The following is a 56,699-nucleotide window of genomic DNA, read 5'->3' on the forward strand; positions in this document are numbered from 1 at the left end:
TCGCGGCATCCATGGCGATCATCAGGCGCTGGTCGCCGACCTGCTGGGCGCCGGCCTGGGCCCTGGCAATCCGGCCAGCGACGATGTGCGCAACCTGATGCTCAGCCCCAGCGCGGGGCTGGACCGCGACATGCTGCTCGACACCCGGCCGCTGGCGGCGCAGATCCTCACTTCGCTGGAGCAGCGCCCGCGGCTGCATCAGCTTTCGCCGAAGTTCGCCGTGTGCCTGGATGGCGGCGAAGGCCTGGCGATGCGTGAACACCCTCATGACCTGTGGTTGTCGGCCCTGCAGCGCGACGGGCAAACCTGGCTGGCGTTCGGCCTGGCCGGTTGCCCGGCCTTCGATGCGCCGCTGGCGGCGGTGCCGGTCGAGCAGGGCCATGCACTGGTGCTGGCGGTGCTGGAGCTGTTCCTCGACCTGGCCAGCCCCGAGCAGGCGCGTATGCGCCAGTTGTTGAGCGACCTGCCGGCGGCGGCTTTCCTGGCGCAGTTGCGGGCTCGCATTCCGGTGCCGCTGGAGGCAGTCGAAGGCTGGCAGAAGCCTGCGACGAACCAGGATTACCGCCACCTGGGGCTTTATCCACAGGCGCAGGCCGGGTGCGTGGCGGTGGGCGCCGCCGCGCCGCTCGGGCGGCTGACCAGCACCACCTTGCGCCAGGTGGCGCGATTGGCGGTGCAGTACGGCGACGGCCAGCTGCACCTGACGCCCTGGCAGAGCCTGCTGTTGCCCAACGTGCCTGCCGAACGTGGCCAGGCGCTGCTGGAGGCGCTGCAGGCGCTGGGCCTGCTGGTTTCACCTGACCAGGCGCTGGCGCGTCTGACCGCCTGCAGCGGCGCCCAGGGTTGCGCCAAGGGGCTGGCCGACACCAAGGCCGATGCCGTGCGCCTGGCCGAGCGGCTGCCCGGTGGTGTCAGCGCCCACCTCACCGGCTGCAAGCGCTCCTGCGCGGCTGCCCATGTGGCGCCGTTCACCCTGCTGGCGGTGGCGCCCGGCCGTTACGATCTTTACCAGCGTGATGCGCAGCACCCGGGCTTCGGTGTGCTGCGCGCTCGCGACCTCACTATTGACGCCGTCGGCGCACACCTGGCCGTCGACTCACGGAGCCACACTGCATGATTGATTACATCCGCGATGGTCAGGAGATTTATCGCAACTCCTTCGCGATCATCCGCGCCGAAGCGCGGCTGGAGACCATCCCCGCCGACCTGGAAAAACTCGCCGTGCGGGTGATTCATGCCTGCGGCATGGTCGATGTGGTCGACGACCTGCGTTTCTCCCCGGGCGCCGGCACCGCCGGGCGCCAGGCCCTGGCGGCGGGCGCACCGATTCTCTGCGATGCGCGAATGGTCTCCGAGGGCATCACCCGTGCTCGCCTGCCGGCCAGCAACCCGATCATCTGCACCCTGCACGACGAAGGCGTGCCGGAGCTGGCCAAGAGCCTGGGTAACACCCGCTCGGCGGTCGCCCTGGAACACTGGCGCGAGCACCTGGAAGGCAGCGTGGTGGTGATCGGCAATGCGCCGACCGCGCTGTTCTACCTGCTGGAGATGCTCGATGCCGGCGCCCCCAAGCCGGCGCTGATCATCGGCTTCCCGGTGGGCTTCGTCGGCGCCGCCGAGTCCAAGGACATGCTCGCCGCCGACAGCCGTGGCGTGCCCTATGTGATCGTCCAGGGCCGGCGTGGCGGCAGCGCCATGGCGGTGGCGGCGGTCAACGCCCTGGCCACGGAGGTGGAGTGATGCAGGCACGCGGCAAACTCATCGGCCTGGGCGTCGGCCCTGGCGATCCGGAGCTGATCACCGTCAAGGCGCTGCGCCTGCTGCGCGAGTCGCCGGTGGTGGCGTATTTTGTGGCCAAGGGCAAGAAGGGCAACGCCTTCGGCATCATCGAGGGCCACTTGCAGCAGGCGCAGACCCTGCTGCCGCTGGTCTATCCGGTGACCACCGAGGTGCTGCCCGCACCGCTGTCCTACGAACAGGTGATCAGCGACTTCTACGACCAGGCCAGCCTGGAAGTGGCCGCGCACCTGGACGCCGGCCGTGACGTGGCGGTTATCTGCGAAGGCGACCCGTTCTTCTACGGCTCCTACATGTACCTGCACGACCGCCTGGCTGAGCGCTACCCGGCCGAAGTGATTCCCGGCGTGTGCTCGATGCTCGGCGGCGCCTCGGTGCTTGGCGCGCCGCTGGTGTACCGCAACCAGAGCCTGTCGGTGCTATCTGGCGTGCTGCCCCACGAGGAACTCAGGCGCAAGCTGGCCGACGCCGACGCGGCGGTGATCATGAAACTGGGGCGCAACTTCCATAAGGTGCGCGAGGTGCTCGGCGATCTGGGCCTCGCGGGCCGCGCGCTGTACGTTGAGCGGGCGACCATGGCCAACCAGAAGATCGTGCCGCTGGATGACGTCGACCCGATGTCGTCGCCGTACTTCTCGCTGATCATCGTGCCGGGCGAAAGGTGGCAAGGCTGATGGCTGACAACGCTCCGGCCATCGTCATCCTCGGCAACGGCGGCCTGGCCACCGCCCGGCGTATCCAGCAGGTACTGCCTGCCGCCCAGGTGCTTGGCCTCGAAGGCCGCGTGCAGGGCGCCGATCATGCCTATGCGGAGTTCGGCGCCACGCTGCGCCAGCTCTACCAGAGCGGCGCACCGATCATTGCCCTGTGCGCGGCGGGCATCGTGATCCGCACCCTGGCGCCGCTGCTGCAGGAAAAAGGCAGCGAGCCGCCGGTGCTGGCCGTGGCCGAAGACGGCAGCGCGGTGGTGCCGTTGCTCGGCGGCCTGGCCGGGGTCAACGCGCTGGCCCGTGAGATTGCCAGTGCATTACAGGTGCCGCCGGCGATCACCACCAGCGGCGAGCTGCGTTTCGGCACCTGCCTGCTCAATCCGCCGGCCGGTTACGCACTGGCTGATCTGGAGCAGGGCAAGCGCTTCGTCTCCGACCTGTTGGGCGGCGAGACCGTGCGCATCGAGGGCGACGCCCCTTGGCTGGGTACGGCGCAGTTGCCGCAAGCCACCGATGCCCGGCGCACCATCCATGTCGGCCACGCGCTGCGTGAGCCGGCGGTCGATGAGCTGCTGATCCACCCGCGCAACGTGCTGGTGGCTATTGGCGAGGCGGGCGACGGGCTGGCCGACGAGGTGCGCGCTGTGCTGCGTCAGGCCGGTATCGCCCAGCCGTCCCTGGCCGGTCTGCTGGCCGCCGATGCCCAGATGGCCGATTCTCGCGTGCACCAGGCCGCCGCGCAGTTGCAGGTGCCGGTGCGCTATCTGGCGGCGTCGGATAGCGCGACGCGCCTGACCCAGACCGGCCTGGCGCTCCAGGTGCTGCCCGGTCCGCTGTCCATCGGGGTGGCCGCACGGCCGTTGAACATGACGCGCATCGGTCGCCCGCGTGGGCGGCTGGCGGTCATCGGCCTGGGGCCTGGCGCGCGCGAGCTGATGGTCCCTGCGGTGCAGGCCGAGCTGGCGCGTGCCACCGACGTCCTGGGCTACGAGACCTACGTGCGCATGGCCGGCCCGTTCCGTGACGATCAGGTGCTGCATAACACCGACAACCGCGAAGAGATGCAGCGCGCGCGGCATGCCTTCGAGCTGGCCGCTCAAGGACGTTCGGTGGTCATGGTGTCCTCGGGTGACCCGGGGGTGTTCGCCATGGCTGCCGCGGTGCTCGAAGCGCTGCATGAAGTGGTCGACGATCCGGCCCGTGAGGACTGGCGCGGCGTCGAGCTGCAGATTCTGCCCGGCGTGTCTGCCAGCCTGGCCACGGCGGCACTGGCCGGTGCGCCCCTGGGGCATGACTTCTGCGTGGTGTCGCTGTCGGACAACCTCAAGCCCTGGTCGATCATCGAGCGACGCCTTGACCTGGCGGCGCAGGCCGATCTGGTGCTGGCCTTCTACAACCCGATCTCCCGTGCCCGGCCCTGGCAACTGGGGCAGGCGCTGGACATCGTGCGTCGGCATCGCGCAGCGGACACCCCGGTCACCCTGGGCCGCGACGTAGGCCGCCCGGCACAGGCGCTGCGGGTGGTGACCCTCGGCGAGCTGACGCCGGAAATGGTCGACATGCGCACCATGGTGCTGGTCGGCTCGTCGACCACCTGCACCTTCCCGCGGGCCGATGGCGGGCAGTGGGTGTATACCCCGCGCTGGTATGGCAGCAAGCCCTGACCCCTCGGCGGCCGGTCCTTCGGGGTCGGCCGCTGACGTTGTCCGCCGTAGGAAACGGTCCGTAACAAGTATTCAGAACCTGTATTGAACCCCGCGATTTCCTCTCTGATGTGAGGCGCCATTGCCGGACGCGCGCCGATCACTGCTGTCATCCGTTTCTCTGCATTTTTGTTGCCCTTCCGGCGGCTGTGGTTCTCGCCTTTGGGCTGGGGGGTAATGGAGAAAATTCTGTATTCAGCTCGCGGTAGGAGGCAGACCGATCCTACAGCCAGCAGATCGTATTCCGCCCTTTGCTGGCGGTAGGGCCGCTCGGCGTTCCTCGCTAGCCTGCGGGTCGTCCATGAGGACTCCCACCCAAGAAGGAACGATGATCATGAATACCCCAAGCCCTTTGAACGCCGACCCACGCCTGAACTACATCGCCAATTGCGAGCTGAGCGACTGCAGCCATTCGCTGGCCGAGCATGTTGCCGCGACGCCGATGGCCCTAGACGATGAGCAACCCGCACCGGTCGCTCAAGGGGCCGTGGTCGCCAGCAGCCTGCTGGCCTTCACCGAAGGCACCTCGACGCAGAATCGCCAGGACGTTATGGACTCCTTCCTGTTCGCCACCCTGGTGGCCAACAAGGCCTTCAACCCGGAAACCGAGAGCCCACTGTGGTACGGCAAGTTCAACGAGGTGCTGTCGCGCCTCGGCTGGCTGTCCAGCCAGTGGCGCTACGCCCGCTACCAGGCGCAGGGGCAGCGCCTGTCCATGGACCAGGTTGGCCTGGAAATCATCGCCTCGGCCCTGGCCGCCGCCGCGTTACCCGGCCCGGCTTCCGTGGCCATGCTCAAAGTCGCCACCGATGCCGTACAGGCGCTGCGGGCCAAGGACGAGCCACTGCGTCTGTTCGAGCGCCAGAGCCGCACTCACCAGGGTGGTCATTTCCGCATGGCGTCGTGCAGCGAGTCCGGCGATGGGCTGGTCAACGTGGTGATGGGGGCGGTCAGCTTCAAGGCCAACACCGAAGTGCGCGATGTTCTGTTCTGGGAATGGGGCAGCGCCGATGTCGAGACTTATCGCGGTGAAGACAGCCTGGTGCTGAACAGCCGCCTGTATGCCCAGCACCGTGAGCTGGTGCAGGAGAAGCTGGCGGCCGGCTCGCGCCAGGCCATCGCCGAGTTCGATATCTGAAGACCGGGTGCCAGACAGGAGCGGATCATGAACCAGCCATCGAGTGACGTGATCGTCAATGCCGGTTGCCTGTTGTTCTTCCATGGGCAGCCCCACGACCAGGACGTTCTGGACTCCACCCTCTACGTGCAACTGGCCGCCTCGCGCAAGCATTCGCGCTTCGCCGAGTACCCGCAGTGGAAGGCCACCTGGTTGCAGGCCGCACTGCGCTTTGGCTGGCTGTCACAGGCCAGCGAAAGCTTCTTGCAGCCGGCACCGGAACTGACCACGGCCACGCTCTGGGACTGGGCGCGCGCGTGGCGGCCCGGGTTCGTCAGCGCTGCCTTGCTCGAACGCAGCGAAGCAGCGCTGGCCGACTGTCAGGCCCTGCAACCGGCGTTCGAACTGTTCGCCTCCCAGGTGCTGGCACCGGAGGGCACAACCTTGGCCCTGCAGCTGGGGTTGGTGGACACCGATGACAGCCTTACGCTGCTGCAGCTGCATTTCACCAGCCGTTGCGCCCTGGCCGCCGATGAACTGCTGGGCCCTTGGTGTCGCGAGCGCATTCGCGGCAACGTGAGCCTGAGCTTTCACCGGCTGATCCTCTCTCATACGCTCTATGCGCCGTTGCGCGAGGCTTTCGCCAAGGCCTTGCGCGATCGGCGTCCAGGGTTGGTCATGCCGCTTGCGCGGCGCGCGGAAATGCCATGAGTGCGCCGGACTTCGTTGCCCGAGTGGGCGAGCTGGACAGCTTGTTGGCATTCTACGCCTCGGTGCCGACCGAATACCGGGACGACATTCAGGACGTGTTGCTATACGCCCAGCTGTTCGCCAGCCATCTCAATGACTTCCAGGGCCAGTGGCACAACTGGATGCACTACTACCGCGATCGTCTGGAAAGTCATGGCTTCGTGCGGCAGAACCTGGTGATCAAGGATGCGGTACTGCTCAGCAGTGTCTCGGACTTCGAGACCGCCAGCTTCCGCCTGGCCAGCAGCGTGGCCAGCGCCGAGGTCAGCGCGCTGGTTCGAGGGGCGGTTCGCTGGTTGGGTATTCGTGACATGGCCACGGCTTACTTTCGCGGCGGCGGATTTTCCGAAAGCCGCGGCAGTATGCAGATCGTGCCCTGCGAGATGACCAACGACGGTCTGCCAAGCGTGATGCTCTGTGCGCTGCGGGTCGGCGTCGACCATGGTTCGGCCGGCATGCGTCGGCTGGTGCTGCACTTCAAGGGCGGCAGCTACCGGTTCGAACCCCAGCGTTATGCTGCACGTCGTGCCAGCGTGCAGGGCTATCTGGCTGACAAGAGCCACGCGGTGATTCGGGCGTTCGACCCGAGCGAGCTGGGCTTGCTGGCGCCTTGAACGGCGCTAGCCGGTAACCAGGTAACCGCGAATACCAGTGAAGATGATCTGCGCCGCCAGGGCGCAGACGAACAGCCCCATGAGGCGGCTGACGATCTGCAGACCCTGGTCGCCCAGCAGGCGTTCGATACGGTTGGCCATGAACAGCACCAGCCCCACGGTGAAGCTGGCCAGGGCAATGCCCAGCAGGGCGAGGATCTTGTCGTCCCAGTGGGGCTGGCTGACGCCCATCACCAGCAAGGCACCGATGGTGCCCGGGCCTACGGTGATGGGAATGGTCAGCGGCACGATGCTGACGTCCTGCTGCACGTTATCGGTCTGCACCGCCGACTTGCCCTGCGCCATGCCCAGCGCGGAAATGAACAGCACGCTGCCGGCGCCGATGCGAAAGGCGTCCACGGTGATACCGAACACATCGAAGATCACCCGCCCGAACAGGTACAGCAGCACGCTGGACAGCAGGGTGGCCAGCGCAACCTTCCATGCCAGGCGCTTCTGTTCCTTGCGCGAATAGCCACGCGACAGGCTGATGAAACACGACAGCACGAAGAAGGGGCTGTAGAGCACCAACATCTTCAGGTAGACGCTGGACAGCAGATGCAGCATGGCAGGCGCTCGCGCAAGGAAGAGGTCGCCAGTCTAGGGGTTTTGAGCGCGGCTTGCTCGAACGCCGCCCTCTTGGCTACCGATTTCAGTTCTGCTGATAGGTCTTTTCGTCACGCATCGTCGACCTGAGCCGTTCGCGCTGCGCCAACCAGTATTCGATCAGCTCGCGCAGTTGCGACAGCTCCACCGGCTTGGCCATGTGGCCGTCCATGCCGGCCTGGCGGGCACGGTCCTTGTGTTCGCTGAGGATGTGCGCGGTCAGCGCCACGATCGGCGTACGCACCCGCTGGTTGCCCACTTCCCAGGCGCGCAGTTGCTCGGTAGCGGAAAAACCGTCGAGCACCGGCATCTCGCAGTCCATCAGCACCAGGTCGTAGCGCTGGGCTTTCATTGCGCGCAGCGCTTCCTCGCCATTGTTGGCGGTGTCGGGCTTGAGGTTGAGCTTGCCCAGCATGCCGCGGATCACCTTGGTGGAGATGTTGTTGTCTTCGGCCACCAGAATCCTGAAGTCGCTGGGCAGTTCGATGGGCTTGGCGACCATCGGTGCCGGGGCTGGCACGGTCGGGGAGTCCCCCTTGTTTCGTTGCGTCAGCTCATCGGCCAAGGTGGTCTTGAGGGTATAGCCGGCCACCGGCTTGGCGAGAATGCGCTTGATCCCGGCATTGCGCGCAATGACCTTGCTCGGTGCATCGCTGATGCCGGTGAGCATGATCAGCAGGATGTCGTGGTTCAGGCTGGGGTCTTCCTTGATCTTCGCCGCCAGTTGCATGCCGGTCATGCCGGGCATGTTCTGGTCGAGCAGCACCACGTCGAAGTAGTCGCGCAGGTGCGCCTTGGTACGCAGCAGCGCCAGGGCTTCCTTGCCGGAGGCCACGGCACTGACGTTCAGGCCCCAGGACGAGCACTGCTGCACCAGCACCTTGCGGCAGGTGTCGTTGTCGTCCACCACCAGCAGTCGCGCATCGCGCAGCGGGCCGTCCAGATCGAGGGTCGGCTGATCCAGCAGGTGCGCCGGCAGCGGCAGGCTCAGCCACAGGGTATTGCCCTGGCCGCTGCCATTCTGGATGCCGAACTCGCCGTCCATCAGGCGGATCAGCTGCCGGGCGATGACCAGGCCCAGATGGCCGCCCAGCTTGCTGGAGGCCAGGAAGTTGCGGCTGTGCAGCTCGGTGTGCAGCAGGGCATCGCGCTCTTCGGCCGACAGCGGTTCGCCGGTGTCCTGCACGGCGATGCGCAGGCGCGGCTTGCCGTTGCGGCTGTCGAGCCCGGCCACCAGCAGGATTTCGCCGCCTTCGGTCTTCTTCAGCGCGTTCTCCAACAGGCTCAGCAGGGTCTGGCGCAGGCGCGTCGGGTCACCGCTGATGACCCTCGGCACCTGCGACTGCACCAGGCTGATCAGCTCGACGTTCTGCTGTTCGGCCTTGCCCCGGAAGATGTTCAGGCAGTCTTCGATCAGCGCGCCGATATCGAACTGCACGTCATCCAGCTCGATCTGCCCGGACTCCAGCTTGGTGATGTCGAGAATCTCGTTGATCAGGGTCAGCAGCTCGTTGCCGGCGCTGTGGATGGTCTGCACGTAGTCGCGCTGCTTGACCGACAGCGGCGTGTCGAGCAGCAGCTCGGTCATGCCCAGCACGCCGTTCATGGGGGTGCGGATCTCGTGGCTGATCTTGGCCAGGAACTCGGCCTTGGCGTTGATCTCTGCCGTGCTGGCGGCCTCGTCGCGGCTGATGCTGAAACGGCTTTCGACGATACTGCGCTGGCGCTCGCCCAGCGCGGTGTTCATCAGCAGGCCGCTGACGCAGAACACCCCGAGCAGGGCCAGAATCAGCCATTGCGGCGGAATCAGGCTCAACCACAGCAGGCCCGGCAACACCACCATGTAGCCGATGTTGAAGATGATCATCGAGGCCATGAACAGCCGGGCGGAGCGGTAGCCACGCACCCAGTGGCGGATGGCGATGCCCAGGATGCTCACCGTGGTCAGTGACACGAACAGGAAGGTCACCACGTTGATCGGCAGGCCGTCGACCAGCAGCACCAGGGCGATGGCTACGCCCATGAGGATGCCGTCGATCAGCAGCAGGCGGTCCAGGGCATGCGCCTTGCGGTGCGCGAAGAAACAGTAGGTGTACATCAGGCCGGTGATGGCGGCCAGCAGCAGCGCCACGTGGGCAGCGGGTGTCTGGGCCATGCGCCAGCTGTCGAACAGGTTCAGCAGGTTCAGCAGCAGCAGGGCGCTGAGCGCCAGCAGGGCTTCGCAGGCAGCCAGCCACAGGTTGGTACGCGAGCGACTGTGGCTGTAGCGGGCGAGGTTCTGCAGGATCAGCATGCCCAGCAGGCCGAACACTAGGCCGAAGAGGAAGGGCTCGCACTCGTCGGCGGCGCTCTCGATGGCCGGTTGCAGGCTGATGTTGGGGCGCATCTGCTGGCTGGATACCAGACGCAGGTACAGATCCAGCGGTGCCTGACTTTGCGGCACGGCGAGGAGGAAGTCCCTGGACGGCAGGCGCTGGTTTTCCTTGGGGACCAGGGTGCCGGTGTGTTGCAGGTCGATCTGGCGGTCGCCCTGGAAGACATAGAGGTCCGCGCTCGCCAGGTCGGGAGCGAAGATGCGCAGCAGTTGTTCGTGGGGGCTGGGCAGCAGCCGGTAGTGCAGCCACACCGCGCCGCCGGGGCCGGCTGCGGTGATCGCGTCCAGTTCACGGGGGCTGAACTGGTTCTGCTGCTGGGCGGCGCGCACGTCACCGATCTGCAAGTGACCTTGCTCGTCGAGCAGGGTCGACCAGCCTGTGCTGGCGGCGGCATGCGCCGACAGCAGGAAGAACAGGGCCAGCATTCCTGCTGTGGAGGTTATGGCGATCCTGAGCCAGCGCACGGCGAAGTCCCTTCGTGAGTGAATGCCTGAAAAACGCGCGGTGCGGGTAAAACCGGCCAGCCCCTTGCGGGGCTGACCTGGAGGCCTTATTTCAGGCCTTCACCACGCTCACGGGCAATGGCGCGATAGCCAATGTCCTTACGGTAGAAACTGCCTTCCCAGTCGATCTTCGCTGCCAGCGCATAGGCGTTGCGCTGCGCCTCGCCGACGCTTTCGCCCAGGGCGGTGGCGCACAGTACGCGACCGCCGCTGGTCACCACCTGACCGTCCTTGAGCGCCGTGCCGGCATGGAAGACCTTGCCCGGCAGGGCGGCTGCGGCGTCCAGGCCGGCGATTGCCGCGCCCTTGGCGTAGTCGCCGGGGTAGCCGCCAGCGGCCAGGACGATGCCCAGGCTCGGGCGCGCGTCCCATTGGGCTTCGATCTTGTCCAGCGCCTGCGCCAGGGCCGCCTCGACCAGCAGCACCAGGCTCGACTGCAGGCGCAGCATGACCGGCTGGGTCTCCGGGTCACCGAAGCGGCAGTTGAACTCGATGACCTTGGGGTTGCCGGCCTTGTCGATCATCAGACCAGCATAGAGGAAACCGGTGTAGACGTTGCCTTCCTCGGCCATGCCACGGACGGTCGGCCAGATGACCTGGTCCATGACCCGCTGGTGGACCTCGGCGGTGACCACCGGGGCGGGCGAGTAGGCACCCATGCCACCGGTATTCGGGCCGCTGTCGCCGTCGCCGACGCGCTTGTGGTCCTGGCTGGTCGCCATCGGCAGCACGTTGTGGCCGTCGACCATGACGATGAAGCTGGCCTCCTCGCCGTCGAGGAATTCCTCGATCACCACCCGCGAGCCCGCTTCACCGAAGGCATTGCCCGCGAGCATGTCGCGCACCACGTCTTCGGCTTCGGCCAGGGTCGTGGCGACGATCACGCCCTTGCCAGCGGCCAGGCCGTCGGCCTTGATGACGATTGGCGCACCCTTTTCGCGCAGGTAGGCCAGGGCCGGCTCGATCTCGGTGAAGTTCTGGTAGTCGGCGGTGGGGATCTTGTGGCGGGCCAGGAAGTCCTTGGTGAAGGCCTTGGAGCCTTCCAGCTGTGCGGCACCGGCAGTCGGGCCGAAGCACGGCAGGCCACGCTGGCGGAACAGGTCGACCACGCCAGCCACCAGCGGTGCCTCGGGGCCGACGATGGTCAGGCCGACGTTCTTCTCGGCGAAATCGGCCAGTTGCTCCAGGGCCAGCACGTCGATGGCGACGTTTTCGCATTTGGCCTCGGTGGCGGTACCGGCGTTGCCAGGGGCCACGAAGACTTTCGCCACGCGCGGATCCTGCGCGACTTTCCAGGCCAGGGCGTGTTCACGGCCACCGCTGCCAATGATCAAAACATTCATGTCAAAACCTCGATGACGCAAATTCTGTAAGGGACGAGTGCTGCCCGGTTCGGCAGCGCCGCATCGCGAGGTCGCACTGGCTCGGGCGGATGCAAGGCGGAGGGGGCGGTACCGAGCGCAGTTGCCTCATGGCAATGAGCATCGGGGCCGCCCCCTCCAACGCAGCAGACGCCTGCGCCAGTGCGGCCGTTCTTAATGACGGAAGTGGCGCATGCCGGTGAATACCATGGCAATACCCGCTTCGTCGGCGGCGGCGATGACTTCCGCATCGCGCATCGAGCCGCCTGGCTGGATGACGGCGGTGATGCCGGCCTTGGCGGCATTGTCGATGCCGTCGCGGAACGGGAAGAAGGCGTCCGAGGCCATGACCGCGCCCTCGACCTGCAGGCCGGCGTGCTCGGCCTTGATGGCGGCGATGCGCGCGGAGTTGACGCGGCTCATCTGGCCGGCGCCGACACCGATGGTCTGGCGATTCTTGGCGTAGACGATGGCGTTGGACTTGACGAACTTGGCCACTTTCCAGGCGAAGATCAGGTCGTGGATTTCCTGCTCGCTCGGCGCGCGCTGGGTGACCACTTTCAGGTCGTCACGGCTGATCATGCCGATGTCGCGGCTCTGTACCAGCAGGCCGCCGTTGACGCGCTTGTAGTCCCAGCCCGGCTGGCGCTCGCCCCACTGGCCGCAGGCCAGCAGGCGCACGTTGGCCTTGCTGGCGACGATGGCCTGGGCCTCGGCGCTGACGCTTGGCGCGATGATCACTTCGACGAACTGACGCTCGACGATGGCCTTGGCGGTTTCGCCGTCCAGTTCGCGGTTGAAGGCGATGATGCCGCCGAACGCCGACTCGGTGTCGGTGGCGTAGGCCAGGTCGTAGGCCTTGCGGATGCCGCCTTCGTCGTCAGGGCAGACTGCCACGCCGCACGGGTTGGCGTGCTTGACGATAACGCAGGCCGGCTTGACGAAGCTCTTCACGCACTCCAGCGCGGCGTCGGTGTCGGCCACGTTGTTGAACGACAGTTCCTTGCCCTGCAGCTGGGTGGCGGTGGCGATACCGACTTCGGCCGGCTTGGCCTCGACGTAGAATGCCGCGCTCTGGTGCGGGTTCTCGCCGTAGCGCATTTCCTGGGCCTTGACGAACTGGGTGTTGAAGGTGCGTGGGAACTGGCCACGGCCTTCGGTGGACAGGGTCTCGGCGCGCTGGTCGATGCCGCCCAGGTAGTTGGCGATCATGCCGTCGTAGGCGGCGGTGTGCTCGAAGGCCTTGAGCATCAGGTCGAAGCGCTGCGCGTAGGTCAGGCCGCCGGCCTTGAGGTTTTCCAGGACGCTGGCGTAGTCGCTGGCGTTGACCACGATGGCCACGTCCTTGTGGTTCTTGGCCGCGGAACGGACCATGGTCGGGCCGCCGATGTCGATGTTCTCGATGGCGGTCGGCAGGTCGCAGCCAGGCTTGGCGACGGTGGCTTCGAAGGGGTACAGGTTGACCGCGACCAGGTCGATCGGCTGGATGCCGTGCTCGCCCATCACGCCGTCGTCGGTGCCGCGACGGCCCAGGATCCCGCCGTGGATCTTCGGATGCAGGGTCTTGACGCGGCCGTCCATCATTTCCGGGAAGCCGGTGTAGTCAGCCACTTCTACGGCCGCGACGCCGTTGTCGCGCAGCAGCTTGAAGGTGCCGCCAGTGGAGAGGATTTCCACGCCCAGGGCTTCGAGTTCACGGGCGAACTCCAGGATACCGGTCTTGTCGGAAACGCTGATCAAGGCGCGGCGGATCGGCAGGCGGGTGGTCTGGTCGGTCATCTCGATTTCCATCAAAGCTAAAGGTAATCAGCAAAAAAGGCGACCTGTGGGTGGTCGCCTTGGTTTGTCTGCATCGCTTAAAGCAGATCGTACTGCTTGAGTTTCTTGCGCAGGGTGCCGCGATTCAGGCCCAGCACCTCGGAAGCCTTGGTCTGGTTGCCCTTGACGTAGTTCATGACGCTTTCGAGCAGTGGCGCCTCGACTTCGGACAGCACCAGGTTGTACACGTCCGTGACCGTGGCGCCTTCAAGGTGGGCGAAATAATTGTGCAGCGCCTTCTCGACACTGCCGCGCAGGGTCTGGCCCTCTTCGCTCGGCGTGTTCAGGTGCTGTTTCAAATTGACATTGTCGCTCACGGGTGTTGTTCCACTCACTAAAGTCTCGGTCATCATCGTCATGCGGCCACCTCTTCTTCATTCTCGTTATCCGGGCCCTGGCAGCCTTGGCTGAAGAACGCCCGGATGTTGGCGCACTGTGCTTGTGTATCGTCCAAACGATTGAAGTGGGCGCGAAACTCCCTGGCGCCCGGCAAGGTTGCGAGATACCAGCCGACATGCTTGCGTGCGATGCGCACGCCCATCACGTCGCCGTAGAAGGCATGCAGCGCCGTCAGGTGCTCCAGCAGGATCCGTTCCACTTCGCCCAACGGGGGCGCGGGGAGTTTCTCGCCGGTGCGCAGGTAGTGCTCTATCTCGCGAAAAATCCACGGGCGGCCCTGGGCGGCCCGGCCAATCAACAACCCGTCGGCCCCGGTGTGCTGCAACACCTGCCGGGCCTTTTCCGGTGAATCGATATCGCCATTGGCGAAGACCGGGATCGACACCGCCTGCTTGATCGCGGCGATGGTGTCGTACTCGGCTTCGCCGGTGTACAGATCCGCGCGGGTCCTGCCGTGGACCGCCAGCGCCTGGATGCCGGACTGTTCGGCGATCCTCGCGACCGTCAGGCCGTTACGGTTGTCACGGTCCCAGCCGGTGCGGATCTTCAAGGTGACCGGTACATCGACTGCGGCCACCACGGCCTGCAGGATCTCGCTCACCAGTTGTTCGTCTTTCAGCAGCGCGGAACCGGCTGCCTTGTTGCATACCTTCTTGGCCGGACAGCCCATGTTGATGTCGATGATCTGGGCACCCAGTTCGACATTGGCACGCGCCGCGTCCGCCAGCATCTGCGGGTCACCACCGGCGATCTGCACCGAGCGTGGCTCGGGGTCGCCCTCATGGATCATGCGCAGGCGCGATTTGCGGCTGTTCCACAGGCTCATGTCACTGGTGACCATTTCCGAGACCACCAGGCCGGCTCCGAGGCTGCGGCACAACTGGCGGAAAGGCTGGTCGGTGACGCCCGCCATCGGGGCGAGGATCAAGCCGTTCTGCAATGTATGGGGACCGATGCGTACCGCCGACATAGCTTTACCTATAAAGGGGCCGAATCATCCACAGGCCGCGTGAAAACCGTTGCACACGGTCTGCAACAGTTCGTCCGTCCAACCGCTTGCGCAACGACGAGACCGAACCGGGAGTTTGAAAAAGGGTTGGCATGATACCCGCTCTCGGTGACTGGATAAAGGCTGAACTGGATAAAATCTGAACAGCTGTCGTCTTATTGCCAATAGCGCGTTTTTCGTGGGTCTGGCACGTGATCAGCATCGATCGTGCTGAAAAAAGCAGGTTTCAAGCGCTGCGCAAGCGCTCTTTGCCGGTCTGTACCGGCTATTCGGGGGAGCGGAAGTTGAGGCTGTAGTTCACGGCCTTGGCGCCTGGATCGAGGATGTCCAGGGCAATATGGATCGGTGTCTGCGGCGGCATCTCTTCCTTGCCAGCCATCTCTCCGGACAGGTATTCGCCGGGCTTGAACCGACGGCTGGCGATCAGCTGACCACTGGTATCGGCAAAGCGCAGCTCCAGCAATGGAAAGGGTTGGGAAAAGGACGCGCGGTTATAGATGATCGCATCGACCACCAGGGCGCCCTGGAAGTCCGGGTGGCTGCGCACCACCAGGTTACTGCTCTTGAGCTGGTTGATGTCGACCTTCGACGGCACCTTGCAGCCCAGCTGCGGGCACAGTTGCTGGAACCAGGGGCGGTACTGGTCCTGGCGCGCCAGATGGTCGAAGTGATACCAGACGTATTGCAGGGCCAGCCCGCCCAGGGCCAGCACGACCAGCGTGCTCCACAGCAGGCGGCGGCCCCAGCGTGGCTTGGGGCGCTGCCAGTCGAGCTGCAGCGGGTCGTCGGTCAGGTCCAGCAGGGCCTTGTCACGGATCGCCGGTTCGCTGCGTCCGCGCGGGTCGGCGGGCTCGTCATCCAGCGTGTCGTCGTCGGCGTCGTCATCCCGTGCCGACAGGCGTGCGCTGTTGTCCTGCGCAGGCTTGCGCGGCTCCAGCGGCGTGACATCAGGTTCCGTGTCGTCGAGCGGCAGTGGGGTCAGCGACAACGAAGGCTCGGTGCGCGTCTCGTGCAGCGGCGGTTCGTCGTCAAGGTCCTCGGCCGTGTTCTGGTCCAGGTCCGGGTCGCGGTCTCGGGCGCTGAGCGGCGTGGTCTCACGTGGCGGTGCCGGTTCCACGTCGTCATTGGGCAGGCTGTCGATCCAGTCGCCCTGGTCGGTCTGCGGCGCATCGCGGCGCGCGCTCAGCGAGGCCGGCGGCGCCGCCTGGAAGGCTTCGGCCTGCTGGATCTCGCGCTGTTCGAGGCGTGCCAGCTCGCCGTCCAGGTCCAGGGCGTCGAGGTCCAGTTCGCTGACGTGCCAATAATCCTCACCGGCCTCGGCGTCGAGCGTGTCCGATTGGGCATGCCTGGCCGGTGGTTCGGCGGAGGCTGGCGATTGCGCAGCCGCGGGAGGCTCGATCACCGGTACGGTGATGGCGGGCACCGCTGTCAGCGGTTCGGCCGGCACAGGGGGCGACAGGGGGTGGGGGGTTCACGACCCTGGGCGCTCTGCTCGACCAGCTGTTTGGCGGCGTTGAACACCTCCAGGCAGGACCCGCAGCGAACCACGCCGCGTGCCACGCTCAATTGCGCATAGTTGACTTTGAAGCTGGTCTGGCAGTGCGGACACTGGGTGACGAAACTGTCGGTCATGCGGCGCTCCGGTTCAGGCAGCGGTCAGCGGCGGCGGCCGGTGATGCGTACCCAGCCATCACGGTCGGCGATCGGGTCGAGGTCGAAGGCATCGGCATAGGCCGCTGCCACTTCTGCGCCTTGTTCAGCGAGGATGCCCGACAGTGCCAGGCGGCCGCCCGGCTTGACCAGGCTGGCCAGCTGCGGCGCCAGGGAAACCAGCGGGCCGGCCAGGATATTGGCCACCAGCACGTCGGCCGGTTCGGCCGGCAGGTCTTCGGGCAGGTACAGCGGGAAGCGTTCGGCGGCGATGCCGTTGCGTCCGGCGTTGTCGCGCGAAGCCTCCAGGGCCTGCACGTCGATGTCGGTCCCCACGGCCTTGGGTGCGCCCAGCAGCAGCGCGGCGATGGCCAGGATGCCGGAGCCACAGCCGAAGTCCAGGACGTTGCAGCCGGCCAGGTCCTGACCGTCGAGCCACTCCAGGCACAGCGCGGTGGTCGGGTGGGTGCCGGTGCCGAAGGCCAGGCCCGGATCGAGCAGCAGGTTCACGGCATCAGGCTGCGGTGCGGCGTGCCAGCTGGGCACGATCCACAGGCGCTGGCCGAAGCGCATGGGCTGGAAGTCGTCCATCCAGCTGCGTTCCCAGTCCTGGTCTTCGATGACTTCGGCGCTGTGCTCGGGCAGCTCGGCGTCGGTCAGCAGGCGCAGGTGCGCCAGGGCCAGGCCGGCATCGGTATCGGCCTCGAACAGCGCCAGCAGGTGGGTGTGCGCCCACAGCGGCGTGGTGTTGAGCTCGGGCTCGAAGATCGGCTGGTCCTCCGCGTCCATGAACGTGACCGATACGGCGCCGACTTCGAGCAGGGCGTTTTCGTAGGTCTCGGCTTGTTCAGGGCTGATGGCGAGGCGGACTTGCAGCCAGGGCATGGGGTGTACCTGTGGATATGTCGGGAAAGCCGCGCAGTTTACTTCAGGTTGCTGGCAAAAGCTTGTGAAGGGTGCGCAGGTGGTCGTGTTCGACAGACCGCTTGCCCGGCCGTTCGCCGGCCAGGAGCGGAAAACACACAAGCCCCGGCGAGGCGGGGCTTGTGTGGGGTGCATGCAAGGCAGGGAGAATTACTTCTCGCTGGCCAGCTTGTGCTCCAGGTAGTGAATGTTGACTCCGCCTTTGCAGAAGCCTTCATCACGGGTCAGCTCGCGGTGCAGCGGGATGTTGGTCTTGATGCCGTCTACCACGATCTCGTCCAGCGCGTTGCGCATGCGGGCCATGGCCTCGTCACGGGTGGCGCCCCAGGTGATCAGCTTGCCGATCAGCGAGTCGTAGTTGGCAGGGACCTTGTAGCCGCTGTACAGGTGCGAATCGACGCGGACACCGTTGCCGCCTGGCGCGTGGAAGTGCTTGACCAGGCCAGGGCTTGGAATGAACGACTTGGGATCCTCGGCGTTGATCCGGCACTCCAGTGCGTGGCCGTGGATCTTCACGTCGTCCTGGGTGTACGACAGCTTGTTGCCGGCGGCGATGCTGAGCATCTCCTTGACGATGTCGATACCGGTGACCATTTCCGAAACCGGGTGCTCTACCTGCACGCGAGTGTTCATCTCGATGAAGTAGAAGCGGCCGTTCTCGTACAGGAACTCGAAGGTGCCGGCGCCGCGGTAGCCGATCTCGATGCAAGCGCGTACGCAGCGGTCGAAGACTTCCTGGCGGGCCTTCTCGTCGATGCCCGGTGCCGGGGCTTCTTCCAGGACCTTCTGGTGGCGGCGCTGCAGCGAGCAGTCGCGGTCACCCAGATGGATGGCGTGGCCCTGGCCGTCGGAGAGCACCTGCACTTCCACGTGGCGTGGGTTGGTCAGGAACTTCTCCAGGTAGACCATCGGGTTGCCGAATGCCGCGCCGGCTTCGGTGCGGGTCAGTTTGGCCGAAGAGATCAGGTCTTCTTCCTTGTGCACCACGCGCATGCCGCGACCACCACCGCCGCCAGCGGCCTTGATGATGACCGGGTAGCCGACTTCACGGGCGATTGCCAGTGCAGTCTCTTCGTCTTCAGGCAGCGGGCCGTCGGAACCCGGTACGGTCGGAACGCCGGCGCGGATCATCGCGTCCTTGGCCGAGACCTTGTCGCCCATCAGGCGGATCACGTCGGCGGACGGGCCGATGAAGGCGAAACCGGATTTCTCGACCTGCTCGGCGAAGTCGGCGTTTTCCGCCAGGAAGCCGTAGCCAGGGTGGATGGCGGTGGCGCCAGTCAGCTCGGCGGCCGAGATGATCGCCGGGATGTTCAGGTACGACTGGGTAGCGATGGCCGGGCCGATACAGACGGTTTCATCCGCCAGGCCCAGGTGCATCAGCTCGCGGTCGGCCGTGGAGTGCACGGCGACGGTCTTGATGCCCAGTTCCTTGCAGGCGCGCAGAATGCGCAAGGCGATTTCGCCGCGGTTGGCGATCAGGACTTTTTCCAGCATCGCAGGGTCTCCCTGGTTCAAACGATGGTGAACAGCGGCTGGTCGAACTCAACCGGCTGACCGTTCTCTACCAGGATGGACTCGATGGTGCCGCTGGTTTCGGCCTGGATGTGGTTCATCATCTTCATGGCTTCGACGATGCACAGGGTGTCGCCCTTCTTGACGGTCTGGCCGACTTCGACGAACGCCGGGGAAGTTGGCGACGGCGTGCGGTAGAAGGTGCCGACCATTGGCGAAGCGACCACGGTGCCGTTGAGTTTCGGGGCGGCCGGTGCGGCGTCGGCGGCTGGAGCGGCAGCAGCAGGCGCTGGCGCGGCAACCGGTGCGGCGGCAGGGGCTGGAGCGTAGTAGGTCTGGGCCGGAGTCTTGCTGTGACGGCTGATTCGTACGGACTCTTCGCCTTCACGGATTTCCAGTTCGTCGATACCGGACTCTTCCAGCAGCTCGATCAGTTTCTTGACTTTACGGATATCCATTAATCATCAACTCCCAAAGGGTTTTCAATGTGCGGTTCGGCAGGCGTCCAGGTCATGCCAGGCTGTTCGACGGCGGGCTGCTTGCCAGCAATGTCGCGCAAACCGTCGTGACGGTCTGCGTTGCCTGACGCGGCGTGGTCACGCTCGTGCCGGTCAAGGCTTGGCGTTCTTGGCCAAATGTTCCAGGGCGGCTTCGAGGGCCATGCGGTAACCGCTGGCGCCGAGGCCGCAGATCACTCCTACCGCAACGTCGGAGAAGTAGGAGTGATGACGGAAAGGTTCGCGTTTATGTACGTTCGACAGATGCACTTCGATGAATGGGATGCTCACTCCCATGATCGCGTCACGTATTGCCACACTTGTGTGCGTGAACGCCGCCGGATTGATGATGATGAAATCCACGCCTTCGCCGCGCGCGGCATGGATGCGGTCGATCAGCTCGTACTCGGCGTTGCTCTGCAGGTACATCAGATGATGGCCGGCGTCACGGGCCCGCTGCTCGAGATCCTGGTTGATCTGGGCCAGGGTCGTGGTGCCGTACACGCCGGGTTCACGGGTGCCCAGCAGGTTCAGATTCGGGCCGTGCAGGACCAGCAAGGTCGCCATCGTCAGTTCCTTTTTGTTGTTCACGAACGTTTGGTGCCCGCGACTATGCCGCAAGGGGCTTTAACTGTCCAGTTAACAACAGTAGCCAACACGATAAGCGATATTCGCGAAAAGTTTGTGACCCGGACGTTAAATCTGGTCATTTGCCCCTTTCAGGCGCTCGATCAGGCCCTGAGCGTCGATTTCGCCGACAACCCGGACGTTTTCCAGCTCTTCGCCGCTTTTGCTGAAAAATAGCAATGCGGGAGGGCCGAAAAGTTTGTAGCGATCAAGCAGGGCGCGTTGCTCCGCATTGCTTTCGGTCACATCCATGCGAATTCGCTCCAGACCCGACAGGCGGGCCTGCACGGCAGGATCGGGGAGTACTTCGTGCTCGATGACTTTGCAGCTGATGCACCAGTCGGCGTACCAGTCCAGCACCAGCCCCCGGCCTGCGTCACGGGCCCGTGCCAGCGCTTGGTCCAGTTCTGCAGCGGTGCGCAGGGTCTGCCACTGGCTGGCCGGCTGCGCACTTGGCGACGCTACCGCCACGACCTGGGGACGGCCTAGCGGGCGCAGGGGATCGGTTTCACCCTTGAGGGCGCCGTACCAGCATGCCAGAGCGTAGACCAGTAGAAACAGGCCGAGTAGTTGCGCGAGGGTTTGCCGGGTGGTTTTTTCGCTGAAATTCAGTGTGCCGAGGAACAGCGCCACCCCGGCGGCCAGCAGGCCGATCAGCAGCAAGGTCAGCGCGCCGGGCAGGACGCGACTGAGCAGGCCGATGGCCAGGCCCAGCAGCAGTACGCCGATGGCGTTCTTCACGGTGACCAGCCAGGCGCCGCTCTTGGGCAGCCAGGCCGCGCCGCCGGTGCCAACCAGGATCAGCGGCAGGCCCATGCCCAGGCCCAGGGCGAACAGCTTGAGCGCGCCACCCAGGGCGTCGCCGGTGGCGCTGATGTACAGCAGCGCGCCGGCCAGCGGGGCCGACACGCAGGGTGAAACCAGCAGGCTGGACAGCACGCCGAGGACCGCTGCGCCCCACAACGAACCGCCCTGGGTCTTGCCGGCCAGGCGGTCGAGGCGCGAACTCAGGGCCTGCGGCAGGCGCAGTTCGAAGGCGCCGAACATCGCCAGCGCGAAGACCACGAAAAACAGTGCGAAAGGCACCAGCACCCAGGCCGATTGCAGGCGTGCCTGCAAGTTCAGGCTAGCGCCGAATACGCCCATCAGTGCGCCCAGCACCGCGAAGCAGGCGGCCATTGGCAGTACGTAGGCCAGCGACAGGCTCAGGCCACGCAGACCACCGACCTGGCCACGCATCACCACGCCGGACAGGATCGGCAGCATGGGCAGTACGCAGGGGGTGAAGGTCAGGCCGATACCGGCCAGCAGGAACAGCGCCAGTTCCTTCCAGCTCCAGGAGGCCGTTGCGGGGTGTGTGGCTGCGGCGCTGAGGGCGCCGCCGGCGGTGTCGCCGTCGATGTTCAGGCGCTCGGTTTCCGGCGGGTAGCACAACCCGTGGTCGGCACAGCCCTGGTAGGTGACCGCGAGGGTGAAGCCGCGCCGCTCTTCGGGCTTGCGTGGCAGTTCGATGTCGAGAATGCCGTGGTAGACCTCGACATCACCGAAGTATTCATCGTGCTTCTGCTCGCCGTCCGGCAGGCGCGCCTCACCCAGACCAATGTCGGCAGGCTCGGTGCGGAACTGGAAGCGATGGCGGTACAGGTAGTAGCCGTCGGCGGCCACCAGGCGCAGCTTGATGCTCTGCTCGGTGGTTTCGACCAGGCTGAGCTGGAAGGCCTGGCGCACAGGAAGAAATTGCTTGCTGTTATCCAGCGTCGAACCGCCCAGGGTGGCGGAAGGCCGGCTGTCCAGCAGGCTGGAGGCATGGACGGGCAGGGCGATGAGCAACAGCATCATCAGAAGCAGGCGGCGCATGGCAACCTCGGGTCGCGGAAGATCGGCGCATGATAACCAAGTGTGCCGATGCCTGCTGGATGCAGATGTGTAAGAGCAAATGTTGGCTGCGCTGCCCGGTGCGACGACGCCGAACTGTCATCCGCGCTCAGGCGTCGACCACCGGCAGTTCGACATGATAGGGCGCGGCGTTGAGCGCCGACTGCACCTGGTTGCGCCCGGCCTTCTTGGCCCGATACAGCGCCCCGTCTGCCTGGGCGGCGAGGGTCTGGCTGTCGTCCTGCGTCCCGAGGGTCACCAGGCCGGCGCTGAACGTACAGGCCAGGCTCACCGGGTCGGCCGGATAGCGGATTTCCGAGAAGCGCTGGCGAATCTCTTCGAGCACCTTGTGGGCATTGACCAGCTCGGTATCGGGCATGACGATGGCGAACTCTTCGCCGCCGTAGCGGCCGATCAGATCGCTCTTGCGCAAGCGTTGCTTCAGAAACAGCGACAGGCTCTTGATCACCCGGTCGCCCATGGGGTGGCCATGGGTGTCGTTGACCCGCTTGAAGTGATCGATGTCGAGCATGGCGAAGCACAGCGGCCGGTTGTCGCGCCGCGCTTGGAAGCAGCTGTCGTCGAGCAGCTGCAGGATGTGCGTGTGGTTGTACAGGCCGGTAAGGCTGTCGCGCACCATGCGCGCCTTCAGGCGGCGGGCGCGGGCGGCACGGTTGCGCACCGTGCTGACCAGGTGCCGGGGCTGGATGGGCTTGGTCAGGAAGTCGTCACCGCCTTCGCTCATGGCGTCGAGCTGCTTGTCCAGGTCGTCTTCGGCAGACAGGTAGATGATGGGCACGCTGACATAGCGGTCGTTGTGGCGAATCACCTTGGCCAGTTCGGGACCGGTGCAACCGGGCATGTACATGTCGAGGATGATCAGATCGGGCTGGAAGTGCGACAGCTCGGTCATGGCCTGGATCGGGTCGAGCAGGATGCGCGTGACGATTCCGGCATTGTTGAGCACCCGCTGGGTAAAGGCGGCCTGGGCCCGTGAGTCGTCGACGATCAGCACCTTGATCGGGTCGTAGCGATCGGCACGGCCAAGCAGTTCGATCTTTTCCAGCAGCACCGACGCATCGAGCGTGCCGCAGAGAAAGTCCTGGCCCCCCGAGCGCACGGCGGCCAGGCGGGTCGGGGTGTCGGCGTCGGTCTCGCTGAAGAACAGCAGCGGCAGGGTATTTTCCAGCCCTTGCTGAATGCGTGCCGCCAGGTTCAGGCCTTCGCCGCGGCCGGCGAAGTCCACGTCCATGACCATCGCCGCCGGCAGGCATTGCTGCAGTGCCGCGCCTACGCAAGCGATGCTTTCCAATGCCAGGGCCGACCAGCCGAAGAACTCCAGCTGACGAGCCAGCTGCTCGCCGGCTTCCTGATCCTGCAGCGCGATGTACACCGGTTTGCGCAGCGGCGGCAGCACCGTGCGCTCCAGTTGGTCGCCCTGACGCAGGCCTGTCTGCGACAAGGCTTGCATCAGGTGGCTGAGCTGGTTGATCAACTCGCTGTTGAGCCGCCCCCGGTTGGCCTGCATGGCGTCGAGAAGCTCGTTGAGTTGCTGAGCGAGGCGGATGTGCTCGCGCTGCTCGAAACGTTCCGCGAAGCGTAACAGGCCCAGACTGGCCTCACGCAGTTCGGCCTGGTCCTCGGCGGTCCATTCGCGACGATGCAGGCGTTGCCAGATCTCCAGGATCTGCCGCGCCTGGTGAATGACCCGTTGGGCGAAATGGTGCTTGAGACGCTCGCGACTGGGGTCAAGTGCTTCGGTCATAGGCTGGCGTCTGCTGGGCGGCTGAGGAACGTTGATGGCCGCATGCTATCACCGTGCTGGCGGCTGTGGCGCGCTGCAAGTCAACAAATTGTCAAAAAAATGCTGTCCGTTTTTCGGCAGTTCGCAATGTTTTCGACCATTTTCATTGGAATCAATGGCTTAGCCGCTACTGCCGTTCATCGCGCAAAAAAAGCCGCCCGGTAGTAGGGCGGCCAATCGGGGTTGAACAGGTTAGGCGACGGCTTTACGCGGGGTTTCAGCCGTTGCTGGGGAAGGCGAACTGCGCTGCTTCATGGCTGGTACGCTGCGGCCAGCGCTGGGTGATGGCTTTCTTGCGGGTGTAGAAACGCACGCCATCCGGGCCGTAGGCGTGCAGGTCGCCGAACAGCGAACGCTTCCAGCCGCCGAAGCTGTGATAGCTCACCGGGACGGGCAGTGGCACGTTGACGCCGACCATGCCCACTTCGATCTCGTCGCAGAACAGCCGCGCCGACTCACCGTCACGGGTGAAGATGCAGGTGCCGTTGCCGTATTCATGGGCATTGATCAGGGCGATGGCCTCTTCCAGGCTGTTGACGCGTACCACGCACAGCACCGGGCCGAAGATCTCTTCCTTGTAGATGCGCATTTCCGGGGTCACGCGGTCGAACAGGGTGCCGCCGACGAAGAAGCCGTTCTCGTTGCCGGCCACCTGGTAGCCACGGCCGTCGACCACCAGCTCGGCGCCGTTGGCCAGGCCGTCGTCGATGTAACCGACCACCTTGTCACGCGCCGCGGCTGTCACCAACGGGCCCATGTCCAGGCCGCTGCAGGTGCCGGCGCCGATTTTCAGGGCCTTGATCTGCGGCACGATCTTCTGCACCAGGGCGTCGGCGATCGCGTCGCCCACGCACACGGCCACCGAAATGGCCATGCAGCGCTCGCCGCACGAGCCGTAGGCCGCACCCATCAGAGCGCTGACCGCGTTGTCCAGCTCGGCATCAGGCATCAGCACCGCATGGTTCTTGGCGCCGCCCAGGGCCTGCACGCGCTTGCCGCGCTTGGTGCCTTCGGCATAGATGTATTCGGCAATCGGGGTCGAGCCGACGAAGCTCAAGGCACGGACTTCCGGCGCTTCGATCAGCGCGTCCACGGCTTCCTTGTCGCCGTGTACCACGTTGAGCACGCCTTTGGGCAGGCCCGCTTCGTGCAGCAGCTCGGCGATCAACAGGGTCGAGCTGGGGTCGCGCTCGGAAGGCTTGAGAATGAAGCAGTTGCCACAAACGATGGCCAGCGGGTACATCCACAGCGGCACCATGGCCGGGAAGTTGAACGGGGTGATGCCGGCGACCACGCCGATCGGCTGCAGGTCGCTCCAGGCATCGATGTTCGGGCCGACGTTGCGGCTGTACTCGCCCTTGAGAATCTGCGGGGCGGCAGTGGCGAACTCGACGTTCTCGATGCCGCGCTTGAGTTCGCCGACGGCGTCTTCCAGGGTCTTGCCGTGCTCTTCGCTGATCAGCTGGGCGATGCGCGCTTCATTGGCTTCCAGCAGTTGCTTGAAGCGGAACATGACCTGCGCGCGCTTGGCCGGTGGGGTATTGCGCCAGGCCGGGTAAGCGGCCTTGGCCGCGTCGATGGCCTGCTGCACGGTGGCACGGCTGGCCAGGCCGAGGCTGTGGATAGCCTCGCCGGTGGACGGGTTGAAGACGTCGGTGGTGCGGCCTTGCGCGACGACGTGTTCACCGTTGATCAGGTGCGCGATGGTGCTCATGCGTTAGGTTCCCGTAATGCGTGTTGTTCGGGCCGCGCCTTCAGGGCTGCGGCCGTTTGAGTTCGGTTTCGACAAAGATCACCGGGTGATCACTGGCATTGACCACGTTGTGATCGACGCCGGCCTTGCGAAAGTAGGACTGCCCGGCGACCAGCGGGGCGAAGCGGTCGCCCTGCGGGGTTTCCAGCAGCAGCGTGCCGTCGGTCATCGGCACCACCACGTAGTCATGGTCGTGGCAGTGCCGGCCGGTTTCCGCGCCGGGCGCGAAGCGCCACTCGGTGACCACCACCTCGTCGGTGTCGACCTGGACCGTGGCGATCGCCTTGGGGCGCAGGCTCATCAGCTGACGCCTTGCAGGGCCTGGCCGACGGCGTCGAAGACGCGGTCGAGGTCTTGCGGCCTGGCGTTGAAGGTCGGGCCAAACTGCAGAGTGTCGCCGCCGAAGCGCACATAGAAGCCGGCTTTCCACAAGGCCATGCCGGCCTCGAACGGCCGCACCACCGGGTCGCCGTCACGCGGTGCCAGCTGCAGGGCGCCGGCCAGCCCGCAATTGCGGATGTCGACCACGTGTTGCGCGCCTCTCAGGCCATGGATGGCCTTCTCGAAGTAGGGCGCCAGCTCGGCGGCCTGCTGAATGAGGTTTTCCTTTTCCAGCAGTTCCAGCGAAGCGAGACCGGCTGCGCAGGCCACCGGGTGGGCCGAGTAGGTGTAGCCGTGGGCGAACTCGACCGCGTGCTCGGGCAGCGACTGGCTCATGAAGGTGTCGTAGATCTCGCGGCTGGCGATCACCGCGCCCATAGGGATGGCGCCATTGGTGATCTGCTTGGCGACGTTCATGATGTCCGGGGTCACGCCGAAGTACTCGGCACCAGTCCACTTGCCCATGCGGCCGAACGCGGTGATGACCTCGTCGAAGATCAGCAGGATGTTGTGCTGGTCGCAGATTTCCCGCAGGCGCTTGAGGTAGCCCACAGGCGGCACGATGACACCCGCCGAACCGGACATCGGCTCGACGATCACCGCAGCGATGTTCGAGGCGTCGTGCAGTTCGATCAGCTTGAGCAGCTCATTGGCCAGGGGCACGCCGCCAGTGGCGGCCGCGCCTGGAGTGAACGCCAGGTCCGGTTGCAGGGTGTGCGGCAGGTGGTCGACGTCCATCAGTTGGCCGAACATCTTGCGGTTGCCGCCGATGCCGCCCAGCGAAGTGCCGGCGACGTTGACGCCGTGATAGCCACGGGCGCGGCCGATCAGCTTGGTCTTTTGCGGCTGGCCTTTCAGGCGCCAGTAGGCGCGGGCCATTTTCACCGAGGTGTCGGCGCTTTCCGAGCCGGAGCCGGTGAAAAACACATGGTCCAGGCCAGCTGGGGTGTGCTCGATCATTTTCTCGGCCAGGCGGAACGACAGCGGATGGCCGTACTGAAAGCCCGGCGAATAGTCCAGGGTGCCCAGCTGTTTGGCTACCGCCTCCTGGATTTCCTTGCGCGAGTGCCCGGCACCACAGGTCCACAGGCCCGACAGGCTGTCATAGATCCTGCGCCCCTGGTCGTCGGTCAGCCAACTGCCTTCAGCGCTGACAATCAGTCGCGGGTCGCGCTTGAAGTTGCGGTTGGCGGAGAACGGCATCCAGTGCGAGTCCAGCTTGAGCGGGCTGGCCAACGGCGGGGTTTGCTGCAGGATCTGGTTCATGGCGGGGCGAATCCTGTTGTTGGGGATGGGCAGAGCTTGTGCTTGGGCGATGGGTGGGTTAAATCCATTTTTTCTCACGTTCAGTTATTGGAAAACTCACCCATGTCGCGCCAGCCTCCTTTCAGCCAGGTCAGTGATTTCGACCTGCGTTTGCTACGGCTCTTCAAAACGGTAGTCGAATGCGGCAGTTTTTCCGCTGCCGAGGGCGCACTGGGCATCAGTCGCTCGGCCATCAGCCTGCACATGAGCGACCTGGAGAAACGTCTGGGTATGCGCCTTTGCCAGCGCGGGCGCGCCGGCTTCGCCTTGACCGACGAAGGCAGCGAGGTGCTGCGTGCCAGTGAAACGCTGCTGGCGGCCATCGAAGGGTTTCGCAGCGAGGTCAACCTGCTGCACCGGCAACTGCGTGGTGACCTGAACATTGGCATCGTCAACAACCTGGTGACGCAACCGAAGATGCGCATCACCCGCGCGCTGAAGGCCGTACGCGGAGCCGGTGCCGGAGTGCGTATCAACCTGAGCATGAGCACCCCTGGGGAGATCGAGCGTGGCCTGCTCGACGGGCGTCTGCATGTCGGTGCCATTCCGCTGATCTCGCCGCTGTCGGGCCTGGACTACACCCAGTTGTACGAGGAGCGCTCCAACCTTTACTGCAGCCATGAACACCCGTTGTTCGCACGGGCGGCTCAGGTGACCGACGAAGAGCTGCTCAGCGCCGACGCCGTGGTGCCCAGCTACCGCATGCCGGTGGAAGCCATCGGCCTCTACCAGTTGCTCAACTGCGTAGCTTCGGCCAGCGACCGTGAAGGCATCGCGTTCCTGATCCTGACCGGTAGCTACATCGGCTTTCTGCCCGACCACTACGCCGCCGCCTGGGTGGAAAAGGGCCTGATGGCACCCATGAGCCCGCACCGCCTGTCGTTCGACACGCGCCTGGCCGTCGCCACCCGCAAGGGGCGTCGGCAGAACCTGGTGCTGGACCGCTTTCTCGAAGCGCTGCAGCACACGCAATGATTACGCTGCAACGCAGGCAGCCCCGTTCGCCGATAGCGACGCCCAGTCGCCGGTCAGCGACAGACACACAGAAAAAGCCGTCAACCGGTGATCGTGGGATGCACCTTGGGGTAAGGTTGCGGTCACACTCCCTGAGCACTGTTTATCAAGACCGAAAGGACACCTGACATGCTGGATTGGAAGAACCGGGCAGGCAGCGCACAAGAACGGCCCGCCGACACTGCAACGGTCAAGCGCCGCGGCTACCTGGGCAGCATTTTCTTCAGCCGTGCGCTGGGCCTGCTGGTACTGGTCTACCTGCTGATCACCCTGCTGATCGGCTGGTACTGGAGCAAGGAGCCAGCCCTGTTCCCGGTGCAGCAGAATGCCCAGGCGGCCGCCGAGCGCGAAGGCAAGCAGATGGTGATCGGCTACACCACCGTGGAAACCCTCAAGTCGGTGACCGCCACGCTGCTCGACAAGCCGGGCGGCTACCTGTCCAACGACCGCATGCCACCCGGCGTGTGGCTGGACAACATGCCCAGCTGGGAATACGGCGTGCTGGTCCAGGTGCGTGACCTGAGCCGTGCGCTGCGCAAGGACTTCGCCCGCTCGCAGTCGCAATCGGCCGAAGATGGCGACCTGGCGCGCGCCGAGCCGCTGTTCAACTTCGACAGCCGTAGCTGGCTGATGCCCTCCAGCGAGTCGCAGTACCGCGAAGGCATCAACGCCCTGAGCCGCTACCAGGCGCGCCTGAGCGATCCGAACCAGAAGACCGCGTATTTCTATGCCCGCGCCGACAACCTCAACAACTGGCTGGGTGACGTCGGCACCCGCCTGGGCTCGCTGTCCCAGCGTCTGTCGGCCAGCGTCGGGCGGGTCAAGCTCAACGCCAACCTGAAGACCGAGAGCCTGGCGCTCAAGCCCGGTGAGGTGCCGCAGGTCGACGAGGAAATCGTCGAGACCCCATGGATGCAGATCGACAACGTGTTCTACGAGGCCCGTGGCCAGGCGTGGGCGCTGTCGCACCTGCTGCGTGCCATCGAGGTGGACTTCGCCGACGTGCTGGCCAAGAAGAACGCCACGGTCAGCGTGCGGCAGATCATTCGCGAGCTGGAGGCTTCCCAGGAGGCGGTGTGGAGTCCGATGATCCTCAACGGCAGCGGCTTCGGCGTGCTGGCCAACCACTCGCTGGTCATGGCCAACTACATTTCCCGCGCCAACGCTGCCGTCATCGACCTGCGCCAGCTGCTGTCCCAGGGCTGAGTCGTGAGTTCTTCCCTCGGCATCTCTGCGCAAGAGGCCGCCCACCGGGCGGCTTCGGACGCCGAGCGGGTGGCCTGGGTCGATGAACAGGATCGCTTGCTTGGCGGTGTGCCGCGTGCCGAGCTGCGCGAGCGCGGGCTGATAGGTCGCGGTACGTTCATTCTGCTGTTCAACACCGCCGGCGAGCTGTGCGTGCACCGCCGTACCCTGAGCAAGGCCGTCTATCCCGGCTACTGGGACGTTGCCGCTGGCGGCATGGTCGGGCCGCAGGAGAGTTACGCCGAGTCCGCCGCCCGCGAGCTGGAAGAGGAGCTGGGTGTTGCCGGTGTATCCCTGCGCGAGCATGGCCGCTTTCTCTTCGATGAACGTGGCAACCGTCTGTGGTGCGCGGTGTTCTCGGCGGTTTCGGACAGCCCGCTGCGCTTGCAGCCCGAAGAGGTGCTGGAAGCGCGCTTCCTGGCTCTGGACGAGGTACAGCGCCTGGCCCGTGAACAGCCCTGCTGCCCGGACTCCCTGGTGGCCCTGGCCACCTATCTGCAACAAGTCGCAAAAGCTCAGTAAATTGGCGCATTCCCACCCTTAGCAAGCAGGTGGTTTGCCGTTACACTGCGCGGCCTCTGGGGCCGTAAGCGCCCTCTTTAGTGCTGCCCCTGCCCGAGTGGGGCTTCGCCGCCGATGCCCAGCGCATCGGCTCATCATCAGGTCCTCAAGCAGAGGATTTCCCATGGCCAAGAAAGCCACTTCCTTCGCAGCCCTTGGCGGCCTGGTGTATTCCACCGATGCCGGGCGCCATTGCCCTGATTGCAGCCAGCCCGTCGATGCCTGCACCTGCAAACAGACCGTCGTCCCCGCTGGCGATGGCATTGCGCGTGTGCGCCGTGAAACCAAGGGCCGTGGTGGCAAGACCGTGACCACCGTCAGCGGCGTGCCGCTGGCCGAAGACGCCCTCAAGGACCTGGCCAAGGCGCTCAAGCAGCGCTGCGGCACCGGCGGCTCGCTCAAGGACGGCGTGATCGAGATCCAGGGCGATCATGTCGAACTGCTGTTGGCCGAGCTGGTCAAGAAAGGTTTCAAGGCGAAGAAATCCGGCGGCTGAGCCGGATTCTCAAAGCGCCAGGGCCGCGGGCCTGGCGGCCGCCAAATCGTAATTTGCGCACCCTACACTGCGCCCAGTCGGCCCCGTGCCGATGTCACCGACTTATCTATAGGGGACTTCGATGTCCGTACGACGCACACGTAAAGACGATGGCAGCCAATGGACCGTTGCGGACAGCCGCAGCGTTTACGGAATCCGCCATTGGGGCGCCGGTTATTTCGCGATCAACGACGCAGGTCGCGTCGAGGTTCGTCCCAACGGTGAAGGCAGCACGCCCATCGACCTCTACGAGCAGGTCGACAACCTGCGCAAGAGCGGCCTGAGCCTGCCGCTGCTGGTGCGCTTCCCGGACATTCTGCAAGACCGCGTACGCCAGCTCACCGGCGCGTTCGACGCCAATATCGCGCGCCTGGAGTACCAGAGCCGCTACACCGCGCTGTACCCGATCAAGGTCAACCAGCAGGAAGCGGTGGTGGAGAACATCATCGCCACCCAGGACGTCTCCATCGGCCTGGAAGCCGGCTCCAAGCCGGAGCTGATGGCAGTACTGGCGCTGGCGCCGAAGGGCGGCACCATCGTCTGCAACGGCTACAAGGACCGCGAGTTCATCCGCCTGGCGCTGATGGGCCAGAAGCTCGGCCACAACGTGTTCATCGTCATCGAGAAGGAGTCCGAGGTCGAACTGGTCATCGAGGAAGCCGCCGACCTGAAGGTCGCGCCCCAGGTCGGCCTGCGCGTGCGCCTGTCGTCGCTGGCGTCGAGCAAATGGGCCGACACCGGCGGCGAGAAGTCCAAGTTCGGCCTTTCGGCGGCGCAGCTGTTGTCGGTGGTCGAGCGTTTCACCAAGGCCGGCCTGGACCAGGGCATCCGCCTGGTGCACTTCCACATGGGCTCGCAGATCGCCAACCTGGCGGACTACCAGCACGGCTTCAAGGAAGCCATCCGCTACTACGGCGAGCTGCGCAGCCTCGGCCTGCCGGTGGACCACATCGACGTCGGCGGCGGCCTGGGCGTGGACTACGACGGTACGCATTCGCGCAACGCCAGCTCGATCAACTACGACATCGACGACTACGCCGGTGTGGTGGTGGGCATGCTCAAGGAGTTCTGCGATGCCCAGGGCCTGCCGCACCCGCACATCTTCTCCGAGAGCGGCCGCTCGCTGACCGCCCACCACGCCATGCTGGTGGTGCAGGTCACTGACGTCGAACGGCACAACGACGACGTGCCGGAGATCGCCGACAAGGAAAGCCTGCCGGAAACCGTGCAGTGGCTGATCGATCTGATCGGCCATAACGACATCGAGATGGTCACCGAGACCTACTGGCGCGCCACCCACTACATGAGCGACATCGCCGCGCAGTACGCCGATGGCAAGATCACCCTGGCCCAGAAGGCCTTGGGCGAGCAGTGCTATTTCGCCCTGTGCCGCCGCCTGCACAACTCGCTGAAGGCGCGCCAGCGCTCGCACCGCCAGGTGCTCGACGAACTCAACGACAAGCTGGCCGACAAGTACATCTGCAACTTCTCGGTGTTCCAGAGCCTGCCCGACACCTGGGCCATCGGCCAGGTCCTGCCGATCATCCCGCTGCATCGCCTGGATGAAGAGCCGGTACGCCGCGCGGTGCTGCAGGACCTGACCTGCGACTCGGACGGCAAGATCAACCAGTACGTCGACGAACAGAGCATCGAGACCAGCATGCCCGTGCATGCCCTCAAGGACGGCGAAGACTACCTGCTGGGCATCTTCCTGGTCGGCGCCTACCAGGAAATCCTCGGCGACATGCACAACCTGTTCGGCGACACCGACTCGGTGAACATCTACCAGAACCAGGACGGCAGCGTGTACCACGCCGGTATCGAGACCCACGACACCATCGAAGACATGCTGCGCTACGTGCACCTGTCGCCTGAAGAGCTGATGACCCACTACCGCGACAAGGTCGCCAGCGCACGCATTACTCCGCGTGAACGCACTCAGTACCTGGACGCCCTGCGCCTGGGCCTGACCCGCTCCTCCTACCTGTCGTCCTGATCCACACCACAGAGCCGCCCCGACCGGGCCTGCATGGCCGGGTGGGGGCGGTTTGAGCGACGAGGGTGCGGCAGTATCTGCCTGGAACCCTGCTCGCCGGCAAACGCCTCACGACCTCTTCGATACCCGCGGCAGGCCCCTGCTGCGCCCCTACCGCTTGCTCATCTGTGCCGCTCAGGGCAACGCCTTGATCAAGGCCGGGTTCTTGGCCGAGGCGGCGTTCTCGAACAGGAACGAAAAATCCGAGGCCAGGCCGCTGGGACCGGCGATGGTTGCGCCCTTGTGGCAGGCATCACACGATTTGTTCTGGATATAGGTCTCCAGGGTCGTGTTGGCCACGGGCACGCTGGCATCGCTGTTGAAGGTGCCATACACCAGGGGAGGCTTGGCGTTGGCGCCAGGTTCATGGACGGGTGGGTTGGGCGAGCCGTCCCACAACACGTTGATCAGCTTGTAGTACTGAAACACCGACTGACCGCTGGTCTGCTGCGCGATGGCTTGCTGCACGGCGCTGTTGAGGGCGTTCATGTTGCTGCTCAGCGGGTACTCGCGGGTCACCTGTACCGGTTCGCTGCGGGGGTAGTTGTCCTTGCATTCCGAGGCATCGCAGGTAATGCGCTCCTGGTTTGGGGTGCAGTCATTGCCGGTGCAGTTGGGGTTGTTGAAGGTATAGCCGGCCGCCGGATTCGGACCACCGTCGGGAACGTTGTCCACGTGCTCGAACGTGGTCCAGACGAAATCCGGCAGGCTTTCGGTCTTGTGGATGATGTGCAGTCCGACCAGACCCACCACTTCCTGAGAACATTCGCCGGTATCGGGGCGCTGGAGCCAGGTCACGCTGGTGAGGTAGCGCGAGTACAGCTGTGGCTTGCCGGTGAGGATGCGCCAGGCAGCCTTGAGCTCGAAAGCGCCCAACTGCTCTTGCGCGACCGGGGTGGCCGGTGGGTTGCGAAAGTGAGCGCCGGCCGGCAGCGAAAGGCCTTGCGGGCTCTGGCCGTCCTGGTTGCTGGCCACGCGCAGTTGATCGGCCGCATCGTACAGCGAGTTAGCGACGATATAGTCGAACTCGGCCTTGCCGACCTTGCGCTCGAAGTAGATTAGGTTGCCGGCCTGGTCGGTCAGCCAGCCGCCGGTGGCCTCCAGGGTGGAGTCGGGGGTGGTCACCGGTGTGCTGGAGGAAACATGGAAGCGGTGCCGGGCGCTCACCGCGCTTTCCGAGGTAGCGGTGAGGAACTTGCGCGCGCCGCTGCGCAGGTTGCGCAGCGCACTCTTCGGCTGGCAGCCCACCGGTGCCGGCGCCTGTACACCCCAGCCGCTGGGCGTGGCCGCACCCGGTAGAAAGATGTCGTTGGCATCCTTGTAGCTGGCCCATAGCGGCGCGATGCTCATCGGCTGCCCCGCTGTGCCGGGCACGCCGAACCGAGCGGCCGGGCTGTGCCTATCAGGCTCACCGGCCAGCGACGGGTTGGCGGGCCAGCCCGGGTTCACCGGCCAGTTCATGGCGATGAACATCTGCCAGGCGTAGCAGTTGAGTGTGTTCTGCGACAACAGAAAGGGGTTGTCGCTGGTCAGGAAGCTGCCGCTAGTAGGGTCGAAGACCAATTGCTGGACGCACTGGGCGGGCGTCTGTGGATTGGCTGCGGCCTGGCTGTCCGGCATGGACAGCACGCCGGCCAGCGCCGTCAGGATGATGGCGCACAGGCTGCTGCGGCCCTGGGCAGACGAGGTGCTCGTAGACATGTCCTACTCCTTGGAAAAGCCGAGGCCTGCCCCGACGAAGCAGGGCAGGCCATCTGTCGACGCTCGAACGTCGTGGATCACACGCCCGGCACGACCGCGAGGGCGCTGGCCCAAGGGTGCTCGGCGGCGCTGGGGTTGGCGGACTCGTCAGGATTCAAGGCACGCAGTTGTACCAGGCCTGGCGCGGCATCCTTGGCCACACTGATGGTCAGTACATAGCCCTGGGTGCCGCTGTCGGTGGTCTTGCCCGGTACTGGCGTAGCGTTTTCCAGGAACTCGGTCACCTGCGCTGTCACCCCCGGGTTGGAGAACTGGATGCGCGCATTGGCGGCAGTGGTGTTGGCCGCAGCGCCCTGGACCACCAGCACGAAACTGTGGCTCGTACCCGGTGCCAGCCAGGCCGGGAGGTCACTGGGCGAGGCACCGTAGAAAAGCTCCAGTGGCACGAGTTGCACCGGATACGGCTGGATACCCGTGGTGCGGTCGGCTACACAGGGGGTGATCGCCGGGCTGAGGTTGCCCATCCCGGTGGCGGACAGGGCAACCTTCATCTGATTGGCTATCTGTCCAACGTATTCGATGGGCTGGCCATCGATGGTGATGTCGTTGATCGAGAAGCCGGCGCTGACCGGTACTTCGAGCACGGCGTGGAGAATCTGGTCCTTGCCGTTGGGGCCGGTGCCGGCGGTGCCGCGGGTGATTTTCCAGTACTGGCTGACGTCCTGGCCCTGCGGACCTTTCCAGTTGGCGAAGCTCAGCGGCTGCTGTAGATACAGGCCGACCGGGTTGGTCAGCGAGATGCGTGTGCTACCAGCCAGCTGGTTGGCGTTGAAGCCGATGGTCGGGTCCGAGTTACGGAAGTTCTGCCCGTATTGGGAGCAGCAGATCAGCGCCTGCGGGTTGGCGCTGCTGGCATCCGGACGCTGGATGGTCGCGGCTCCGGCGAGGTAGATTTCGGCGCTCAGCGTGTTGGGCGCGGATGTCAGGTGCAGGGCGCCGCCATACTGGCCGGGTACCCGGGCAGTGCCCGAGTTCCACTTGTTGGTCACGTCGTAGGCTGGCTGCCCGGTGGTGGGGTCCAGGACCGGCTCGCCTTTCTTGCCGGTGGGCTGGTCGTACTGGTAGCGCAGGTACAGGTCTTCGAGCTGCACAGCCGGATCGATGTATGTCTGATACAGACCCAGCACCGCCCGCGGATCGATACGCCACATGGTCAGGTAGTAGGCCGGGTTCTCACAGGTGAACATCACACTGCGCATCTTGCCGTCCGCGTCGCGGGTGATCGACCACTCGCAGTACTCGTCCAGCCAGCCGCGCGGGCCGTAGGGGCTGAAGAGTTTGTAAGGGCCGTTCCAGTCGATCTGCGGGCAGCGGATGGTCGGCAGATTGAGCAAGGTGCCGCTCGCTTGCGGATCGTAGAGGCTGAGGGTGGTGCCGTTGACCTCGATTTCGCCGTTGTCGGCCAGGGCCATGACCTGCTGCATGCTCAGAGGGCTGCCGCCGAGCTGCGGGTTGGCCGCTGAACCGGGCTGGGTGAGGTAGGCGATCAGTCGGTTGGGGAAGGGCGTCCACTCGATCGGTGCGACATCATCCCCGAACCCCTCCACGAGCGGGTTGTAGTAGCCCGAGCGAGGTGCATCGTTGAGACCGGTCCAGGGGTTGCCGATAATGGCCGACTCTGTCCAGCCGGCCAGGTTGTTGTTCCAGTCGGTCTCGAATTGCGGCAATTCCTGTTCCAGACCCAGTTGCTGGTAGTCCTTTGGGGCCTGCTCGGCGGGCGAGGTGAATTGCTTGAAGGGTGTGCTCATCAACTATCTCCAATGGCGAATGATACGTCTTGGGGGAGCAGCGACCGGCGTCGGAAACGAGCCGGCCAGGAACGGGAGCGCATCCTTTGCGCACCCGCAGAAAAACAACGGCCAGGTGGCGGGGGGTGTTCAGAGGTGCTCTGTCGCTCTGGGGGTTTCGAGGATCGGCACGTGACGCGCAGGCAGGGTGAGTTCCAGCGGTCTGATCGTGAATGCCTTGCGACCGTGGGACGCCAGGCGGGCATGGCCCTGCCAGGGATGTACGGGGGGCAGCGCCACGCCGTGGCCCCGGGCAATTCGCTCAGCCATCTTCACCGGGGCCTCTGGATCCAGGCGCCAGCCCTGATTGACCCAGCGGCGGAAGATTTCCAAGGCGTCTTCGAGACGAAACGAGGAGCATGTCGGTGCAGGACAGGGCGGCTGACTGGCCAGGTGCTGGTAGATCAGCAATGACCACTGCCTGATGGCTGTCGGGTTGTGGAGGTCGACGGCCTGTCGTTCCAGGCGTTCCTGCCAGCCAGACTCGCGAAGAGCCTGTTGCAGGGGCTGCAGCCAGCAAGGATTGCTGAACAGCCGGTGGATATCCGTCGTCCATGTCGGTCTTGTCGCGCTCATCGGTCCATCTCCGGGTCATGCCTCTTCAATAGGGCTGACGGTGGGTCGCGTGATGATGTTAATTTGATGTTGCGAAGGTTTTTTGCAAAGAGTTCCATTCGAATGCAGGATTCATTGCATTCTTTTCAGGGAGTGCGCAGCACCATGGCAGACGCGATTGACCTCAGGATTCTGGGCCGGCTGCAGAAGGATTGCACCCAGAGCCTTGAGCTGCTCAGTGACAACGTGGGGCTGTCGGCCACCAGTTGCTACCGGCGCATCAAGCGCTTGGAAGACAACGGCGTGATTCGCGCCCGAGTGGCGGTGTTGGACGAGAAGAAGCTGGGGCTGCAAGTGACCGCGATGTTCATGATCAAGCTGGACAAGGACACGCCCGACATCGACCGGCGCATGCAGCAGATCCTGGCCACCCGGCCCGAGGTGCAGGAGTGTTATCTGGTCACCGGGGAGTTCGATTTCGTCATGATGACCAAGTTGCGTGATGCCAATGAGTACACCGACTACATCTATCACTTTCTGGAGACCTATCGGGATATCCCGATCAGGAACTACTCCTCGACCCTGGTGATTCGCACCGTGAAGAAATCCTTCGAACTGCCGCTCGGCGGACTGGAGCAGGCACAGTAGGGGCGCCTGGCTGGTTGGCGGGCGGCTCTGAGCCGGGTCGCCAGATCCGTTCCGGTTTCAGCCTGCGCGGCTGGACACGCTTCGGCTGGCCAACAGGCCCACTTCGAAGAGCATCCACATCGGCACCGCCAGCAGGGTCTGCGAGAACACGTCGGGCGGGGTGAGGATCATGCCGACCACGAAGCAGCCGACGATTACGTAGGCGCGGCTGCGCGCCAGGGTCTGAACATCGATCATGCCGGCCCAGACCACCAGGAAAGTCGCCACGGGAATCTGGAACGCCAGGCCGAAGGCCAGGAACAGCGCCAGGATGAAGTCCAGATACAGGGCGATGTCGGTCATCATCGCCACGCCCTCCGGGGTCACGCTGGCGAAGAACCCGAACATCATCGGGAACACCAGAAAGAACGCGAAGGCCATGCCGCCATAGAACAGCGACACGCTGGCGATCATCAACAGCACCGCAATGCATCGCTCGCGGCGATACACCACCGGTGCCAGCAGGCCCCAGGCCTGATAGAGAATCACCGGCATGGCGATGAACAGCGCCAGCATCATGCTCAGCTTGAATGGCGCCATCAGCGGCGAGGTGACGCTGGTAGCGATCATGCTCGCGCCCGCTGGCAGGTAGGCGCGCAACGGCGCGGAAATCGCCGTGTAGATCGTCTGTGCGAACGGAAACAGCGCGGCGAACACCACCAGAATCGCCAGCAGGCAGCGCAGCAGGCGCGTCCTGACCTGGCGCAGGTGGCCGACCACCGCCAAGGGCGTCTGGTATTCGATGGCCTTCATGGTGTGTGCTGTCCTTGGCTGGCCGGGGCTTGCGCATCCAGGCGAATGCCTTCGCGCAGTTCCTGTTCAAGCTTGAGCAGCGGCTGCTGGTCAAGCTCCTTGCGCAGCTGCTCGGCATCCAGTTCGCGTTCGACCTGAGCCTTGATGCCGCCGAGCATGCGCTTGCCCTGGCCGATCCAGCGTCCGGCAGTGGCAGCAGCCTTGGGTAGCCGTTCAGGGCCCAGTACCAGCAGGGCGACGGTGCCGACCAGCAGCAGTTCGCTGAAACCGATCTCGAACATCAGTGCTTGTTATCCACAGGCGACTGTGGCGCGCGATTGGCGTCGTTCAGGCTCGCGGTGCGGGCCATGTTGTCGTCGCCCTTGGGGTCATCGCTGCCCATGGAGTTACGAAAACCCTTGATGGTTTCGCCCAGGTCCGAGCCCAGGGTCTTCAGGCGTTTGGTGCCAAACAGCATGAACACCAGCAGAAAAACGATCAGCAGTTGCCAGATTCCGATACCACCCATGTGCAGCGCTCCAGGTCATTGATTTACAACGTGAGCAGGCATCTTGCCGGGGCTTTGTGACGCCTGCGTGACGTTTTTGCGTGCTTTACATGAGCCTGCAACATTTGCTGTGTTGACTGATGCCTCGCAGCACGGGAGCGGGCGGGATGAGCGACGGCAACACACAGAAAGGCGCGGCGCTGCTGATGGTGCTGGTCGCCCTGGCAATGCTGGCTGGCGGCTTGACCTGGCTGGCGCAGCAGGGGCGTGAGGAGGTGGAGGGCGTACGGCTGGTGCAACAGCGCATCCAGGCCCGCGCCATCGAAAAGGCCGCCCTGGCCTTCACCGAGCAGGCGCTCAAGGACCCTCTGTGGCGGGCCAGCCCGATGTTCTGGCAGGCGCTGCGTGGCCAGCCGCTGAGCTACGACTTCAAGGGCGGGCGTTCGAGCATCCGCATCATCGACCTGCACACCTGTTTCAACGTCAACAGCCTGATCGGCCCCGAGGCCGAGCGCGCCCGCGGGCAGCTGCTGCATCTGCTGGGTGGCGACATGGCCGCCCAGCGTTACGCCGACAGCCTCAGCGACTGGCTGGACAACGATCACCAGACGCGCCTGATGGGCGCCGAGAACCACGAATATGCTCGTGTGTCGCCGCCACGCCTGGCCGCCGATCAGCCGATGGCGGATATCAGCGAACTGGGCCTGCTGCCCTTGCCGTTGCCTGCGCTTGCTGCAGCAGTGTGTGCCCTGCCGGACGCCGAGGGTTGGCGCCTGAACGCCAACGCCCTGAGCCTGACGCACCTGCCATTGCTCGAGGCGCTGTACCAGGGCGAGGTGCCCCGCGCCCAGCTCACCCGCCTGATCACCGCACGCCCCGCCGGTGGCTACAAGGACGCCAGCGACCTGCGCCAGGCGTTCGGCACCGTCGACGACGCCACCTTCGCGCGCTTGAGCGAGGGGCTGCTGCTCAACGGCGACCATTTCCTGCTGCAGATCGAAACCCGCCTTGACGACCAGGTGTTCCGCAGCCAGTACCGTGTCCAGGCCCGCGGCGTGGTCAAATGGCACAGCCGCGTACCCGCGCAGCAGATGCGCGTGTGGGGGCGAGAGGTAGGGATGTAGCGAGCCTCGGTCGGGATACGAAGGCGCTACGGGAAGAACCGGCTTTAGTCGCAATACTGTTCGCTTAAGCGGCATGTGATCCGGTGGGAGCGGCTTTAGCCGCGAAAGCGCCAGGAAATTCACTGCATCTGGTGTGAACAGGCGGTCGCTTCGCGGCTGAAGCCGCTCCTACCCGGTCTAATCGAACAGTATTGCGGCTAAAACCGCAGGTATTCAGCGGCGCAAGCCGCGCCCACCGGGGTGGGGCGGTTTGCGCGAACGAGGCGGGGTATCAGACGCCCAGCTCACCACCGTCGGCGCGCTGGATCACCACGGTCGAGGAGCGCGGGCGCACCGTGCCGACGGTCACGTCGGTGGCCACCTGGGTGGACGGCCAGTTATCCGGGTGCTGGATATTGATGAACACGCTCTTGTTGTCCGGGGTGAAGGTCACGCCGGTCACTTCGCAGCCATTGGGGCCGACGAAGAAGCGGCGCAGGTCGGCCTGGTTACTGGCGTTGACCGGTACCTGCTTGCCGTTGGCATCGACCAGGTTGCTGGGAATTACCGCCAGCATCTGGTCGTTGGTGTAGCTGGTGATGGTCGACTCGCCATTGTCGGTCTGGATCCACAGGATGCCACGGCTATCGAAGGTCATGCCGTCGGGGCTGGCGAACTGGTTCAGTTCGGTCAGGCCGGAACGGTTGAGGTCGGCAGTGCCCGAGGCGTTGGCGCCGTAGACGAAGATGTCCCAGGTGAAGGACGTCTGGTTGTCGGCGTCATGCCAGCGGATCACGTGGCCGTGGCGGTTGGGCACGCGCGGGTTGGCCGGGTTGGCGGTGGTGCGGCTGGTGTTGTTGGTCAGGGTCAGGTACGCATCGCCGTTGAGCGGGTTTACGGCGGTCCACTCCGGGCGGTCCATCGGCGTGGCGCCCACGGCGTCGGCAGCGCCACGGGTATTGAGGATGATGCCCGGCAAGTCGGTGAACTTGGCGCCCAAGGTGCTGCCATCGGTGGTCGGCGAGGTCACGTCGAGCAGCAGCCAGGTGCCGGTGCCGTCGGCGTTGAACTTGGCCACATAGAGCTTGCCGCTGTCCATGTACTTGGCACCGGTGGCCAGGCGGTCGGTAGGGTTGGCGTCTGCCGCGCTCCACAAGGCGGTAGAGACGAACTTGTACAGGTACTCGTTCTGCGAGTCGTCACCCATGTAGAACACCACCGGCTTGCCTTCGGTCACCAGCCCTGGCCAGCAGCCTTCGTGACGGAAGCGGCCCAGGGCGGTGCGTTTGACCGGCGTGCTGGACGGGTTGTACGGATCGATCTCGACGATGTAGCCGTAGGTGCTGGCTTCGTTGCGGTAGTCGGCCGTGGCACTGGCACCGGTGGGGGTGATGTCGAAGCGGGCGAACTCGTCGTTGACCTCAGAGCTGTCACCGGCCGCGGTTTCCCAACGGTAGTTGGTCTGCGAGGTGGCGACGCCGATGCGGCGCTGGTCGGCTGGCAAGGTGCCCTTGTTGATGAAGATGCCTGGCCAGTTCTCTTCACAGGTCAGGTAGGTGCCCCATGGGGTGTAGCCGTTACCGCAGTTGTTGTTGGTGCCACGGGTACGGGTGCCGTCTGCCGAGAACTTGGTCTTCACGTGGTCGGTGCCACGCAGGGGGCCGGCAATGTTCATCACCGAAGCGGTTGTGAAGCGGCGGTTGAGCGGGTCGTTGTTGACGATCTGCCAGCGACCGTCGACCTTGCGCACGTGCATCACGCCGGCACCGTGGGCGTTGATTTCCTTGCGCACTTCTTCCACCGGGCGTTTGCCGCTGACCGTGGTGGCACCGTTGGGGTGCAGGGCGGCCTGGTCGATGTATTCGTAGTTGATGGCGATGATGCCGTCGGTGGAACTGCCATTGATCGGGAAGTAGCGGATGCCGTCATGGTGCATGCCCGCTGCGTTGGCCTGGTCGGTGGAAGTGTTGGTGCCGTCGCTCTTCCAGGGGTTGGCAGTGGCGTTGAACGGCGTGCCCCACGGCGCGAGGATGTGCGCGACGTAACCGGCGGCCACCACGCAGGCGTCGGTGCGCGAGCCGGGGATGGAGTTGAAGCCCAGCTTCAGCTTTGGCTGCTCGGGGGTTGGTGTGACCGGATCGGTCGGGGTCGCCGGCGCATCGTTGGAACTGCCGCCACCGCTGTCGAAGCAGCCGGTCAGGCCGGTGCCGGCGATCAGCGCGATGGCACCCGCCAGCCCACCACGAACCACGCTGCGGCGGCTGAGGTAGGTGTCGATCACCGACGCCATGGGTTCGTTGACGCTGGGGTTGCGGTTCAGGTTATCGCCGGTATCACGACTCATTCATCAGGTCCTTTTTTTGAAGTCAGGATTGGATAAGGAGACGCGGACTTTAGGTGGCGAGTGTGATGATTAGTTGGCAGTTTGGTTAAGTTATGCAACGGCTCGGCCTGTATATGTTTCAAGTTGTAACTGGTCTGACAAAAAGACGATCTTGCGAGTGGCCATATGCAAGCCACTGACCTGGATAGGGTTTTCCAGAGCGCCCGGCGCAGGGCGCTGTTATTCGTCATGGCTGATTTATTCAATGAAAGTTCCGTCTGATTATTTCCTACTTGCGCTCGTCATATGGCCGCCCGGTTGTAAAACTGCCATCAAACTGTCATTTGCCCTCGCCAATATGCCGCCCCTGTACTGCAACGGCCACAAGGTGCGCGAACGATGGTTTCAATGGGGCGGCGCGATGTTCTGGGATGGATGACGGTCGGTGCCATGGCGCCCTGGCTGTCGGCCTGCTCGACGCTGCCGAGTGCTGGCGGCAGCGGCGGCAGCCTGGACCTGCTGTACGTTGCCGATACCCTCGACGCACGCCAGCCCGGCCTGCCGGTGGTGCCCGCCACGCGCCTGGGGCCGGCAACGCGTATTGGCCAGGCACCCTGGATCAGCGGCCAGGACGCCCGCGCTGCTGGCAGTGTGGATGCCAGTCTCGCCGGGCTGCTGGATGCCAGCCTGGCCGGCCAGGTGCAAACCGGCGGTTATCCGGTGCTGGGTGCCGTGCTGCAGCGTCTGCGCCGTGAGGCGGGCGAGGGCAACAGCCTGACCCTGGAGAACGGCCAGTGCTGGAATGGCAGCGGCCTGGCCTACCTGACCCAGGGTGTGTCTGGTGTGCAGGGCAGTGCGCTGCTGGGCAGCGAGGTGCGAGTCAGCAGTGACGAGCGCCTGCTGTGGCCCGAAGCCTGCGCCGGGTTGTACCGTCAGTTCGCCCAGCCGGTGCTGGGCGCGGGCCTGGAGCCTGGCCTGGCGCAGCGCCTCGGCACCCGGCCCGTGACATTTTTCAAGCGCGGGGGCGTGCGCATCGCCGTCGTCGGCATCACCGACCCCTATGCCCGTGACCAGAAGGCTTCACTGCGCCAGTGGCTGGACGCCCTGCGCCCGGCCTTCGAGCAGGCGCGCGCCGAAGCGGAGCTGGTGGTGGCCCTGGCTGACGTCGGCACCGGGCCGGGTCTGTGGCTGGCCGAGCGGGTCAGTCAGGTCGACCTGTTGCTCTGCGCCCGTGGCCAGGACTTCTGGCCGCAACCGGTGCAGGCCCTGCAGGCCTCCGGCAAGCGCGTGCCGGTGCTGTTCGGCGGCAGCCGAGCCAGCGGCGCGTTTCGCATTCGCTGCCAGCAGGCTGGCGGGCAATGGCAATTCACGGCGCAATTCCAGCCGGCCTTCGAGGGCGCCCTGGGCGTTTCGGAACAGGCCGAAGCCCAGCGCCTGCGCCAGCTGGTCCACCAGCAGCGCGCCGCGCATGCTGGCTGGCTCGACCAGCCGCTGGCGCGGGCACCGGAGCACCTCTGGCGCCGCGATGTGCGTGGCGGCAATTGGGACCGCCTGCTGCACCAGGCCCTGTCCGACCAGTCCGAGCGTGCCGTGCTGCTGCCGGGCCTGCGCTACGACAGCCCGCTGCCCCGTGGGCAGATGATTACCCGCGAGCACCTGCTGAGCCTGACCGGTAGTTATCCGGCGCCGGTGGTCGAGGTCTCCGCCAGCCAGGTGCCGCAAGTGCTGGAGAATGCTGCCGAGCAGCTGTTCGGCGAGCCGTTGCTGCTGGACAACAGCCAGGACCTGCCGCGCTGGTTCGGTCACCCCTGGGAAATCACCTACAGCGCCAGCGGCCAGCGTGTCAGTGGCCTTGGCCAGCCGGCCGGTGCCTGCCGCACCTTCGGCCTGGGCTTCGATGCCCGTGCCGGCCAGCCGCTGTGGCAACACCTGGAAGCCTGGCTGCGCGAGCGGCCCGATAGTTGGCAACTGGCTGCACTGACACCGCCGCCCATGCGTTACGTGCAGGGGCACCCTGGCTGGCATCCGCGTGAGGTGGCCGGTTGAGCCGCCTGCGCAGTGCCAGCCATCTGTTGCTGGTCGCCCTGTGCGGCTGGCTGGCGGCGCAATGCGTGCTGCAGCTCGCTGACGGCCAGGCCGTCGCAGCGCTGCCGTCGCCCCCTCTGGCAGCGCTGCCGCAGTTGCTCGACGGGCATTGGCATGGCCGCGCCGCGAACAGCGGCGAGCTGCCCCTGACCCGCCTGCCGGTGGAATACATCGGCAGTTTCAAGGCTCGCGAACTGGCCGCCACGGTGGTGGTGCTGCGCTTCGAACAGCGCCAGCGCACCCTCACGCGCGGCCAGCGCCTGGCGCCCGGCGTGGTGCTGCAGGACATCGACGAGCGCGGGCTGATCTTCGACAACCATGGCCAGCGCGAGCGCCTGCCGTGGCCGGTGCAACGTCCTCCATTCGGCATCAAGCAACAGGGTTGAACATGGTCCCCACTCGCATTCGTCACCCACTGCGTATCGCCCTGCTGTGCGGCCTGCTCGCCACCGGCGGGGTCGGCGCCGAGGAAGAGCCGGTCTACGAGGTCAATTTCGTCGACACCGAGCTGTCCGAGTTCATCGACAGCGTGTCGCGCATCACCCACACGACTTTCATCGTCGACCCACGGGTCAAGGGCAAGGTCACCGTACGCAGCCTGGAGATGCTCGGCAGCGACGAGATCTACGCCATCTTCCTCTCACAATTGCGCGCCCAGGGCTTTGCTGCCGTGGACCTGCCCAATGGCAACGTGAAGATCGTCCCCGACGAATCGGCGCGCCTGGAGCCGGTGCCGGTGGAGTCGCGGCGCAGCAACGGCCAGGCCAACGACGGCATGGCCACCCGGGTGTTCAACGTGCGCAATGCCGCCAGCGAGCAGATGCTCAACATCCTGCGCCCGCTGATCGACCCCCGGGTGGGGGTCATCACCCCGTATCCGTCGGCCAACCTGCTGGTGGTCACCGACTGGCGCAGCAACCTCGACCGCATCGACAACCTGCTGGTGCAGCTCGATCAGGTCAGCCAGGAGCCGCTGGAAGTGGTGCCGCTCAACCACGCCAGCGCCAATGACACCGCGCAATTGGTCACCCGGCTGCTGGCCCGCGAACAGGGCGCCGACAGCGCCCAGGTGGTCGCCGACCCGCGTAGCAACGCCCTGCTGGTGCGCGGCAGCAACGACAGCCGCCAACGCGTGCGCGCACTGCTGCGCCAACTGGACAAACCGCGCGACGCGCAGCACAACAGCAACACCGTGGTGATGTACCTGCGCCACGCCAACGCCGCCGAAGTGGTCAAGGTGCTGCGCGGCCTGGGCCAGGAGGACAGCGCCGCGCCGCCCGGCACCGCTGCCGAGGGCGAGAAGCCGCTGCTGGTGAGCGGCAATGGCGTGCGCATGGAATACGAAGAGGGCACCAACGCGGTGGTGATGGTCGGCCCGGACAGCGAGCTGGCCAATTACCGCAGCATCGTCGAGCAACTGGACATTCGCCGTGCCCAGGTGGTGGTCGAAGCGATCATCGCCGAGGTCTCCGACACCCGCGTGCAGGAGCTGGGCGTGCAGTGGCTGTTCCAGCACGACAGCCTGGGCGGCGGCACGGTGAACTTCCCGGGCGGCACCACGCCGAGTGTGGCGGCGGTCGGCGCCCTGGCCCAGGACCGTGACACCGCCGGGCTGGCGCAGCTGCTCTCTGGCGTACAGGGCGCAGCGGCCGGGGTCGGGCACATCGGTGGGGGGCTGAACTTCATCGCGCTGATCAACGCCTTGAAGGGGCAGAGCGGTTTCAACCTGCTTTCCACCCCGACCCTGCTGACCCTGGACAACGCCGAGGCGTCGATTCTGGTGGGCCAGGAAGTGCCCTTCGTCACCGGCTCGGTGACCCAGAACAACGCCAACCCCTACCAGACCATCGAGCGTCGCGAAGTGGGTGTGAAGCTGCGCATCAAGCCGCAGATCAACATCGACAACACCGTGCGCATGGACATCGTCCAGGAAGTCTCGTCCATTGCCGAAAGCGCGGCGGCCAGTGACGTGATCACCAACAAGCGCGAGATCAAGACCAAGGTCATGGTCGCCGACAACGGCCTGGTGGTGCTCGGTGGGCTGATCGGTGACCAGACCACCGACAGCGACCAGCGCGTACCGCTGCTCGGCGACATTCCTGGCCTGGGCAGGCTGTTCCGCTCCAACGCCACGCAGCGGGTCAAACAGAATCTGATGGTGTTCATCCGCCCGCGCATCGTGCGTGATGACCAGACCCTGGCGCAGTTGAGCAGCGAGAAGTACCAGAACCTGCGCAGCACCACCCGCCTGGCTCTGCCCGAACGCCAGGACGCTGAGCGCCTGCTGCAACTGTTCCCGGCCAGCCGCGAGCGCCTGGACGCGGCCAGCACAGGGTTGGCCTGGTGAGCGGCCTGTTGCCTTATCGCCTGGCACGCCAGGCCGGCGTGGCGCGGGTGCCTGACGGAGCGGGCTGGCAACTGCTGCTGCGCGCCGGTGCCGACACCGACACCTTGCAGGAAGTCTTGCGTGTGCATGGCCGGCCCCTGGCGGTGCAGCATCTGGCCGCCGCCGACTATGACCAGCACTTGGGCAGCCTGTACCAGGCCGGCGAAGCCAGCACGGCGGCGCTGATCGAGGGGATCGGCGAGCAGGTCGACCTCGACAGCCTGATGAGTGAACTGCCCAAGGTCGAAGACCTGCTGGAAAGCGACAACGACGCGCCGGTGATCCGCCTGATCAATGGCCTGTTCGGCGAGGCGCTGCGGCTGCAGGCTTCGGACATTCATGTGGAAACCTTCGAGGCCAGCCTGGTGATCCGCCTGCGCGTCGACGGTCACCTGCGCGAAGTGCTGCGCCCGCCCCGCGCGCTGTCGGCGATGCTGGTGTCGCGAATCAAGGTCATGGCGCGCCTGGACATCGCCGAGAAGCGCCAGCCGCAGGACGGGCGTATCACCCTGCGTGCCGCTGGCCGCGAAGTGGACATCCGCGTTTCGACCCTGCCGGGCATCCATGGCGAACGGGTGGTGATGCGCGTACTGGACAAGCAGGCCAGCCTGCTCGACCTGGCCAACCTGGGTATGCCCGAAGCCGTCGAGCGTGGCCTGCGTGCCTGCCTGGCGCGGCCCAACGGCATCGTGCTGAGCACCGGGCCGACCGGCTCGGGCAAGACCACCACGCTGTATGCCAGCCTCAACAGCCTCAACGACGGCGCGTGCAACATTCTTACCGTCGAAGACCCGGTGGAGTACGCCATCACCGGCATCGGCCAGACCGCCATCAACCCGCGTGCCGGGCTGACCTTCGCCAGCGGCCTGCGCGCCATCCTGCGCCAGGACCCGGACGTCATCATGCTGGGTGAAATCCGCGACCAGGAAACCGCGCAGATCGCCGTGCAGGCCAGCCTCACCGGACACCTGGTGCTGTCTACCCTGCACACCAACAGCGCCGTGGGCGCGGTGACCCGCCTGCGCGACATGGGCGTCGAGCCATTTCTCATCGCCTCCAGCCTCAAGGGCGTGCTGGCCCAGCGCCTGGTGCGCCGGCTGTGCGCCTGCGCCCGGCCTCAGCCGTTGCAGGCCGCCGAGCGTGCGCTGTGGCCGGAGCTGGCCGGGCTGCACGAGACCTATCACCCGCAGGGTTGCGAGCAGTGCCAGGGCAGTGGCTATGACGGGCGGATCGGTCTGTACGAGTTCATCGAGTTGGACGACGGTCTGATTCGCCTGCTCTACGACGGCGCCAGCGAAGTGGCGATGCTCGATTACCTCAAGGATCGTCGCCAGAGCCTGGCGGCGATGGCCAGCGACTGCCTGCGCCATGGCCGCACCAGCCTGGCCGAAGTGCTGCGCGCGGTGCGGGGCTGACGCATGCCGACCTATGCCTACCAGGCCCTCGACCAGGCCGGGCGTGTGCGCAAGGCCAGCCTGCAGGCCGAGAACGAGCGCCATGCCCGACAACTGCTGCGCGAACAGGGGCTGTTCGCCCGCCAGTTGCAACTTCAGCAACCCCGGGCACGGCGGCCCCGTGGCCAGCGCCTGAGCCATGCGCAGTTGTGCGAGCTGACTCGCCAATTGGCGACGCTGTGCAGCGCCGGCATTGCGCTGGTGGATGCCCTGGCGACCCTGGAGCGGCAACTGGCGCAGCCGGCGTTGCGCAACCTGCTGGTGGCGGTACGCGGCGCCCTGGGCGAAGGCCACAGCCTGGCGCAGAGCCTGCGTCGCCAGGGTGGCCTGTTCGATGAACTGTATTGCGCGCTGGTCGAGGCTGGCGAGCGCTCCGGCAAGTTGGCCCCGGTACTGGAGCGCCTGGCCGAACATCTTGAGCAGGTCCAGCGTCAGCGCCACAAGGCGCGCACGGCGCTGATCTACCCGGCGGTGCTGATGCTGGTGTCGTTCGCCGTGGTGATCGGCCTGATGACCTTCGTGGTGCCCAAGCTCACCGAACAGTTCAGCCATACGGGGCAGACCCTGCCGCTGGTGACTCGGGTGCTGATCGGCATCAGTGATGCGCTGGTACTGGCCGGCCCCTGGCTGCTGAGCCTGGCCCTGCTGGGCGGTGCTGGCGCAGCCTGGCTGCTGCGCAAACCGTACTGGCGCCTGCGCCGTGACCGCAGTCTGTTGCGCTGGCCGAAGCTCGGCGACCTGCTGGCGGTGCTGGAGAGTGCACGCCTGGCGCGCAGCCTGGCGATTCTCTGCGGTAGCGGCGTACCGCTGCTCGAAGCCTTGCAGGTGGCCACCGCGACGGTGGGCAACCGCGAGGTGCATCGCGCCCTGCAAGGTGTGCGCGAGCAGGTCGAGGGTGGCGTCAGCCTGCACCGCGCCCTGAGCGGCGCCGGGCACTTCCCGCCGCTGCTGCTGAACATGGTGGCCAGCGGCGAGGCCAGTGGCACGCTGCCCGACATGCTCGAACGCGTTGCCGACAACCAGGAGCGTGGCTTCACCCGTCAGGTGGACACGCTGATGGCGCTGTTCGAACCCCTGATGATTCTGCTGATGGGCGCCGTGGTGTTGTTCATCGTGCTGGCAGTGCTGTTGCCGATCATGCAGCTCAACCAGGGCCTGTCCTTCTGAACCATGGAGACTTTCGTTATGCCTCGTTCACGCAATCAGCGTGGTTTCACCCTGATGGAAATCATGGTGGTGATCTTCATCATCGGCCTGCTGATCGCGGTGGTCGCGCCCAGTGTGCTGGGCAACCAGGACAAGGCCATGCGCCAGAAGGTGCTGGCCGACCTGGCGACCCTGGAGCAGGCGCTGGACATGTACCGCCTCGATAACCTGCGCTACCCCAGCAGCGAGCAGGGCCTCGGCGCGTTGGTCAAGGCGCCCACGGTCGAGCCACTGGCCCGTGCCTGGCGCGCCGACGGCTACATCCGCCGCCTGCCGGACGACCCGTGGGGCAACCCGTATCGCTACCGGGCGCCGGGTCAGCACGGGCGCATCGACATCTACTCGCTGGGCGCCGATGGCGTGGAGGGCGGCGAGGGCAGTGACGGCGATATCGGTAACTGGAGCCTGTAAGGGTGAATGGCAGCCGCGGCTTTTCGCTGCTGGAACTGCTGGTGGTGCTGCTGATCGTCGGCCTGCTCAGCGGCCTCAGTGTGGCCTGGTTGAACGCCGGGCGCAGTGCGGCGTTGCAGGCCCTCGATGGCCTGGCTGCGCAAGTGCAGCTGCATGCCGCCCAGGCGCGGCACAGTGGTCAACTGCTGGGCTTGCGCTGGAACGGCCGGCAGCCGGAATTCGTGCGCCTGGAGCAACAGCGCTGGGTGGCTGATCCCTGGCGGCCCGTCGCCTGGCCGACCGAACTGCGTGCCGACTGGCCCGCGGGCACGGTGCCGCCGGTGATCTTCACCCCCGATGGAGTGGTGGCGCCGCGGCTGAAGTGGCAATGGCCGGACGGGCAGCAGCATTGGCATTGGCTGAGCGACGGCCGCCTGGCGCGTGCGGAGGTGCCATGAGCCGGGCGGCGAGACGGCAGCGGGGCTTCACCTTGCTGGAGGTGATGGTGGCGCTGGGCATCGCTGCGCTGATGACGGTGATGGTCAGCCAGCTGCTGCGCCAGCGCATCGCCACGCACCAGGCCGTGCAGCAGCATCGCCTGGGCAGCCTGTGTGCCCGCGAGCTGGAAGCGCGATTCACCCTGGAGCGTTACTGGCCGACGGCCAACCAGGTCCGCGGCGAGTTGCGCCAGGGTAACGGCCTGTGCCACTGGCGCCTGGATCTGGGCATGACCGGCGTGCACAACCTGCGGCGTGGCGAGCTGGCGTTGTTCGCCAGCCGCGACGAGCGCGAGCCGCTTGGCCACTTCACCCTGTTTCTGGTGCGCCCGCAATGAATCGCCAGGCCGGCCTGACGCTGATCGAGTTGCTGGTGGCCCTGGCCCTGACCGCCGTGCTCGGCGTGGTGCTGGCGGCCCTGGTCAACGGCTGGGTGACGGTGCGTGAGCGCCTGGCCGAAGCCGCCGAGCCACCGCCGGTGCTGGAGTTCTGCCTGGCCCTGGAGCGGCGCTTCGACAGCCTGGTACTGCGCCAGCTCTACGAGCAGCGTCGGCCACTGGCGCCTGCGCCACTCGACTGGCAACCGAGCGCTTGGCAACTGGGCTGGGTGGCGCTGAGCGCCTGGCCGCAAGCAGGCGCGCCGTCACGCCAGGAGCGTCAGCGCCTGAGCTTCGACGCCCGCGCGCGGCGCCTGAGCCTGGACACCTCGGCAGACCTGTACGCCCCTGGCGAACCGCGCTGGCAGGCGGGTGAGCGGCTGGCCGAGGTGGATCGTGTGAGCTTCAGCTTCTACCAGGCCAACCGCTGGTTGCCTTACCCGTCCACCAGTCCCGGCCTGCCGACCCAGGGCGTACGTCTGGAATTCGATTGGCGCGCCGCGCCTTACGTCTGCACCTTCAACCTGCCGGACCCCACCCCTTGACCATGGCCGCCACGCCCCGCGAGACACCTATGCCTGCATCTTTCACTTTTCGGCGCCGCGCTCCCCGCCACTGGCTGCTGGTGCGCCCCGCCGACGACGGCCAGGCCTGGCAGTGGCGACGCCTGCCCGGCCATGAACAGGGCGCCTGGCCACCCCCAGCCGACTATCTGCATGGCGACCGCCATGCGCTGGTGATTCCGGCGGCGCTATGCAGCCACTTTCACCTGGCCGCTCCCCCAGGCCTGAAGCGCCATGAGTGGCCGCTGCTGCTGGAAGAACAACTGCAGCAACCCCTCGACCAGGTGCAGGTGCATGCGCTGTCGCGCCAGGGCCAGTACCTGGAGCTGCTGGTGGTCGACCGGGCATGCCTGCAGGGCTGGCGTGCCGAAGCCCAAGCCTTGGGACTCGACCTTGAAGCGGCCTGGGCCGAAGCGCAGTTGCTCGGCGTGGTGCAGCCCGGCGAGCAGCTTGGCTGGCGGCAGGGCGAGCAGTGTTGCCTGGTCCGCTGCGACGCGCAGGGGCGTCGGCAATGGCTGGTCTGGCCAGACGCCTTCGGTGCCCTGCCGGATGGCTGGCACAGCGCCGATGACCTGTACAGCGGTGCCTGGCCGCAGCCTTGCACCGTGCCGCCACTGTCGGCCAGTTGCCTGGGGGCGCAGCGCCAGCGCCGGCCGATGCAGCTGCCGATCAGCCCCCTGCAACGTCGCCTGGTGAGGGGCGCCGCCGTGCTGGGCCTGTGCTGGGCGAGCCTGGCGCTGGTGCAGTGGGTGGGTCAGGTGCCGGCCTGGAAACGCCAGGTCGAAGCGCTCACCGGGCCGGTGAGCAACGTGCAGCAGGCCCGCCGCAGCCTGGCGCGCCTGCAGGCCGAGCAGACCGACTGGCGCATTCGCCAGCAGCAGTTGGTGAGCCTGGAACAGCAGGTTGGACAGTGGTTGCAGGCGCATCCGGACTGGGGCGTATCGGCCAGTCAGTTCGATGGGCGTACCTGGCGCCTGGTGCTCAACGGCGATCAGGCACCGCCCGCCGAGCAGCACTGGCAGACCCTGGCCGACGCCGGCGGCGCGGTGGCCAGTGCCGAGCGCAGTGAGAACGGCGCCTTGCTTACCGTGCGTTTCGACCTGGGAGGTCAGCCATGAATGCCCTTTTACAGCGTTTTTCCCACGCCTATGTCAGCTTGCCGGCGCCCCGTCGCTATGGCCTGCTGGCCGGCTGGGTGGTGGTGCTCACCTTACTGCTGGTGCTCAGTGGCCGACCGTTGATCGACTACGCCAGGTCGGTGCATCAGTGGCAGGCGCTGGCGCAACAGGCCCAGGCACTCATGCCCGTTGGTGTGCCAGGCGAAGAGCGCTGGCAGGCCCTGGCCAGCGCCCGGGGCGTGACGCTGACCGGCGTCGAGCGGCGCGGCGACGTCTGGCTGCTGCGCGGCGAGGTGGCGCGTGCCGAGCCGCTGGCGCAACTGATGCGCAGCATCCAGGAGCAGGGCGCGCGACCGTTGCGCTGGAGCCTGGAGCAGAGCAGCGGCGGGCTGGTGTTCCAGCTCGATGTCGGGCAGGGCGGGCGCCAGCCATGAGCCGAAGTCTGTGGCTGGCTGGCGGCCTGGCGTTCGTCTTCACGCTGCTGGCGAACCTCCCTGCCGCCTGGGTGCTGGGAAGTATCGCCTGGCCCTCGGGCTGGCAGGCCGAGGCGCCAGGCGGCACGCTGTGGAAGGGGCGGCTCAGGCGTCTGGGGCCGCTCGGGCCGCTGGCCTGGCAGGTCAGCCCCTGGCGTGGCCACTTGCAGGTCGAAGGCGCCTTTCAGCAGCAGGCCTGGACGCTCAGGGCATCAGGCTGGCCGTGGAACTGGCAGGCCCGCTTGTCTCCCGGCGCGGCGGCGGTCGGTGCTGCCGGTGATTATCTGATCGATGGACGCTGGCAGGGCGAGCTGCGCCTGGCCGGGCAGGGGGGCCGCTGTCTGCACGCCGAAGGGCAGCTGCAGGCCAGCCAGGTGGCGATGCTGACGCCCTGGAACCTGGCCCTGGGCGACGTGCGGGTCACGCCGAGCTGTGCAGCGGGCCTGCAACTGCTGGCGCACATCCAGCGCGCCGGCGAGCACCGCATCGAAGCGCGTCTGGAGCTTGCCAGCCACCGTCTGCGCCTGGACGGTCAGGTGCAGGCAGACGCCGCCCTCCTGCCACCGCTGGCCCAGGCCGGCTGGGTCAAGCCGGGTTCCACAGTGCTCGCGGCGCAACTGCGCCTACGCTGACTCCATTCCCCCTGCCGTTATCTGGCAGCGACACCGACGATTGGTATTTCTCCCCTATTCCCTGGCGTTTCAGGGACTTGCCTCGTCCAGGAAAGAAGCGCTCTTGTCTGGCAGCGACATGCGCGGAAAATCCCGTAGACACATTGTCTAACAGGATTTTATATTTTCGTTATTCAATTTGTAGACACAGCCTTTCGGCGCGAAGAATAACGTCCATGAATGCCTGTCACGAAGCGCTTCACAGCACTGCAGACGCGTCCGTCGATCGCAAGGCGGCACTCGTCGATGCCCTGCGCCAGCGCATCCTCAATATGGATCTGGCGCCGGGGCAGGCCCTCGACGAACTGCAGCTGGGCCTGGAGTTCGGCCTGTCCCGTCCGCCGGTGCGTGAACTGCTGCGTCAGCTGGCCATCGAGGGTTATGTCGAGCTGGCCGCCAACCGCGCGCCGCAGGTTGCACCCATGGCCCACGAGTCGCTGTGCGGGTTCTTTCGTGCCGCGCCGCTGATTTACAGCGCCACGACGCAACTGGCCGCCAGCCATGCCAGCACCGCCGAGATCGCCGGCCTGAGGACCATTCAGGAACGCTTTCGCCGCGCCATCGCCGAGCACGACGTCGATGGTCGAGTGCTGCACAACGATGCCTTTCATCTGGAGATCGGTCGCATGGCGCACAACGACTACCTGTTGCCCAGCCTGCGCCGCCTGCTCATCGACCACGCGCGGCTGGGACGCACCTTCTATCGCCATCCCAGCACGCCCGACATGCAGCGCGACCTTCAGTTGGCCTGTGAGCAGCACGACCAGATGATCGAGGCCATCGAGCAACGCGACCCACAGCGCGCCGCCGAGGTGGTACGCGAGCACTTCGAACTGTCGCGGCGGCGTATGGCCGAGTACGTCACGCCACCCTTCGATCCGCCGGGGCGCGGCGGCTGAGCCGGCCGGCCCGTTTTCTTACCTGGTGAACAACCAGACCGTCGAACAATAAAACCCAGGTCCCCGACATGACGAAAGTAACCCACCTGCCCGCCGACGACGCCATCTGTGGCTGGTACCACCTCAGCCGTCCACGGCAGCCTCAGCCCGCTCACTACGGGCACAGTTCCGCGCGCTGGGTGGTGGTCGGTGCCGGCTTCACCGGCCTGGCGGCGGCACGCCAGCTGGCGCTGAACTTTCCGGATGACTCGATCGTGCTGGTCGAGGCCCAGGAGGTCGGCCTGGGGACTTCCGGGCGCAATGCGGGCTTTGCCATCGACCTGCCCCACGACATCGGTGCCGACGACTACATCGGCGACCTGGACACCGCGAACATCAACATGAAGCTCAACCTCACCGGCCAGTCCATCCTGCGCCAGCTGGTGGAGCAGCATGGCATCGATTGCCAGATGAAGGCCTGCGGCAAGTACCAGGCGGCGGTGGAAGACCGGGGCATCGCGGTGCTGGACGCCTATCGACGCGGGCTCGACAAACTCGGCCAGCCTTACGAGGTGATCGACGGCGCAGACCTGCCGGAGCACATCGGTACGCATTTCTACCGCAAGGCGCTGTTCACCCCGGGCACGGTGCTGATCCAGCCGTCGGCGCTGGTCAAGGGACTGGCCGACAGCCTGCCGAGCAACGTCACCCTCTACGAACACACGCCGATCACCGACGTGGAATACGGCGACAAGGTTGTCCTGCGCCACGCCAACGGCAGCATTACCGCCGACCGCCTGGTCCTGACCAACAACGCCTTCGGCATGAGCTTCGGTTTCCTCAAGGGGCGCATGCTGCCGGTGTTCACCTACGCCAGCATCAGCCGCGTGCTGACCGAAGAAGAACAGCAGCGCCTGGGTGGCAAGCCCTTCTGGGGGGTGATCCCGGCCGACACCTTCGGCACCACGGTGCGACGCACACCTGACAACCGCCTGCTGATCCGCAACAGCTTCAGCTTCAACCCCGACGGGCGTAGCAATCCCAAGTACCTGAAGCGTTTCGTGGAGCGCCATCGGCGCTCGTTCGCCGCACGTTTTCCGATGCTGCCGCAGGTCGACTTCGAATACACCTGGGGCGGAGCCCTGGCGCTGTCGCGCAACCACATGGGGCACTTCGGGCAACTGGCGCCGAACATTTACGGCGCGCTGTGCTGTAACGGCCTGGGCATCACCCGCGGCACCGTGACCGGCACCCTGCTGGCCGACTGGCTGGCCGGCAAGCGCAACGACATGACCGATTTCCTGCTGGGTTCGCCAGCGCCGAATCGCAACCCACCGCAACCGTTCCTGTCGCTGGGCGTGAACGCCAACCTGATGTGGGGGCAATACCGCGCCGGCAAGGAGAGCTGAGCCGGGGATACCGCTCAGGAGGGGTAGGGCGGCTTGTGCCGCGAACAGGCCAGGAATGACTGGCGAACATGAGGCCGCCTCGCTTGAGGCCGCTCCTACCGCCGCCGAGCAAGGCCCTCGGGCAGTCGAGGACCACAGCGTAGGGAAGTTTCGCGTGACCCGGGTGGCGAGCCCTTCATGCAGGTTCGTTCCCCCGGCTTTTCAGAGTCTGGAGAAAAACAATGACAACGTTCCACACCTCTATCGAGGATGTTCCTCTCAATGCATTCCACAAGCGCCTGACCATTCGCTCGGGCGGTGGCTCGTTCGTGGACGGCTACGTGCTGAGCATCATTGGCGTGTGCATGCTGCAGATGACCGCCGCACTGGGGCTGAGCACCTTCTGGCAGGGCATGATCGCCGCTTCGGCACTGATCGGCATCTTCTTCGGTGGCTTCCTCGGCGGCTGGCTGACCGACCGTTTCGGCCGCAAGCGGATCTTTTTCGTCGGCCCGACCCTGTTCGTGCTCGCCTCGGTGACCCAGCTGTGGGTGGAGTCTGCCGTGGTGCTGTTCTTCCTGCGCTTCATGATCGGCGTCGCAGTGGGTATCGAGTACCCGGTCGCCACCTCGCTGCTGGTGGAGTTTCTGCCCAAGAAATACCGTGGTCCACGCCTGGCGACCCTGACCATCCTGTGGTTCGCCGGTGCGGCCTGCGCCTATCTGTCGGGTGATTTCATCCTGCGCCATGGCGGCGAAGACGGCTGGCGCCTGGTGCTGGCCAGCTCGGCGGTCATCGGCGCGGCCCTGTTCCTGATCCGCCTCGGGACGCCCGAGTCGCCCCGCTGGCTGCTCGGCAAGGGCCGTGCAGCCGAGGCCGAGGCTGTCATCAAGCAGGTGTATGGCCTTGGCTTCTCGTTGCGCAATCTGCCCGAGCAGCCCGAAGAGAAAAAACTCTCGGTGCTCAGCCTGCTGCACTCGGGCTACGGCAAGCGCATGCTGTTCGTCGCCATGTTCTGGGCCTGTTCGGTGATCCCGGTGTTCGCCGTCTACGCCTTCGCCCCGACGGTGCTGGCCGCGCTGAACCTCAAGGGCGACTGGGCGTCGCTTGGCTCGATCGCCATCACGTTCCTGTTCGTGATCGGCTGCATCGTTGCCACCAACCTGATCAACGGCATGGGTCGGCGCAGCATGCTGATCTACAGCTTCCTGCTCTCCGGGCTGGCGCTGCTGGGC

At 65.7% G+C, this 56,699-nt stretch carries 51 protein-coding genes and 1 pseudogene (2 of these 52 only partly in view); 29 read left to right on the forward strand and 23 right to left on the reverse strand.

The window, feature by feature from the left end:
- The 7 genes from cobG to RRX38_RS19110 form a co-directional block, all read left to right on the forward strand.
- On the forward strand, positions 1 to 1,117 hold the 3' portion of the coding sequence (gene cobG, locus RRX38_RS19080; RefSeq protein ID WP_315960276.1) for a precorrin-3B synthase. Its footprint begins 218 nt before the window's first position; 1,117 of the gene's 1,335 nt are visible here — the last part of the coding sequence; its start codon lies off the left edge, out of view; its stop codon occupies positions 1,115 to 1,117.
- The gene (locus RRX38_RS19085) at positions 1,114 to 1,740 is read left to right on the forward strand and encodes a precorrin-8X methylmutase (protein ID WP_295476610.1); all 627 of its coding nucleotides are present in this window, start codon (positions 1,114 to 1,116) and stop codon (positions 1,738 to 1,740) included. Before cobG ends, RRX38_RS19085 begins: the two co-directional genes overlap by 4 nt.
- Positions 1,740 to 2,471: a precorrin-2 C(20)-methyltransferase gene (locus RRX38_RS19090; protein ID WP_315962708.1), complete on the forward strand. Its 732-nt coding sequence runs from the start codon at positions 1,740 to 1,742 to the stop codon at positions 2,469 to 2,471. Before RRX38_RS19085 ends, RRX38_RS19090 begins: the two co-directional genes overlap by 1 nt.
- Positions 2,471 to 4,171, forward strand: coding sequence for a precorrin-3B C(17)-methyltransferase (gene cobJ / locus RRX38_RS19095; protein ID WP_315960277.1), 1,701 nt, complete (start codon positions 2,471 to 2,473; stop codon positions 4,169 to 4,171). Before RRX38_RS19090 ends, cobJ begins: the two co-directional genes overlap by 1 nt.
- Positions 4,172 to 4,544: 373 nt before the next feature.
- Positions 4,545 to 5,348 (forward strand): hypothetical protein, encoded by an 804-nt coding sequence (locus RRX38_RS19100; RefSeq protein WP_315960278.1) that lies wholly within the window; start codon positions 4,545 to 4,547, stop codon positions 5,346 to 5,348.
- Positions 5,349 to 5,375: 27 nt separating this feature from the next.
- Positions 5,376 to 6,038, forward strand: coding sequence for a hypothetical protein (locus RRX38_RS19105; RefSeq protein ID WP_315960279.1), 663 nt, complete (start codon positions 5,376 to 5,378; stop codon positions 6,036 to 6,038).
- Positions 6,035 to 6,691: a hypothetical protein gene (locus RRX38_RS19110; RefSeq protein ID WP_315960280.1), complete on the forward strand. Its 657-nt coding sequence runs from the start codon at positions 6,035 to 6,037 to the stop codon at positions 6,689 to 6,691. Before RRX38_RS19105 ends, RRX38_RS19110 begins: the two co-directional genes overlap by 4 nt.
- A gap of 6 nt (positions 6,692 to 6,697) precedes the next feature.
- On the opposite strand, the gene RRX38_RS19115 is transcribed toward RRX38_RS19110, so the two are convergent.
- From RRX38_RS19115 to RRX38_RS19190, 16 genes and pseudogenes are all read right to left on the reverse strand, one after another.
- Positions 6,698 to 7,297 carry a MarC family protein gene (locus RRX38_RS19115; RefSeq protein ID WP_295476605.1) on the reverse strand — a complete coding sequence of 200 codons (600 nt, stop codon included), beginning with the start codon at positions 7,295 to 7,297 and terminating at the stop codon, positions 6,698 to 6,700.
- Positions 7,298 to 7,382: 85 nt separating this feature from the next.
- The gene (locus RRX38_RS19120; protein WP_315960281.1) at positions 7,383 to 10,175 is read right to left on the reverse strand and encodes a hybrid sensor histidine kinase/response regulator; all 2,793 of its coding nucleotides are present in this window, start codon (positions 10,173 to 10,175) and stop codon (positions 7,383 to 7,385) included.
- Between the two features lie 86 nt (positions 10,176 to 10,261).
- A complete protein-coding gene (gene purD / locus RRX38_RS19125; RefSeq protein ID WP_315960282.1) occupies positions 10,262 to 11,557 on the reverse strand; it encodes a phosphoribosylamine--glycine ligase in 1,296 nt (431 codons plus the stop codon).
- Between the two features lie 192 nt (positions 11,558 to 11,749).
- Positions 11,750 to 13,354, reverse strand: coding sequence for a bifunctional phosphoribosylaminoimidazolecarboxamide formyltransferase/IMP cyclohydrolase (purH, locus tag RRX38_RS19130; protein WP_295476602.1), 1,605 nt, complete (start codon positions 13,352 to 13,354; stop codon positions 11,750 to 11,752).
- A gap of 77 nt (positions 13,355 to 13,431) precedes the next feature.
- Positions 13,432 to 13,752, reverse strand: coding sequence for a DNA-binding transcriptional regulator Fis (gene fis, locus RRX38_RS19135; RefSeq protein WP_295476601.1), 321 nt, complete (start codon positions 13,750 to 13,752; stop codon positions 13,432 to 13,434).
- The gene (gene dusB, locus RRX38_RS19140; protein ID WP_295476600.1) at positions 13,749 to 14,762 is read right to left on the reverse strand and encodes a tRNA dihydrouridine synthase DusB; all 1,014 of its coding nucleotides are present in this window, start codon (positions 14,760 to 14,762) and stop codon (positions 13,749 to 13,751) included. The genes fis and dusB overlap by 4 nt, the downstream gene beginning before the upstream one ends.
- Before the next feature lie 304 nt (positions 14,763 to 15,066).
- Positions 15,067 to 16,433, reverse strand: a pseudogene (locus RRX38_RS19145) (DUF3426 domain-containing protein).
- Between the two features lie 24 nt (positions 16,434 to 16,457).
- The gene (gene prmA / locus RRX38_RS19150; RefSeq protein ID WP_315960283.1) at positions 16,458 to 17,336 is read right to left on the reverse strand and encodes a 50S ribosomal protein L11 methyltransferase; all 879 of its coding nucleotides are present in this window, start codon (positions 17,334 to 17,336) and stop codon (positions 16,458 to 16,460) included.
- Positions 17,337 to 17,525: 189 nt separating this feature from the next.
- Positions 17,526 to 18,872, reverse strand: a complete 1,347-nt coding sequence (accC, locus tag RRX38_RS19155; RefSeq protein WP_295476597.1) for an acetyl-CoA carboxylase biotin carboxylase subunit — start codon at positions 18,870 to 18,872, stop codon at positions 17,526 to 17,528.
- A gap of 17 nt (positions 18,873 to 18,889) precedes the next feature.
- On the reverse strand, positions 18,890 to 19,348 hold the full coding sequence (accB, locus tag RRX38_RS19160; protein ID WP_295476596.1) for an acetyl-CoA carboxylase biotin carboxyl carrier protein: 459 nt from the start codon (positions 19,346 to 19,348) through the stop codon (positions 18,890 to 18,892).
- Positions 19,349 to 19,501: 153 nt separating this feature from the next.
- Positions 19,502 to 19,954 carry a type II 3-dehydroquinate dehydratase gene (gene aroQ, locus RRX38_RS19165; RefSeq protein ID WP_295476595.1) on the reverse strand — a complete coding sequence of 151 codons (453 nt, stop codon included), beginning with the start codon at positions 19,952 to 19,954 and terminating at the stop codon, positions 19,502 to 19,504.
- A gap of 129 nt (positions 19,955 to 20,083) precedes the next feature.
- Positions 20,084 to 21,871: a protein-disulfide reductase DsbD gene (locus RRX38_RS19170; RefSeq protein WP_315960284.1), complete on the reverse strand. Its 1,788-nt coding sequence runs from the start codon at positions 21,869 to 21,871 to the stop codon at positions 20,084 to 20,086.
- A gap of 127 nt (positions 21,872 to 21,998) precedes the next feature.
- Positions 21,999 to 23,654, reverse strand: coding sequence for a diguanylate cyclase (locus tag RRX38_RS19175; protein WP_315960285.1), 1,656 nt, complete (start codon positions 23,652 to 23,654; stop codon positions 21,999 to 22,001).
- Between the two features lie 256 nt (positions 23,655 to 23,910).
- Complete coding sequence (locus RRX38_RS19180; RefSeq protein ID WP_295476592.1) at positions 23,911 to 25,407, reverse strand: CoA-acylating methylmalonate-semialdehyde dehydrogenase; 1,497 nt, start codon at positions 25,405 to 25,407, stop codon at positions 23,911 to 23,913.
- 40 nt (positions 25,408 to 25,447) lie between these two features.
- Positions 25,448 to 25,747 carry a cupin domain-containing protein gene (locus RRX38_RS19185; protein ID WP_315960286.1) on the reverse strand — a complete coding sequence of 100 codons (300 nt, stop codon included), beginning with the start codon at positions 25,745 to 25,747 and terminating at the stop codon, positions 25,448 to 25,450.
- Positions 25,747 to 27,093 (reverse strand): aspartate aminotransferase family protein, encoded by a 1,347-nt coding sequence (locus tag RRX38_RS19190; protein WP_315960287.1) that lies wholly within the window; start codon positions 27,091 to 27,093, stop codon positions 25,747 to 25,749. The genes RRX38_RS19185 and RRX38_RS19190 overlap by 1 nt, the downstream gene beginning before the upstream one ends.
- Positions 27,094 to 27,195: 102 nt before the next feature.
- Between RRX38_RS19190 and RRX38_RS19195 the strand changes: the two genes are divergently transcribed.
- The 5 genes from RRX38_RS19195 (at position 27,196) to speA (ending at position 32,483) form a co-directional block, all read left to right on the forward strand.
- Complete coding sequence (locus RRX38_RS19195; protein ID WP_295476589.1) at positions 27,196 to 28,107, forward strand: LysR family transcriptional regulator; 912 nt, start codon at positions 27,196 to 27,198, stop codon at positions 28,105 to 28,107.
- Between the two features lie 168 nt (positions 28,108 to 28,275).
- Positions 28,276 to 29,352: a DUF2333 family protein gene (locus tag RRX38_RS19200; protein WP_295476588.1), complete on the forward strand. Its 1,077-nt coding sequence runs from the start codon at positions 28,276 to 28,278 to the stop codon at positions 29,350 to 29,352.
- Between the two features lie 3 nt (positions 29,353 to 29,355).
- The gene (locus RRX38_RS19205) at positions 29,356 to 29,913 is read left to right on the forward strand and encodes an NUDIX hydrolase (protein WP_315960288.1); all 558 of its coding nucleotides are present in this window, start codon (positions 29,356 to 29,358) and stop codon (positions 29,911 to 29,913) included.
- A gap of 163 nt (positions 29,914 to 30,076) precedes the next feature.
- The gene (locus RRX38_RS19210; protein ID WP_315960289.1) at positions 30,077 to 30,448 is read left to right on the forward strand and encodes a translation initiation factor Sui1; all 372 of its coding nucleotides are present in this window, start codon (positions 30,077 to 30,079) and stop codon (positions 30,446 to 30,448) included.
- Between the two features lie 121 nt (positions 30,449 to 30,569).
- Positions 30,570 to 32,483, forward strand: coding sequence for an arginine decarboxylase (gene speA / locus RRX38_RS19215; protein WP_295476585.1), 1,914 nt, complete (start codon positions 30,570 to 30,572; stop codon positions 32,481 to 32,483).
- A gap of 174 nt (positions 32,484 to 32,657) precedes the next feature.
- Here the strand turns inward: speA and RRX38_RS19220 are convergent, their stop codons facing one another.
- From RRX38_RS19220 to RRX38_RS19230, 3 genes are all read right to left on the reverse strand, one after another.
- The gene (locus RRX38_RS19220) at positions 32,658 to 34,223 is read right to left on the reverse strand and encodes a hypothetical protein (RefSeq protein WP_315960290.1); all 1,566 of its coding nucleotides are present in this window, start codon (positions 34,221 to 34,223) and stop codon (positions 32,658 to 32,660) included.
- Positions 34,224 to 34,300: 77 nt separating this feature from the next.
- Positions 34,301 to 36,031 (reverse strand): hypothetical protein, encoded by a 1,731-nt coding sequence (locus tag RRX38_RS19225; RefSeq protein WP_315960291.1) that lies wholly within the window; start codon positions 36,029 to 36,031, stop codon positions 34,301 to 34,303.
- Between the two features lie 129 nt (positions 36,032 to 36,160).
- Entirely contained in the window at positions 36,161 to 36,646 is a 486-nt protein-coding gene (locus tag RRX38_RS19230; protein ID WP_315960293.1) for a hypothetical protein, read from the reverse strand.
- A 144-nt stretch (positions 36,647 to 36,790) separates the two neighbouring features.
- On the opposite strand from RRX38_RS19230, the gene RRX38_RS19235 reads away from it, so the two are divergent.
- Complete coding sequence (locus tag RRX38_RS19235) at positions 36,791 to 37,273, forward strand: Lrp/AsnC family transcriptional regulator (protein ID WP_295476581.1); 483 nt, start codon at positions 36,791 to 36,793, stop codon at positions 37,271 to 37,273.
- A gap of 57 nt (positions 37,274 to 37,330) precedes the next feature.
- Here RRX38_RS19235 and tatC read toward each other — a convergent pair whose 3' ends face one another.
- The 3 genes from tatC to tatA are packed head-to-tail and all read right to left on the reverse strand — an operon-like array spanning position 37,331 to position 38,573.
- Complete coding sequence (tatC, locus tag RRX38_RS19240; protein ID WP_315960294.1) at positions 37,331 to 38,065, reverse strand: twin-arginine translocase subunit TatC; 735 nt, start codon at positions 38,063 to 38,065, stop codon at positions 37,331 to 37,333.
- Positions 38,062 to 38,346, reverse strand: coding sequence for a Sec-independent protein translocase protein TatB (gene tatB, locus RRX38_RS19245; RefSeq protein ID WP_315960295.1), 285 nt, complete (start codon positions 38,344 to 38,346; stop codon positions 38,062 to 38,064). The genes tatC and tatB overlap by 4 nt, the downstream gene beginning before the upstream one ends.
- A complete protein-coding gene (tatA, locus tag RRX38_RS19250) occupies positions 38,346 to 38,573 on the reverse strand; it encodes a twin-arginine translocase TatA/TatE family subunit (RefSeq protein WP_315960296.1) in 228 nt (75 codons plus the stop codon). Before tatA ends, tatB begins: the two co-directional genes overlap by 1 nt.
- Positions 38,574 to 38,719: 146 nt before the next feature.
- On the opposite strand from tatA, the gene gspK reads away from it, so the two are divergent.
- Positions 38,720 to 39,676, forward strand: a complete 957-nt coding sequence (gene gspK, locus RRX38_RS19255; protein WP_315960297.1) for a type II secretion system minor pseudopilin GspK — start codon at positions 38,720 to 38,722, stop codon at positions 39,674 to 39,676.
- Between the two features lie 271 nt (positions 39,677 to 39,947).
- Here gspK and RRX38_RS19260 read toward each other — a convergent pair whose 3' ends face one another.
- Positions 39,948 to 41,999: a PhoX family protein gene (locus RRX38_RS19260; protein ID WP_295476576.1), complete on the reverse strand. Its 2,052-nt coding sequence runs from the start codon at positions 41,997 to 41,999 to the stop codon at positions 39,948 to 39,950.
- 378 nt (positions 42,000 to 42,377) lie between these two features.
- On the opposite strand from RRX38_RS19260, the gene RRX38_RS19265 reads away from it, so the two are divergent.
- From RRX38_RS19265 to RRX38_RS19335, 15 genes are all read left to right on the forward strand, one after another.
- A complete protein-coding gene (locus RRX38_RS19265) occupies positions 42,378 to 44,024 on the forward strand; it encodes a lipoprotein UxpA (RefSeq protein WP_315960298.1) in 1,647 nt (548 codons plus the stop codon).
- A 5-nt stretch (positions 44,025 to 44,029) separates the two neighbouring features.
- Entirely contained in the window at positions 44,030 to 44,449 is a 420-nt protein-coding gene (locus RRX38_RS19270) for a pilus assembly protein PilZ (protein WP_315962709.1), read from the forward strand.
- Between the two features lie 2 nt (positions 44,450 to 44,451).
- Entirely contained in the window at positions 44,452 to 46,410 is a 1,959-nt protein-coding gene (gene gspD, locus RRX38_RS19275; protein ID WP_315960299.1) for a type II secretion system secretin GspD, read from the forward strand.
- A 5-nt stretch (positions 46,411 to 46,415) separates the two neighbouring features.
- Entirely contained in the window at positions 46,416 to 47,864 is a 1,449-nt protein-coding gene (locus RRX38_RS19280; protein WP_315962710.1) for a GspE/PulE family protein, read from the forward strand.
- A 3-nt stretch (positions 47,865 to 47,867) separates the two neighbouring features.
- Positions 47,868 to 49,070 (forward strand): type II secretion system inner membrane protein GspF, encoded by a 1,203-nt coding sequence (gene gspF, locus RRX38_RS19285; protein WP_295476573.1) that lies wholly within the window; start codon positions 47,868 to 47,870, stop codon positions 49,068 to 49,070.
- A gap of 18 nt (positions 49,071 to 49,088) precedes the next feature.
- A complete protein-coding gene (gene gspG / locus RRX38_RS19290; protein WP_410524837.1) occupies positions 49,089 to 49,520 on the forward strand; it encodes a type II secretion system major pseudopilin GspG in 432 nt (143 codons plus the stop codon).
- Positions 49,521 to 49,522: 2 nt separating this feature from the next.
- On the forward strand, positions 49,523 to 49,957 hold the full coding sequence (locus tag RRX38_RS19295) for a prepilin-type N-terminal cleavage/methylation domain-containing protein (RefSeq protein WP_315960301.1): 435 nt from the start codon (positions 49,523 to 49,525) through the stop codon (positions 49,955 to 49,957).
- Positions 49,954 to 50,334: a type II secretion system protein gene (locus RRX38_RS19300; RefSeq protein ID WP_295476570.1), complete on the forward strand. Its 381-nt coding sequence runs from the start codon at positions 49,954 to 49,956 to the stop codon at positions 50,332 to 50,334. The genes RRX38_RS19295 and RRX38_RS19300 overlap by 4 nt, the downstream gene beginning before the upstream one ends.
- Complete coding sequence (locus RRX38_RS19305; RefSeq protein WP_315960302.1) at positions 50,331 to 50,918, forward strand: prepilin-type N-terminal cleavage/methylation domain-containing protein; 588 nt, start codon at positions 50,331 to 50,333, stop codon at positions 50,916 to 50,918. Before RRX38_RS19300 ends, RRX38_RS19305 begins: the two co-directional genes overlap by 4 nt.
- A gap of 29 nt (positions 50,919 to 50,947) precedes the next feature.
- Positions 50,948 to 52,054 (forward strand): type II secretion system protein GspL, encoded by a 1,107-nt coding sequence (locus RRX38_RS19310; protein WP_315960303.1) that lies wholly within the window; start codon positions 50,948 to 50,950, stop codon positions 52,052 to 52,054.
- On the forward strand, positions 52,051 to 52,488 hold the full coding sequence (gspM, locus tag RRX38_RS19315) for a type II secretion system protein GspM (protein WP_315960304.1): 438 nt from the start codon (positions 52,051 to 52,053) through the stop codon (positions 52,486 to 52,488). Before RRX38_RS19310 ends, gspM begins: the two co-directional genes overlap by 4 nt.
- Positions 52,485 to 53,159, forward strand: coding sequence for a hypothetical protein (locus RRX38_RS19320; RefSeq protein ID WP_315960305.1), 675 nt, complete (start codon positions 52,485 to 52,487; stop codon positions 53,157 to 53,159). The genes gspM and RRX38_RS19320 overlap by 4 nt, the downstream gene beginning before the upstream one ends.
- Before the next feature lie 215 nt (positions 53,160 to 53,374).
- Complete coding sequence (locus tag RRX38_RS19325; protein ID WP_315960306.1) at positions 53,375 to 54,097, forward strand: GntR family transcriptional regulator; 723 nt, start codon at positions 53,375 to 53,377, stop codon at positions 54,095 to 54,097.
- Between the two features lie 68 nt (positions 54,098 to 54,165).
- Complete coding sequence (locus tag RRX38_RS19330; RefSeq protein ID WP_315960307.1) at positions 54,166 to 55,485, forward strand: FAD-binding oxidoreductase; 1,320 nt, start codon at positions 54,166 to 54,168, stop codon at positions 55,483 to 55,485.
- 221 nt (positions 55,486 to 55,706) lie between these two features.
- Positions 55,707 to 56,699 carry the 5' portion of an MFS transporter gene (locus RRX38_RS19335; RefSeq protein ID WP_315960308.1) on the forward strand. 336 nt of this gene lie beyond the right edge of the window, so the window shows 993 of its 1,329 coding nt (coding positions 1-993); the start codon lies at positions 55,707 to 55,709; the stop codon falls past the right edge of the window.

It is taken from the genome of Pseudomonas sp. DTU_2021_1001937_2_SI_NGA_ILE_001, assembly GCF_032463525.1.
Classification (GTDB): Bacteria; Pseudomonadota; Gammaproteobacteria; order Pseudomonadales; family Pseudomonadaceae; genus Aquipseudomonas.

Bases quoted from the DNA above. Each gene is read 5' to 3' on its own strand.
- RRX38_RS19090 (WP_315962708.1), top strand. From the start codon at position 1,740: ATGCAGGCACGCGGCAAACTCATCGGCCTGGGCGTCGGCCCTGGCGAT.
- RRX38_RS19085 (WP_295476610.1), top strand. From the start codon at position 1,114: ATGATTGATTACATCCGCGATGGTCAGGAGATTTATCGCAACTCCTTC.
- RRX38_RS19175 (WP_315960285.1), bottom strand. From the start codon at position 23,654: ATGACCGAAGCACTTGACCCCAGTCGCGAGCGTCTCAAGCACCATTTC.
- accC (WP_295476597.1), bottom strand. From the start codon at position 18,872: ATGCTGGAAAAAGTCCTGATCGCCAACCGCGGCGAAATCGCCTTGCGC.
- RRX38_RS19110 (WP_315960280.1), top strand. From the start codon at position 6,035: ATGAGTGCGCCGGACTTCGTTGCCCGAGTGGGCGAGCTGGACAGCTTG.
- RRX38_RS19235 (WP_295476581.1), top strand. From the start codon at position 36,791: ATGGCAGACGCGATTGACCTCAGGATTCTGGGCCGGCTGCAGAAGGAT.
- gspF (WP_295476573.1), top strand. From the start codon at position 47,868: ATGCCGACCTATGCCTACCAGGCCCTCGACCAGGCCGGGCGTGTGCGC.
- RRX38_RS19200 (WP_295476588.1), top strand. From the start codon at position 28,276: ATGCTGGATTGGAAGAACCGGGCAGGCAGCGCACAAGAACGGCCCGCC.
- RRX38_RS19325 (WP_315960306.1), top strand. From the start codon at position 53,375: ATGAATGCCTGTCACGAAGCGCTTCACAGCACTGCAGACGCGTCCGTC.
- tatB (WP_315960295.1), bottom strand. From the start codon at position 38,346: ATGTTCGAGATCGGTTTCAGCGAACTGCTGCTGGTCGGCACCGTCGCC.
- fis (WP_295476601.1), bottom strand. From the start codon at position 13,752: ATGACGATGATGACCGAGACTTTAGTGAGTGGAACAACACCCGTGAGC.
- gspK (WP_315960297.1), top strand. From the start codon at position 38,720: ATGAGCGACGGCAACACACAGAAAGGCGCGGCGCTGCTGATGGTGCTG.
- RRX38_RS19185 (WP_315960286.1), bottom strand. From the start codon at position 25,747: ATGAGCCTGCGCCCCAAGGCGATCGCCACGGTCCAGGTCGACACCGAC.
- RRX38_RS19225 (WP_315960291.1), bottom strand. From the start codon at position 36,031: ATGAGCACACCCTTCAAGCAATTCACCTCGCCCGCCGAGCAGGCCCCA.
- gspM (WP_315960304.1), top strand. From the start codon at position 52,051: ATGAATGCCCTTTTACAGCGTTTTTCCCACGCCTATGTCAGCTTGCCG.
- tatC (WP_315960294.1), bottom strand. From the start codon at position 38,065: ATGAAGGCCATCGAATACCAGACGCCCTTGGCGGTGGTCGGCCACCTG.
- RRX38_RS19195 (WP_295476589.1), top strand. From the start codon at position 27,196: ATGTCGCGCCAGCCTCCTTTCAGCCAGGTCAGTGATTTCGACCTGCGT.
- cobJ (WP_315960277.1), top strand. From the start codon at position 2,471: ATGGCTGACAACGCTCCGGCCATCGTCATCCTCGGCAACGGCGGCCTG.
- RRX38_RS19180 (WP_295476592.1), bottom strand. From the start codon at position 25,407: ATGAGCACCATCGCGCACCTGATCAACGGTGAACACGTCGTCGCGCAA.
- RRX38_RS19330 (WP_315960307.1), top strand. From the start codon at position 54,166: ATGACGAAAGTAACCCACCTGCCCGCCGACGACGCCATCTGTGGCTGG.
- gspD (WP_315960299.1), top strand. From the start codon at position 44,452: ATGGTCCCCACTCGCATTCGTCACCCACTGCGTATCGCCCTGCTGTGC.
- aroQ (WP_295476595.1), bottom strand. From the start codon at position 19,954: ATGGCGACCTTGCTGGTCCTGCACGGCCCGAATCTGAACCTGCTGGGC.
- RRX38_RS19320 (WP_315960305.1), top strand. From the start codon at position 52,485: ATGAGCCGAAGTCTGTGGCTGGCTGGCGGCCTGGCGTTCGTCTTCACG.
- prmA (WP_315960283.1), bottom strand. From the start codon at position 17,336: ATGCCCTGGCTGCAAGTCCGCCTCGCCATCAGCCCTGAACAAGCCGAG.
- RRX38_RS19115 (WP_295476605.1), bottom strand. From the start codon at position 7,297: ATGCTGCATCTGCTGTCCAGCGTCTACCTGAAGATGTTGGTGCTCTAC.
- RRX38_RS19220 (WP_315960290.1), bottom strand. From the start codon at position 34,223: ATGTCTACGAGCACCTCGTCTGCCCAGGGCCGCAGCAGCCTGTGCGCC.
- RRX38_RS19230 (WP_315960293.1), bottom strand. From the start codon at position 36,646: ATGAGCGCGACAAGACCGACATGGACGACGGATATCCACCGGCTGTTC.
- RRX38_RS19190 (WP_315960287.1), bottom strand. From the start codon at position 27,093: ATGAACCAGATCCTGCAGCAAACCCCGCCGTTGGCCAGCCCGCTCAAG.
- gspG (WP_410524837.1), top strand. From the start codon at position 49,089: ATGCCTCGTTCACGCAATCAGCGTGGTTTCACCCTGATGGAAATCATG.
- RRX38_RS19105 (WP_315960279.1), top strand. From the start codon at position 5,376: ATGAACCAGCCATCGAGTGACGTGATCGTCAATGCCGGTTGCCTGTTG.
- accB (WP_295476596.1), bottom strand. From the start codon at position 19,348: ATGGATATCCGTAAAGTCAAGAAACTGATCGAGCTGCTGGAAGAGTCC.
- RRX38_RS19265 (WP_315960298.1), top strand. From the start codon at position 42,378: ATGGTTTCAATGGGGCGGCGCGATGTTCTGGGATGGATGACGGTCGGT.
- RRX38_RS19260 (WP_295476576.1), bottom strand. From the start codon at position 41,999: ATGAGTCGTGATACCGGCGATAACCTGAACCGCAACCCCAGCGTCAAC.
- RRX38_RS19210 (WP_315960289.1), top strand. From the start codon at position 30,077: ATGGCCAAGAAAGCCACTTCCTTCGCAGCCCTTGGCGGCCTGGTGTAT.
- purD (WP_315960282.1), bottom strand. From the start codon at position 11,557: ATGAATGTTTTGATCATTGGCAGCGGTGGCCGTGAACACGCCCTGGCC.
- RRX38_RS19310 (WP_315960303.1), top strand. From the start codon at position 50,948: ATGCCTGCATCTTTCACTTTTCGGCGCCGCGCTCCCCGCCACTGGCTG.
- speA (WP_295476585.1), top strand. From the start codon at position 30,570: ATGTCCGTACGACGCACACGTAAAGACGATGGCAGCCAATGGACCGTT.
- tatA (WP_315960296.1), bottom strand. From the start codon at position 38,573: ATGGGTGGTATCGGAATCTGGCAACTGCTGATCGTTTTTCTGCTGGTG.
- RRX38_RS19100 (WP_315960278.1), top strand. From the start codon at position 4,545: ATGAATACCCCAAGCCCTTTGAACGCCGACCCACGCCTGAACTACATC.
- dusB (WP_295476600.1), bottom strand. From the start codon at position 14,762: ATGTCGGCGGTACGCATCGGTCCCCATACATTGCAGAACGGCTTGATC.
- RRX38_RS19300 (WP_295476570.1), top strand. From the start codon at position 49,954: ATGAGCCGGGCGGCGAGACGGCAGCGGGGCTTCACCTTGCTGGAGGTG.
- RRX38_RS19170 (WP_315960284.1), bottom strand. From the start codon at position 21,871: ATGCGCCGCCTGCTTCTGATGATGCTGTTGCTCATCGCCCTGCCCGTC.
- RRX38_RS19305 (WP_315960302.1), top strand. From the start codon at position 50,331: ATGAATCGCCAGGCCGGCCTGACGCTGATCGAGTTGCTGGTGGCCCTG.
- purH (WP_295476602.1), bottom strand. From the start codon at position 13,354: ATGACCGACCAGACCACCCGCCTGCCGATCCGCCGCGCCTTGATCAGC.